The 56444-nt window shown below is 66.9% G+C and carries 54 protein-coding genes, 1 tRNA gene and 1 pseudogene (1 of these 56 running past the window's edge); 22 read left to right on the plus strand and 34 right to left on the minus strand.

Features of this window, described 5'->3' with window-relative positions; all coding sequences use genetic code 11:
- Window positions 1-47 precede the first annotated feature (47 nt).
- On the plus strand, window positions 48-1595 hold the full coding sequence (locus AC3WJI_RS12385; RefSeq protein WP_492757580.1) for a carboxylesterase/lipase family protein: 1548 nt from the start codon (window positions 48-50) through the stop codon (window positions 1593-1595).
- A gap of 27 nt (window positions 1596-1622) precedes the next feature.
- The gene (locus tag AC3WJI_RS12390; protein WP_492757581.1) at window positions 1623-2612 is read left to right on the plus strand and encodes an alpha/beta hydrolase; all 990 of its coding nucleotides are present in this window, start codon (window positions 1623-1625) and stop codon (window positions 2610-2612) included.
- A gap of 162 nt (window positions 2613-2774) precedes the next feature.
- On the opposite strand, the gene AC3WJI_RS12395 is transcribed toward AC3WJI_RS12390, so the two are convergent.
- The 3 genes from AC3WJI_RS12395 to AC3WJI_RS12405 form a co-directional block, all read right to left on the minus strand.
- Window positions 2775-5636 (minus strand): TonB-dependent receptor, encoded by a 2862-nt coding sequence (locus AC3WJI_RS12395; protein WP_492757582.1) that lies wholly within the window; start codon window positions 5634-5636, stop codon window positions 2775-2777.
- 251 nt (window positions 5637-5887) lie between these two features.
- The gene (locus tag AC3WJI_RS12400) at window positions 5888-7192 is read right to left on the minus strand and encodes a pectate lyase family protein (RefSeq protein WP_492757583.1); all 1305 of its coding nucleotides are present in this window, start codon (window positions 7190-7192) and stop codon (window positions 5888-5890) included.
- 6 nt (window positions 7193-7198) lie between these two features.
- The gene (locus tag AC3WJI_RS12405) at window positions 7199-8629 is read right to left on the minus strand and encodes a glycoside hydrolase family 28 protein (protein WP_492757584.1); all 1431 of its coding nucleotides are present in this window, start codon (window positions 8627-8629) and stop codon (window positions 7199-7201) included.
- A 254-nt stretch (window positions 8630-8883) separates the two neighbouring features.
- Between AC3WJI_RS12405 and AC3WJI_RS12410 the strand changes: the two genes are divergently transcribed.
- From AC3WJI_RS12410 to AC3WJI_RS12425, 4 genes are all read left to right on the plus strand, one after another.
- Window positions 8884-9912, plus strand: a complete 1029-nt coding sequence (locus AC3WJI_RS12410) for a LacI family DNA-binding transcriptional regulator (RefSeq protein ID WP_492757585.1) — start codon at window positions 8884-8886, stop codon at window positions 9910-9912.
- Between the two features lie 165 nt (window positions 9913-10077).
- The gene (gene galU, locus AC3WJI_RS12415; protein ID WP_492757586.1) at window positions 10078-10971 is read left to right on the plus strand and encodes a UTP--glucose-1-phosphate uridylyltransferase GalU; all 894 of its coding nucleotides are present in this window, start codon (window positions 10078-10080) and stop codon (window positions 10969-10971) included.
- Window positions 10972-10996: 25 nt separating this feature from the next.
- On the plus strand, window positions 10997-12340 hold the full coding sequence (locus AC3WJI_RS12420) for a UDP-glucose dehydrogenase family protein (RefSeq protein ID WP_492757587.1): 1344 nt from the start codon (window positions 10997-10999) through the stop codon (window positions 12338-12340).
- 372 nt (window positions 12341-12712) lie between these two features.
- A complete protein-coding gene (locus AC3WJI_RS12425; protein ID WP_492757588.1) occupies window positions 12713-13837 on the plus strand; it encodes a family 16 glycosylhydrolase in 1125 nt (374 codons plus the stop codon).
- Here AC3WJI_RS12425 and AC3WJI_RS12430 read toward each other — a convergent pair.
- The 20 genes from AC3WJI_RS12430 to AC3WJI_RS12525 all read right to left on the minus strand — a co-directional run bounded on the left by AC3WJI_RS12430 (window position 13809) and on the right by AC3WJI_RS12525 (window position 33541).
- The gene (locus AC3WJI_RS12430) at window positions 13809-14750 is read right to left on the minus strand and encodes a glycosyltransferase family 2 protein (protein ID WP_492757589.1); all 942 of its coding nucleotides are present in this window, start codon (window positions 14748-14750) and stop codon (window positions 13809-13811) included. The genes AC3WJI_RS12425 and AC3WJI_RS12430 overlap by 29 nt on opposite strands.
- Window positions 14751-14752: 2 nt before the next feature.
- Entirely contained in the window at window positions 14753-15841 is a 1089-nt protein-coding gene (locus tag AC3WJI_RS12435; protein ID WP_492757590.1) for an acyltransferase family protein, read from the minus strand.
- Complete coding sequence (locus AC3WJI_RS12440; RefSeq protein WP_492757591.1) at window positions 15838-16983, minus strand: endo-1,4-beta-xylanase; 1146 nt, start codon at window positions 16981-16983, stop codon at window positions 15838-15840. Before AC3WJI_RS12440 ends, AC3WJI_RS12435 begins: the two co-directional genes overlap by 4 nt.
- The gene (locus AC3WJI_RS12445) at window positions 16980-17936 is read right to left on the minus strand and encodes a glycosyltransferase family 2 protein (protein ID WP_492757592.1); all 957 of its coding nucleotides are present in this window, start codon (window positions 17934-17936) and stop codon (window positions 16980-16982) included. The genes AC3WJI_RS12440 and AC3WJI_RS12445 overlap by 4 nt, the downstream gene beginning before the upstream one ends.
- Window positions 17937-18884, minus strand: a complete 948-nt coding sequence (locus AC3WJI_RS12450) for a glycosyltransferase family 2 protein (protein WP_492757593.1) — start codon at window positions 18882-18884, stop codon at window positions 17937-17939.
- Entirely contained in the window at window positions 18881-19807 is a 927-nt protein-coding gene (locus tag AC3WJI_RS12455) for a glycosyltransferase family 2 protein (protein WP_492757594.1), read from the minus strand. The genes AC3WJI_RS12450 and AC3WJI_RS12455 overlap by 4 nt, the downstream gene beginning before the upstream one ends.
- Window positions 19804-21192: an O-antigen ligase family protein gene (locus AC3WJI_RS12460; RefSeq protein ID WP_492757595.1), complete on the minus strand. Its 1389-nt coding sequence runs from the start codon at window positions 21190-21192 to the stop codon at window positions 19804-19806. Before AC3WJI_RS12460 ends, AC3WJI_RS12455 begins: the two co-directional genes overlap by 4 nt.
- Entirely contained in the window at window positions 21189-22442 is a 1254-nt protein-coding gene (locus AC3WJI_RS12465) for a polysaccharide biosynthesis protein (RefSeq protein WP_492757596.1), read from the minus strand. Before AC3WJI_RS12465 ends, AC3WJI_RS12460 begins: the two co-directional genes overlap by 4 nt.
- A 10-nt stretch (window positions 22443-22452) precedes the next feature.
- A complete protein-coding gene (locus AC3WJI_RS12470; protein WP_492757597.1) occupies window positions 22453-23256 on the minus strand; it encodes a WecB/TagA/CpsF family glycosyltransferase in 804 nt (267 codons plus the stop codon).
- Window positions 23257-23267: 11 nt separating this feature from the next.
- Window positions 23268-24020 (minus strand): P-loop NTPase family protein, encoded by a 753-nt coding sequence (locus AC3WJI_RS12475; protein WP_492757598.1) that lies wholly within the window; start codon window positions 24018-24020, stop codon window positions 23268-23270.
- A complete protein-coding gene (locus AC3WJI_RS12480; RefSeq protein ID WP_492757599.1) occupies window positions 24017-25378 on the minus strand; it encodes a GNVR domain-containing protein in 1362 nt (453 codons plus the stop codon). The genes AC3WJI_RS12475 and AC3WJI_RS12480 overlap by 4 nt, the downstream gene beginning before the upstream one ends.
- Window positions 25375-26712 carry an nSTAND1 domain-containing NTPase gene (locus AC3WJI_RS12485; RefSeq protein ID WP_492757600.1) on the minus strand — a complete coding sequence of 446 codons (1338 nt, stop codon included), beginning with the start codon at window positions 26710-26712 and terminating at the stop codon, window positions 25375-25377. Before AC3WJI_RS12485 ends, AC3WJI_RS12480 begins: the two co-directional genes overlap by 4 nt.
- A 26-nt stretch (window positions 26713-26738) precedes the next feature.
- Window positions 26739-27560, minus strand: a complete 822-nt coding sequence (locus AC3WJI_RS12490) for a polysaccharide biosynthesis/export family protein (RefSeq protein ID WP_492757601.1) — start codon at window positions 27558-27560, stop codon at window positions 26739-26741.
- 3 nt (window positions 27561-27563) lie between these two features.
- Window positions 27564-28748: a hypothetical protein gene (locus tag AC3WJI_RS12495; RefSeq protein ID WP_492757602.1), complete on the minus strand. Its 1185-nt coding sequence runs from the start codon at window positions 28746-28748 to the stop codon at window positions 27564-27566.
- A gap of 233 nt (window positions 28749-28981) precedes the next feature.
- On the minus strand, window positions 28982-29179 hold the full coding sequence (locus AC3WJI_RS12500; RefSeq protein ID WP_492757603.1) for a hypothetical protein: 198 nt from the start codon (window positions 29177-29179) through the stop codon (window positions 28982-28984).
- Window positions 29180-29280: 101 nt separating this feature from the next.
- Window positions 29281-30672: an exopolysaccharide biosynthesis polyprenyl glycosylphosphotransferase gene (locus AC3WJI_RS12505; protein WP_492757604.1), complete on the minus strand. Its 1392-nt coding sequence runs from the start codon at window positions 30670-30672 to the stop codon at window positions 29281-29283.
- A gap of 267 nt (window positions 30673-30939) precedes the next feature.
- Window positions 30940-31167, minus strand: a complete 228-nt coding sequence (locus tag AC3WJI_RS12510) for a hypothetical protein (protein WP_492757605.1) — start codon at window positions 31165-31167, stop codon at window positions 30940-30942.
- A 154-nt stretch (window positions 31168-31321) separates the two neighbouring features.
- Window positions 31322-31408, minus strand: a tRNA-Leu gene (locus tag AC3WJI_RS12515).
- Between the two features lie 88 nt (window positions 31409-31496).
- Window positions 31497-32468 carry a glycoside hydrolase family 43 protein gene (locus AC3WJI_RS12520; RefSeq protein ID WP_492757631.1) on the minus strand — a complete coding sequence of 324 codons (972 nt, stop codon included), beginning with the start codon at window positions 32466-32468 and terminating at the stop codon, window positions 31497-31499.
- A 5-nt stretch (window positions 32469-32473) separates the two neighbouring features.
- Window positions 32474-33541 carry a glycoside hydrolase family protein gene (locus tag AC3WJI_RS12525; RefSeq protein WP_492757606.1) on the minus strand — a complete coding sequence of 356 codons (1068 nt, stop codon included), beginning with the start codon at window positions 33539-33541 and terminating at the stop codon, window positions 32474-32476.
- Between the two features lie 161 nt (window positions 33542-33702).
- Here AC3WJI_RS12525 and AC3WJI_RS12530 point away from each other — a divergent pair, with 161 nt between their 5' ends.
- Entirely contained in the window at window positions 33703-34053 is a 351-nt protein-coding gene (locus AC3WJI_RS12530) for a hypothetical protein (protein ID WP_492757607.1), read from the plus strand.
- Between the two features lie 121 nt (window positions 34054-34174).
- On the opposite strand, the gene AC3WJI_RS12535 is transcribed toward AC3WJI_RS12530, so the two are convergent.
- Together AC3WJI_RS12535 and AC3WJI_RS12540 are read right to left on the minus strand one after the other, a co-directional pair.
- Entirely contained in the window at window positions 34175-34705 is a 531-nt protein-coding gene (locus AC3WJI_RS12535) for a PH domain-containing protein (protein ID WP_492757608.1), read from the minus strand.
- Window positions 34706-34801: 96 nt separating this feature from the next.
- Window positions 34802-36310: a YifB family Mg chelatase-like AAA ATPase gene (locus AC3WJI_RS12540; protein WP_492757609.1), complete on the minus strand. Its 1509-nt coding sequence runs from the start codon at window positions 36308-36310 to the stop codon at window positions 34802-34804.
- 124 nt (window positions 36311-36434) lie between these two features.
- On the opposite strand from AC3WJI_RS12540, the gene AC3WJI_RS12545 reads away from it, so the two are divergent.
- The 8 genes and pseudogenes from AC3WJI_RS12545 (at window position 36435) to AC3WJI_RS12580 (ending at window position 40965) form a co-directional block, all read left to right on the plus strand.
- Window positions 36435-36755, plus strand: a complete 321-nt coding sequence (locus AC3WJI_RS12545) for a hypothetical protein (protein WP_492757610.1) — start codon at window positions 36435-36437, stop codon at window positions 36753-36755.
- Between the two features lie 87 nt (window positions 36756-36842).
- The gene (gene rpmH / locus AC3WJI_RS12550) at window positions 36843-36977 is read left to right on the plus strand and encodes a 50S ribosomal protein L34 (protein WP_029724273.1); all 135 of its coding nucleotides are present in this window, start codon (window positions 36843-36845) and stop codon (window positions 36975-36977) included.
- Between the two features lie 26 nt (window positions 36978-37003).
- Window positions 37004-37315, plus strand: a pseudogene (rnpA, locus tag AC3WJI_RS12555) (ribonuclease P protein component); the annotation flags it as partial.
- On the plus strand, window positions 37312-37524 hold the full coding sequence (gene yidD, locus AC3WJI_RS12560) for a membrane protein insertion efficiency factor YidD (protein WP_492757611.1): 213 nt from the start codon (window positions 37312-37314) through the stop codon (window positions 37522-37524). The pseudogene rnpA and the gene yidD, both read left to right, overlap by 4 nt.
- A gap of 22 nt (window positions 37525-37546) precedes the next feature.
- Entirely contained in the window at window positions 37547-39268 is a 1722-nt protein-coding gene (yidC, locus tag AC3WJI_RS12565; RefSeq protein ID WP_492757612.1) for a membrane protein insertase YidC, read from the plus strand.
- Window positions 39265-39906 carry a ribosome biogenesis GTP-binding protein YihA/YsxC gene (gene yihA, locus AC3WJI_RS12570; RefSeq protein ID WP_492757613.1) on the plus strand — a complete coding sequence of 214 codons (642 nt, stop codon included), beginning with the start codon at window positions 39265-39267 and terminating at the stop codon, window positions 39904-39906. The genes yidC and yihA overlap by 4 nt, the downstream gene beginning before the upstream one ends.
- 10 nt (window positions 39907-39916) lie before the next feature.
- Window positions 39917-40258 (plus strand): gamma-glutamylcyclotransferase family protein, encoded by a 342-nt coding sequence (locus AC3WJI_RS12575; protein ID WP_492757614.1) that lies wholly within the window; start codon window positions 39917-39919, stop codon window positions 40256-40258.
- 38 nt (window positions 40259-40296) lie between these two features.
- Entirely contained in the window at window positions 40297-40965 is a 669-nt protein-coding gene (locus AC3WJI_RS12580; protein WP_492757615.1) for a glutathione S-transferase family protein, read from the plus strand.
- A gap of 3 nt (window positions 40966-40968) precedes the next feature.
- Here the strand turns inward: AC3WJI_RS12580 and AC3WJI_RS12585 are convergent, their stop codons facing one another.
- Together AC3WJI_RS12585 and AC3WJI_RS12590 are read right to left on the minus strand one after the other, a co-directional pair.
- On the minus strand, window positions 40969-41124 hold the full coding sequence (locus AC3WJI_RS12585; protein ID WP_492757616.1) for a hypothetical protein: 156 nt from the start codon (window positions 41122-41124) through the stop codon (window positions 40969-40971).
- A 55-nt stretch (window positions 41125-41179) separates the two neighbouring features.
- Complete coding sequence (locus AC3WJI_RS12590; RefSeq protein ID WP_492757617.1) at window positions 41180-41626, minus strand: cupin domain-containing protein; 447 nt, start codon at window positions 41624-41626, stop codon at window positions 41180-41182.
- On the opposite strand from AC3WJI_RS12590, the gene dapE reads away from it, so the two are divergent.
- Window positions 41626-42774, plus strand: a complete 1149-nt coding sequence (gene dapE / locus AC3WJI_RS12595; RefSeq protein WP_492757618.1) for a succinyl-diaminopimelate desuccinylase — start codon at window positions 41626-41628, stop codon at window positions 42772-42774. The genes AC3WJI_RS12590 and dapE overlap by 1 nt on opposite strands.
- A gap of 125 nt (window positions 42775-42899) precedes the next feature.
- Here dapE and AC3WJI_RS12600 read toward each other — a convergent pair whose 3' ends face one another.
- From AC3WJI_RS12600 to AC3WJI_RS12615, 4 genes are read right to left on the minus strand one after another with little or no spacing between them, the layout of a single operon-like run.
- On the minus strand, window positions 42900-44573 hold the full coding sequence (locus AC3WJI_RS12600) for a putative bifunctional diguanylate cyclase/phosphodiesterase (protein ID WP_492757619.1): 1674 nt from the start codon (window positions 44571-44573) through the stop codon (window positions 42900-42902).
- Window positions 44574-44628: 55 nt separating this feature from the next.
- Window positions 44629-45240, minus strand: coding sequence for a Smr/MutS family protein (locus AC3WJI_RS12605; protein WP_492757620.1), 612 nt, complete (start codon window positions 45238-45240; stop codon window positions 44629-44631).
- On the minus strand, window positions 45237-46544 hold the full coding sequence (gene mltA / locus AC3WJI_RS12610) for a murein transglycosylase A (protein ID WP_492757621.1): 1308 nt from the start codon (window positions 46542-46544) through the stop codon (window positions 45237-45239). The genes AC3WJI_RS12605 and mltA overlap by 4 nt, the downstream gene beginning before the upstream one ends.
- Before the next feature lie 10 nt (window positions 46545-46554).
- Entirely contained in the window at window positions 46555-47199 is a 645-nt protein-coding gene (locus tag AC3WJI_RS12615) for a Tim44/TimA family putative adaptor protein (RefSeq protein ID WP_492757622.1), read from the minus strand.
- A gap of 166 nt (window positions 47200-47365) precedes the next feature.
- Between AC3WJI_RS12615 and secB the strand changes: the two genes are divergently transcribed.
- The 5 genes from secB to AC3WJI_RS12640 all read left to right on the plus strand — a co-directional run bounded on the left by secB (window position 47366) and on the right by AC3WJI_RS12640 (window position 52774).
- Window positions 47366-47875, plus strand: a complete 510-nt coding sequence (gene secB / locus AC3WJI_RS12620; protein ID WP_492757623.1) for a protein-export chaperone SecB — start codon at window positions 47366-47368, stop codon at window positions 47873-47875.
- A 153-nt stretch (window positions 47876-48028) separates the two neighbouring features.
- Window positions 48029-49594 (plus strand): murein biosynthesis integral membrane protein MurJ, encoded by a 1566-nt coding sequence (murJ, locus tag AC3WJI_RS12625; protein WP_492757624.1) that lies wholly within the window; start codon window positions 48029-48031, stop codon window positions 49592-49594.
- 101 nt (window positions 49595-49695) lie between these two features.
- Window positions 49696-50685 (plus strand): tryptophan--tRNA ligase, encoded by a 990-nt coding sequence (gene trpS, locus AC3WJI_RS12630; protein ID WP_492757625.1) that lies wholly within the window; start codon window positions 49696-49698, stop codon window positions 50683-50685.
- A 128-nt stretch (window positions 50686-50813) separates the two neighbouring features.
- Window positions 50814-51635 (plus strand): ThuA domain-containing protein, encoded by an 822-nt coding sequence (locus tag AC3WJI_RS12635; protein ID WP_492757626.1) that lies wholly within the window; start codon window positions 50814-50816, stop codon window positions 51633-51635.
- 98 nt (window positions 51636-51733) lie between these two features.
- Window positions 51734-52774, plus strand: a complete 1041-nt coding sequence (locus AC3WJI_RS12640; RefSeq protein ID WP_492757627.1) for a CAP domain-containing protein — start codon at window positions 51734-51736, stop codon at window positions 52772-52774.
- A 237-nt stretch (window positions 52775-53011) separates the two neighbouring features.
- On the opposite strand, the gene dnaA is transcribed toward AC3WJI_RS12640, so the two are convergent.
- From dnaA to mutM, 3 genes are all read right to left on the minus strand, one after another.
- Complete coding sequence (gene dnaA / locus AC3WJI_RS12645; protein WP_492757632.1) at window positions 53012-54349, minus strand: chromosomal replication initiator protein DnaA; 1338 nt, start codon at window positions 54347-54349, stop codon at window positions 53012-53014.
- 458 nt (window positions 54350-54807) lie between these two features.
- Window positions 54808-55071 carry a 30S ribosomal protein S20 gene (gene rpsT / locus AC3WJI_RS12650; protein ID WP_492757628.1) on the minus strand — a complete coding sequence of 88 codons (264 nt, stop codon included), beginning with the start codon at window positions 55069-55071 and terminating at the stop codon, window positions 54808-54810.
- 92 nt (window positions 55072-55163) lie between these two features.
- The gene (gene mutM, locus AC3WJI_RS12655) at window positions 55164-55973 is read right to left on the minus strand and encodes a bifunctional DNA-formamidopyrimidine glycosylase/DNA-(apurinic or apyrimidinic site) lyase (RefSeq protein ID WP_492757629.1); all 810 of its coding nucleotides are present in this window, start codon (window positions 55971-55973) and stop codon (window positions 55164-55166) included.
- Window positions 55974-56037: 64 nt separating this feature from the next.
- Between mutM and AC3WJI_RS12660 the strand changes: the two genes are divergently transcribed.
- Window positions 56038-56444, plus strand: partial view of a class I SAM-dependent methyltransferase gene (locus AC3WJI_RS12660; protein WP_492757630.1) — the 5' portion only. 325 nt of this gene lie beyond the right edge of the window; the window shows 407 of its 732 coding nt (coding positions 1-407); the start codon lies at window positions 56038-56040; its stop codon lies off the right edge, out of view.

Below are 56444 nucleotides of genomic sequence, written 5' to 3' on the forward strand. Positions count from 1 at the left end.
CTCCCCTAACCCCTCCCGCAAGCGGGAGGGGGATCAAGGAGGAGGGGATGATCGACCGCCGTACGCTGATCGCGAGCGCCTCCGCTGCGCTTATACCTGGCCGCGTCTGGGCCCGAGCCACTGCGCCCGTCCGCTGCGCCGCGGGTGCATTCCAGGGCACGATCGAGGAGAGCGTCCGCGTCTTCCGCGGCATTCGCTACGGCCGCGCCGAGCGCTTCCGCGCGCCGGTGCCCCTTCCCGCGCCCGCCGCGGTGCAGCCCGTCGACAAGTTCGGGCCGGTCGCGCCGCAATCGGGGAGCCGCTACGGCGCCCAGTCCGAAGACTGCCTGTTCCTCAACATCTGGACCGCCGACGCACGCCCCACCGCGCGCAAGCCGGTGATGCTCTACATTCATGGCGGCGCCTATTCGGGCGGCAGCGTCACCGATCCGCTCAACGACGGGCAGAAGCTCGCCGCGCGCGGCGACGTTGTCGTCGTCACGGTCAACCATCGGCTCAACGCCTTCGGCTATCTCTATCTCGCGCAGCTCGACCCGCGCTTCCCCGACAGCGGCAATTGCGGCCAGCTCGACCTGATCCTCGCCCTGCGCTGGGTACGCGACAATATCGCGGCGTTCGGTGGCGACCCAAATCGCGTGATGGTGTTCGGCCAGTCGGGCGGCGGCGCCAAGATCGCGACGATGATGGGGATGCCGGCGGCCAAGAGGCTGTTCCAGCGCGCGGCGACGATGAGCGGACAGCAGGTCACTGCCTCGGGACCACTCAACGCCACCGCGCGGACCCGGGCCTATCTCGCCGAGCTCGGCATCAAGGAAGGCAATCTCGACGCGCTGCTGGCAATGCCGCAGGAGAGGTTGGTCGAGGCGCTGTCGGCGACCGATCCGGTGCTCGGCGGCGGAGTCTATTTCGGGCCGGTGCTCGATATGAAATGGCTCACCCGCCATCCCTTCTGGCCCGACGCGAATCCGCAATCGCTCGGGCTTCCGATGCTGCTAGGCAACACGCACGACGAGACGCGCGCGTTCATCGCGCCCGATTCGGTGAAGATGCACGACCTCAATTGGAGCAACCTCGCCGAGCGGATCGCGCCCGAACTGCGTATCGACATCCTGCCCGAATGGGTGGTCACCGAATATCGCGGACATTTCCCCGGCTGGACGCCGGAACAGATATTCTACGACGCGACCACCGCCGGGCGGAGCTGGCGCGGCCAGGTGATCGAGGCCGAGGAACGGGCCAAGGCGGGGGCGCCGGCCTGGGTCTATCAGGTCGATTTCGCCTCGCGCACCGATCTGCGGCGCGGCGCCTTTCACACGATGGACATCCCGCTCGTGTTCGGCACCCTCGACGCCGAAGGTTCGCAGACCGGCACCGCCGCCGATGCGCGTGCGGCCTCTGCGGCGATGCAGGATAGCTTCGTTGCGTTCGCGCAGAACGGCGACCCCAATCACCCCGGTCTGCCGCGCTGGCCGCGCTATGGCCTCGACAAGCGCGCAACGATGGTCTTCGATGTCCGCAGCCGCATCGAGAACGACCCGCGCAAATGGCAGCGCGAGTTGTTCGCGCGCGTGCCCTATATCCAGCCCGGCACCTGACCGGGCGGCTTTTCAGGAGGTTGCCCGATGAAGTTCGATCGCCGTTCCGCGCTGCTCGCCGGGCTCGCCGCGCCGCTTGCCGCCAAGGCGCAGACCGCATCGCCGCGGAACGACAAGCCGCTTCCGGCGGGGCTGACCGATCCGACCGAGACGATCGACCTATGGCCTAAGGGTGTGCCCGGCAAGCCCGCCAAGTCGCCGGTCGAAAAGGTGGAGGAACGCAGCACCGACGCGGCGCTGGCCGACCGGTCGGTGAGCGGAGTCGTCAATCCGCGGATGGCGGTGTTCCGCCCGCGCGTCGCCAATGGCGCGTCGGTACTGATCATGCCCGGCGGCGGCTATGTCCGGATCGTACTCGATCACGAAGGCTATGTGCTGGCACGCTGGCTCGCCGCGCAGGGCTTCACCGCTTACGTCCTGTTCTATCGCCTGCCCGGCGACGGCTGGAAGGCGGGTCCCGACGTCGCCTTGTCCGACGCGCAGCGATCGATGCGGCTGATCCGCGCGCGGGCGATCCGCGACGGGCTCGATCCCGAGCGGGTCGCGGCGATCGGCTTCTCGGCCGGCGGGCACCTCTGCGCCGATCTCGCGACCCGGCATGCGGTCAAGACCTACGATCCGGTCGATGCGGCCGACAGGCTGGGCGCGCGGCCGTTCGTCGCGGCACCGATCTATCCGGTGATCTCGATGACCGCGCCCGACGCGCATATGGGCTCGCGCGCCCAGCTGATCGGCAAGGATGCCAGCCCCGCGCTCGAGGCGGCGCATTCGCCGCACCGGAACGTGTCGAGCACCACCCCGCCCTGCTTCCTCGTCCATTCGGAAGACGACGCCACGGTGCCGGTGGAGAACAGCCTGTTGCTGCGCGCCGCGCTCAAGACGGCGGGTGTGCCGGTCGAGACGCATTTGTTCACCGCCGGCGGCCATGGCTATGGCATGACCAAGGCGATGGGCAAGCCAGCCGGGGTGTGGCCCGAGCTGTTCCTGACCTGGGCGCGCAGCCAGGGCCTCGCGTAACGCACGGTAAACGCCGCCTTGGCGAAGGCCGGGGCCCAGTCCCGATGAACATGCGAGGGCGTCCCGCCCTCGCCCACGGCTCGCAACTGGCCCCGGCCTTCGCCGGGGTGGGATTCAGCTACTTCGATTGCCGCTATCCGTGCCAGGATAGCGGCTCGCCCCTTACAGCTTGAAGCGCGCGCCCACTAGGAAGGTGCGGCCGAAATGGTTGTACTCGTACGGCCGGTTGGCGTCCTGATCGACCCAGCGGCCGCGATAGGCATCGGTCAGGTTGGTACCTTCGGCCGAGAGCTCGATATTGTCGGTGATCTTGTAGCGGATCGAGGCATCGACATTCGTGATCGGGCTATAGCCTTCGAAGACGTTGCCGGTCGCCGAGCCCTGGTCGTTGAACCCGCCGCGATAGGCGATCGAGGCGCGGGCGCTGAACTTGCTGTCCTCGTAATAGAGCGTCGCGTTGAACGCGCGCTTGGACAGTTGGTACAAGGTCGTCTCGAACGGCACGTTGACGTTGCCGCCGCCCGGCGTGGTCGCCGGTACGCCCTGCGCATAGGTCGCGTTCGAGTCGATGAAGCTCGCGTTGACGATGCCACCGAAGTTGCTGAGGAAGCCGGGCAGGAAGCGGAACGGCGCCTGCAGCGAGACTTCGATGCCCTTCAGATCGGCGCCGGTGCCGTTGACCGTGGTCTGGATCGTCCAGATCGGCTGCGCCTGGAGCGCGGGGTTGAGGAAGCCCGGCGACGAGGATGCGAGCACCGAGGTCGGCAGGCCGGTCGACGTGAAGGTGTCGACGCGCGAGCTCGCCACCGGGAAGCTGTCGATCTCCTTCTTGAACACCGCGACCGAGAATACCGATTGCGGGGCGAAATACCATTCGAGCCCGGCATCATAGGCCGTGGCGCGATAGGGCTGGAGGTCGGGATTGCCGAAGGTCACGCGGAAGTTGAACCCGTCGGCCGAGCCGCCGGGGGTCAAGTTTGCGAGCAACGGGCGCGTCATCACCTTGGCGACCGCGGCGCGGAATACCAGGTTCGAGGTGAGGTCGGCGGCGAGGTTGGCCGAGGGCAGCCAATCCTCGTAATTGCGCTCGAAAGTTACCAGGGCGCCGCTGTTCAGGCCGGTCGAGGATTGCTCGGTGCTGACATAGCGCATGCCGGCATTGGCGCGGACGTTGATGCCGAGCACCGATCCGTTGACGTCGACCTGGAGATAGCCGCCCTTGACCTGCTCGGTCACGCTGCGATTGTTGCCGGCATCGAGCAGCAGCGGACGCTGATAGAGGCCGGTAAAGGCGGCGGCCGCGTCGATATTGGGAATGAGCCAGCTATTGGTATTGCCCGAGGGCTGGCCGGCATCGCCGAGATTGACCAGCTCGGACAAGGCCGCGGTCGCCGGGAAGCCATAGACCGCGGCGGGACCGAAGGCCGTGCTGGACGAGCAGGTGATCTGGCGCAGGACGAGGTCGAGCCCGCCATTGCCGCATACCGCGGTGTCGCGCTGATAGGCGGTAAGGTCATAGTCGAAGCGGCGGTAGACGCCGCCCAGCTTGAGCGTGAAGCCTTCCGCCGCGTCCCATTCGGTGCGCAGCTGCGCCGTCTTGAACTTGTTGGTGGTGTTCGACGGTCGGTCGCGGATCTCGGCAAGCTGGAAGCTCGCCGGATCGGTGACGCTGGTGCCGAAGGTCAGGCGCGGCGAGCGGGCGTCGGTGTAATCATATTGATAGCCCTGCGCATCGCGATCGTCGAACACGAAGGTGGTCTCGATCGGGATGTCCGCATCGGACTTGGAGATGCCGCCGAGCATCGTGAAGCGCAGATTGTCGCCGAGATCCTGGTCCCAGCTGGCGCCGACCTGATAGAATTGCGTGGTCGATTCGCGCCAATAATGCTCGGTGCGCACCCAGGCATCGTTGAGCGTCGCCGAGATCATGTTGTTGTTGGCGTCATAGACCGGATTGACGACGTTAATCGAACGCTCGTTCGAGCGGAGCAGCACCTCGCCCCATTTCTCCTCGCGGATTTCCTTGAAGCGCGAATATAGGCCGTCGATCGAGATCTTGGTGGCGTCGCTCGGCGCCCATTGCACGCTGCCGGTGAGGCCCAGCCGCTCGCGATCGTGGCGAACCTCGCCGTAGCGCGGAATGCGCGGGTGGAAGGAGAGTGCGGCCTGGTTGCACGCCGGGCTCGGCACATAGGTGCCGCCGGTGTTCGCCGTGGTGAAGCAATTGGTGCCATTGACGTTGTCGAACCGCGCCTGCGCCCAGCGCACGGTGTTGTTGCCGAGCTCGAGCGTGTCGCTCTTCTGCCAGGCCGCCGACACCGACGCGCCGAGCGTCCCGTCGGGCGACTTCCACGAGACCAGCCCGGCAAGCCGCGGCCCCCAATTCTTCGACAGGTCGTTGTAGCTTCCCTGCGCCGAGGCGACGAAGGTCAGCCCGTATTTGCCGCCGAGCGGATTGCCGGTGTTGAGATCGACCACTGCGCCAAGCGAGCCTTCGTCGAGCGAGGCCTCTGCGGTCTTGTGAACGACCAGCGAGCTGAACAGCTCGGAAGCGAAGACGTTGAAGTCGAACGCGCGCTCGCGATTGGCGCTGGCGCCGTCGGCGGTGGTGGTGATCGTCTCGAGCCCGTTGACCCGTACGCGCGTGAATTGCGCGCCGAGGCCGCGAACGGTGATCGCGCGACCTTCGCCGCCGTCGCGTTGGATCGCGATGCCGGGGATGCGCTGGAGCGATTCGGCGAGGTTCTGGTCGGGGAATTTGGCGATGTCCTCTGCGACCACCGCGTCGACCGACGAGACCGATTCGCGCTTGACGTTGAGCGCGGCCTGAAGCGACTGGCGGAAGCCGGTGACGACGACCTCGTCGCCCTGCTGGGCATCTTCGGCGGACGCGGCCTGCGCATCGGCGACGGGCGCTGGCTCGGCCGTCTGCGCCGCGGCCTGGCCGCCAACCGTCAGCGCCAATGCCATCGCGGCGGCGGACGCGCCATATTGCCAGTTCAGTCGAGAAATGCGCGCGCTCATATCAGACTCCTTACCTAATCCGGGACGCTCTGTGTCGACTCCGGGCCTTACGTGCCTGCCGGCACGACCTGTACAGCGTTGCTTTCCCGCGATCGGAAACCGGTGTCAATAACTTGTCGCCAGAGCCATGCCGTTCACGCAGCTCGATGTTGTACATTGGCAACAGACCGGGAAACGCTAATCTATTCCCGCATGATGGGACACAGGCGATCTTCCGATCGCTATCAGCGGGTTACCGGTGTCAGCTGGTCCTACACCAGCGAAGCGAGCCACTCCTCGAGATTGGTGTAGCCATCATGATTGCGGTCGCCGTTAGCGTCGGCGACCTTCGGGTCGAGGCCGTGCTGGCGCTCCCAGACGTCGGGCATGCCGTCATTGTCGCTGTCACGCGGCGCGGGCAGGCTCTTGAGCTCGGGCCAGCCGCCGACGTCGCGCTGGCTGTCGATCTGCTTGCCGGTACGGTCCCGCACCCCCGCCACGACGCGCGCATCGACCGGATCGCGCGCCTTCGAAGCCCCCGCGCTTGCAAGTACGCGGTCATAGGCACGCGCGGCAGGATCTGGCGCGACCGGCGCGACGTCGACCGGCCCGGCGAGGCGATAGCCCTCGGGCGAGACGCCGGTGACGAGGCTCCACGGATCGTCCGGGATCGTGCCGTTCATGCTGTTGCCGGCGAACCAGGCCTTGGCGAGCATGTTGGATTCATCGAAGGCAATCGGTTTGCCCGATTGCGGGCCGGCGACATAGGCGTTGTCGACGAAGTTGTAGCGCGCGAGCGTCGCCTTGTCGGCATTGTAGCCCGAATGGCCGCCGCCCCAATTGTAGAAGACGTTCGAGCGGAAATCGAAGACCGGACCGACCGGATCGATCTCGGGCCCGTCATAATTGCCCGGGCGCGGCATCCGCGCCGAATGGTTCGCCCAGAGATTGTGGTGGAAGCTGATCCGCGACCCGCGCCCGCCGCGGATCAGGCTGCCATAGCCGTGATCGCCCTTGGCATGCAGCGAATGGGTCAGCGATTCGGAGATGATCGACCATTGCACGGTGAGGTCGTAGAAGCCCTGCCCTGCCTCCTTGTACCGCGCCGAGGCGGACAGGGTCTCGTCCACCGACCAACTCGCCGAGACATGGTCGAGGATGATGCGGCTGCCGCGATTGATCCACACCGCGTCGGATTCGGTCCGCGATTCGTCGCCGAGGCGCGAGCGGATGTAGCGGACCACGACATCGTCTGCGGCGACCTCGAGCCGATAATCGCGCAGCGTGATGCCGGCGCCCGGCGCCGACTGGCCGGCGATCGTCACCCGCCCCTCGCGGATCACCAGCGGCTTGGCGAGGCGGATCGTGCCCGAGATGCGGAACAGGATCGTGCGCGGCCCCTTGGTCTCGACCGCGGCGCGCAGGCTGCCCGGGCCGCTATCGTCGAGATTGGTGACGAACAGCACCTGCCCGCCGCGCCCGCCGAGCGCGAACCGCCCCGCGCCCTCGGCACCTGGAAAAGCGAGCTGCTGCCCGGCAGCGTTCGATGAGAGTGCGAGAAGCGTTAGTGCGAGCATGAGGCCTCAAAGGGTCGAGAGAGAATCGAGGGTACGGACGGTGCGGCCGTTGACGCGGACATTGGCGAGCGACACGCGATCGGTGTGGCGGACGATGCTGGGCTGGATGACGCCGTCGAAGCGGCAGTCGCGCAGCGCAATGTCGCTGACCGGCGCGCCGGGGATACCCTGGCTGTCGAGCACACGCGTCGCGTGGCGGGCACGCAGCCCTTCGATCTCGATATGGCGGAGGATCGGCGTGAAGCGGCCGTTGGCGCCTTCCTCGTAATTGAAGTCGCAGGCGATCACCGCGCAGCCCACTTCGCCGACATGGATGTCGCGATAGTGAAAATTCTCGAGCAGCCCGCCGCGCAAGGCATTGTTCTTGAAGCGGATCGCATATTGCAGCTCGGGGCTGTCGAGCGTGCACTTCTCGGCGAACACCCAGCGCGCCCCGCCCGAAATCTGCGAGCCGACGGTGATCCCGCCATGGCCCTGCTTCATCCGGCAATTGCGGATCAGGATATTCTGCGAAGGCACGCCAATCCGGCGGCCATCCTCGTTGCGGCCCGAATTCACCGCGATGCAATCGTCGCCAGTGTCGAAGGTGCAACCCTCGATCAGCATCGTGTCGACCGACTCAGGGTCGGTGCCGTCGTTATTGGGACCGTGCCCGAAGATATCGAGCCCGCGCAGGATGACGTTGCGGCAGAGCACCGGATGGACGTTCCAAAACGGCGAATTGCGGATCCGCACGCCCTCGATCAGCACGTTCTCGCACAGATAGGGCTGGACGAAGGGCGGTCGCAGATAGTGCCCCTCGCCGAAGATGCGCTTCTCGACCGGCATCCGCTCCTCGGCCATCTGAAACAGGATCGCGCGGCTCTTGCGCTGGTCGGGCATGCCGTCGCGCCAGCCATGTTCCGCGGTGCCGCCCCACGGCCCCTTCCATGCCCACCAATGCTCGGCGCTCCCCTGTCCGTCGAGCGTGCCGGCGCCGGTAATCGCGATGTTCTTCGCCTTGTACGCGTAGATCAGCGGCGAATAGTTGATCAGCTCGACGCCTTCCCAGCGCGTGAAGACCAGCGGATAGTCCTGGGCATCGGTGCTGAAGCGCAACGTCGCGCCGGCGGCGACATGCAGTTCGACGTTCGACTTGAGGTGCACCGCGCCGGTGCGGAAATCGCCCGCGGGCACGAGCACCCTGCCCCCGCCCGCCGCGGCGCACGCGTCGATCGCCTGGGCGATGGCGGCGGTATTGAGCGTCGTGCGATCGCCCTTGGCGCCGAAGCGGGTAATGTCGAAGATCCGAGTGGGGAAGACCGGAGCACGGACGGCGCGCGCGATGTCGGCGGCGCGGCGCCACGGATCGGGGGCGGCATTGCCGGGCAGCAGCGCGCTAGCACCGGCAAGTGTGCCATAGCGGAGCATGTCGCGCCGTGAAGGTCGTATCAGCATCCCCGTCCCTATCGCCCGGCCGACTCCGCGACCGTTATGACACCGGTATCAAATATATGTAGTAGAATGGCAACTGGGCAAAAGCGCATAAACTCCGTTCCCCCTGAGCTTGTCGAAGGGCCGCCCTGTTTCACGCATCCGACGAAAGAAAAGAACGGCGCTTCGACAAGCTCAGCGCGAACGGAAGCTGGGGTAGATGGGCCACTCAAGATGCGTTTGGCGCAATCGCGGGACCGAGCTATGTCTCGCGGACAATGAAGCGCAGCGCACAGCCCACGATCAACGACGTCGCCCGCATCGCCGGCGTCTCGAAGAAGACCGTCAGCCGAGTGATCAATCAGTCGCCGCTGCTGAACGGCGATACGCGCAAGCGCGTCGAGGAAGTCATCGCCGAGCTCGGCTATGTCCCCAACCCGCAGGCGCGCGCATTGGCGCTGCGCCGCAATTTCCTGATCGGGCTGATTCACGACAATCCGAACGCGCAGATGGTGCTCAACGTCCAGCAAGGCATGCTCGAGGTGCTGCGCGACACCGAGTTCGAATTGATCGTCCATCCGGTCAATCGCGGCTCGCCGACGATGCTCGAGGATATCGGCCAGTTCCTCGAGCGCCAGCGCCCATTCGGGGTGATGATCCTCCCTCCGATCTCGGAGAACGATCAACTTGCCGGAGTCTGTGCCGAACTGGGCGTGCGTTATGTCCGGATGGGCTCGGCGCCGCTTGACGAAGCCCCGCACATGGTCGCGTCGAACGATCGCGAGGCAGTGCGCGGCGCAGTCGAGCATCTGATCGAATCCGGGCATCGCCGGATCGGGCTGGTGCTCGGGCCGCACGGCTTCCGCTCGGCGGTCGAGCGGCAAAAGGGCTATGAGGAAGCGATCGAGGCCGCCGGGCTGCCGCTCCAGCGCACCTTGATCGTCCAGGGCGACTATAAATTCGAATCGGGGATGCGCGCCGCCGAGCAATTGCTCGACCTCGCGCCTCGGCCGACCGCGGTGTTCGCGTCGAACGACGAGATGGCGGCCGGGGTGCTCCACGTCGCGCGCCAGCGCGGGCTCAACGTGCCGCAGGACCTGTCGATCATCGGCTTCGACGACACGCCGATCGCCTCGCACCTCTGGCCGCCGCTCACCACGGTGCGCTGGCCGATCGCGACGATGGCGCGCGCCGCGGCGCTCAAGCTGGTTAGCGGCGAAGGCGGCGCGGACAGCGAGGACGGCGAGGCGTCGCTGTTCGTCTCGACACTGATCCGCCGCGCTTCAGTGGCTCCCACGACGGGATAAGGAGCGCCCGCTCGCGGCGCGCCGACGGGTCTGCACAAAGCGCGTTGGAGCCATATTGGTTCGCTTTGGGACAAAACACGGCTCACCGGTGCTCGGCGGGCGGTGAGGCGAAATTGTCGGTCCGCCGCCAGGGCTCTATGCTGCATCGCAGCAAGGAGGTGGCGTATGACCCCGAAGCGTGTGCGTAAGGCTGTGTTTCCCGTTGGCGGGCTTGGAACCCGTTTTCTTCCCGCAACCAAGGCGATCCCCAAGGAGATGCTGCCGGTCGTCGACCGGCCGTTGATCCAGTACGCGGTCGAGGAAGCGCTCGAGGCCGGGATCGAGCAGATGATCTTCGTTACCGGGCGCGGCAAGGCCGCGATCGAGGACCATTTCGACATCGCCTTCGAGCTGGAGACGACGATGAGCGGGCGCGGCAAGTCGCTCGACATCCTCGACCATACCCGTCTCAAGCCCGGCGCGGTCGCCTATGTCCGCCAGCAGGAGCCGATGGGCCTGGGCCACGCGGTGTGGTGCGCGCGCGACGTGGTCGGCGACGAGCCGTTCGCAGTGCTGCTCGCCGACGATTTCATGGTCGGCAAGCCCGGCTGCCTCAAGCAGATGATCGACGCCTATGAGCAGGTCGGCGGCAACATCATCTGCGCCGAGACCGTACCCGACGAGCACACGCATCGCTACGGCATCATCACGCCGGGCACGCGCGACGGTGCGCTGACCGAGGTCAAGGGCCTGGTCGAGAAGCCCGCGCAGGGCACCGCGCCGTCGAACCTGTCCGTGATCGGCCGCTACATCCTCCAGCCCGAAGTGATGGGCGTGCTGGCGAGCCAGGAAAAGGGCGCCGGCGGCGAGATTCAGCTGACCGACGCGATGTCGCGGATGATCGGCGACCAGCCTTTCCACGGCCTTACTTTCGCCGGCACGCGCTACGATTGCGGCGACAAGGCCGGCTTCCTCCACGCCAATCTGGCGATGGCGCTCGAGCGCGAGGACCTTGCCGACGAAGTCGAGATGTTCGCGAGCCAGTTGCTCGCCGCCCGTCAGCCGCGCCGCGCGGCATGACCGTAACTATCAAGGAGTAACAAGCATGCGTATCGTGATGATCGGTTCGGGCTATGTGGGGCTCGTCTCGGGCGCCTGCTTCGCCGATTTCGGCCACCAGGTGACCTGCGTCGACAAGGACGCGAGCAAGATCGAGCGGCTCAATGCGGGGCAGATCCCGATCTACGAGCCCGGCCTCGACGATCTCGTCGCGCGCAACGCCGCGGCAGGGCGGCTTTCGTTCACGACCGAGCTCTCGGGCGCGGTCGAGACCGCCGACGTGGTGTTCATCGCGGTCGGCACGCCGTCGCGCCGCGGCGACGGCCATGCCGACCTGTCCTATGTCTATGCCGCCGCCGCCGAGATGGCGCCGTGCCTCAGGGACTTCACCGTCGTCGTCACAAAGTCGACCGTGCCCGTCGGCACCGGCGACGAAGTCGAGCGAATCATCGCCGAGACCAACTCCGACGCGCAGTTCGCTGTCGCCTCGAACCCTGAATTCCTGCGTGAAGGCGCGGCGATCGAGGACTTCAAGCGCCCCGACCGCATCGTCATCGGCATCGAGGACGAGCGCGCCCGTCCGGTGATGGAAGAGGTGTATCGCCCGCTGTATCTCAACCAGGCACCGCTGCTGTTCACCGGCCGCCGCACCAGCGAGCTGATCAAATACGCCGCGAACGCGTTCCTCGCGGTCAAGATCACTTTCATCAACGAGATGGCCGATCTGTGCGAGGCCGTGGGCGGCGACGTCCAGCAGGTCGCGCGCGGGATCGGGCTCGACAACCGGATCGGCAGCAAGTTCCTCCACGCCGGCCCGGGCTATGGCGGCTCGTGCTTCCCCAAGGACACGCTGGCGCTGGTCAAGACCGCCGAGGATGCCGGCGCGCCGGTGCGCATCGTCGAGGCGACGGTGGCGGTCAACGACAGCCGCAAGCGCGCGATGGGCCGCAAGATCATCGCGGCATGCGGCGGATCGGTGCGCGGCAAGAAGATCGCCGTGCTCGGCCTTACCTTCAAGCCCAACACCGACGACATGCGCGACGCGCCGAGCCTGGCGATCATCCAGGCGCTCGAGGACGGCGGCGCGCAGGTTGCGGCGTTCGACCCCGAGGGCATGGCAGCCGCGCGGCCGCTGCTCCCCAATGTCGAGTTCGCCACTTCGGCTTATGAAGCGGCCGATGGTGCCGCGGCGCTGGTGATCGTCACCGAGTGGAATGCGTTCCGCGCGCTCGACCTCCAGGCGCTGCGCCAGCGGATGGAAGGGGGCGTGCTGGTCGACCTGCGCAACATCTACCGCCCCGACACGGTCGAAGCCGCCGGCTTCACTTATACCGGCGTCGGTCGCGGGCTCGCGATTGCGTCGGAAACAATGGCGATTGCAGCAGAGTAAGTTAACTTCCAGTTCACCAGCATTCTACCTTCAACTTAGCGCAAATAGGGCGTCCAACCATGGTTGGGCGCCCTTTTTCATCTAAATACCCCTCAGGCGACACAGTTGTCGGTCGCCGACACCGGGGGGTGTTTCATGCGTATGACTGTAATACGTCCGTTCGCGGGCGTCGTATCTCTGTGCGCGCTCGCGGCCTGCGCGGGCGATGACTCAAACTCTTCACAAAAAGAATCAGGAGCGATTGTCGTTTCTGCAACTGACGCTACCACCAGCGTTGCTGCACCGGCGCAGGTCCAGACTCTAGCCACCACAACCAACAGCTTCGCGGCGTTCGACTTTGCGAACGGCAGCAAGCTTCCCGACAAGGCAACCTTGTCGATCGGCGCGGCGGTGTTTCAGCCCGGCGCATCTACCGCTTACGTGCCGGTCACGCTGAACCGCGCGACGCCCAACACCGTGATCGCGCGGGTGATCACGGTCAACGGCTCTGGCACCACCAAGGCGCTGTCGGGCTATCAGTACAAGGCGACCGAGGCGGTTGTCGTGTTCCGCCCTGGCGACCCGCTGCGCAAGACGGTATCGGTGCCGCTGCTCACCACCACCGAGGGACAGCAGTTCTCGCTGAAGCTGCGCGAGGCGCCTTGGGGGGCCGATCAAGGCACTGCCAGCGCGACGGTGACAGCGAGCACCAGCGCGACGGCCACCGCGGCCGCCACGAGCGGCTTCCGCAACCCGCGGACCTTCCGCACCTATGGCACGCTCCAATACGAGATGACCAAGAGCAACATGCAATGGTCCGATGCCGGCTGGAGCAGCGGCTGGTCGACCAAGCTCTCGCACGGCCGCGCCCAGCCGGCGAATGGCGAGACTGGCATCTATCTCGACGAGGCGCTGTTCCCAGGCGTCGAAGCGCCGCTGCGATACACCGACGAAGGGCTCGTGTTTCACACCCAGAAGCTGAGCTCGCCGCTCAGCTGGGCCGGAATCGGGTATAATTACGGCGCGGTGGTGCTGAGCGGGCACAACACGACCGCTGCCCAGATCGGCTACGGCCAATATGAATGGGTCGCCAAGATGCCGACGCGGCGGGGGTCCTGGCCGGCCTTTTGGCTGATCTCGACTTCGGGCTGGCCACCCGAGATCGATGTGTATGAGGGCTTCGGCTATCAGAGCTATTGGGACTTCGACCGCCACATCTCCGCCACCATCCACGGCGGCAGTGGCGGGGTGCGATCGTTCCAGCGCGGGACCAACATCCAGGCCGAGCAGGCCTATGGCCTGACCGGCTTCGCGCAAGGCTATCACCGCTACGCCGTCGACATCGGGCCGGAATACATCACCTGGTTCGTCGACGGCCTCGAGACCTATCAGAGCGTCAATCCGTTCAAGGGGCACCGCTGGTATCCGATCATGGATGTCGCGGTGAAGGCCACCGGCGCCTATGATGACGGCTCGGGCGACATGATCGTCAAGAGCTTCCGGGCCTGGCAGAACTGAGCGGCGCGGGGGCGGCGTAGAGTGCGTCGCCCCCGCCTGCCAGCGCGTAGAGGCGGGCGACCGCCTTGACCCATTGGCCGGCCACGTCGAGCCGATTGCGCTGCCAGGCGAGCGTCGGCAGCGCGGCGGTGCGCAGGCCGAGCAGGGCAAGCGAGCGCAAGGCGAGCGTCGTCCGGCTGGCGGACTTGCGCGCCACTTTGGTGTCGGTGACACCGATCCGCCACATCCGGCGCAGCACCCAGGCCTTGCGCGCGCGCTCGGCGCCGACCCATTCGGACACGCGCGCGCCGGGCGCCCAGCCGAAGCCGAACCCGCGCGCCTTGAGCCGCGTGAGAAAATCCAGATCCTCGCCGCCGCTGCGGTTGAACGCGGGATCGAACCACGGCGCGCCGAGCGCTTCCAGCGCTTCCAGCGCTTCACGCGTCACCAGCAGGTTGTTGCTGGCGTAGAGCATCTCGGCGTGCCCTTCCGAACGCTGCTCGGGACGGAAGATCAATGTCTGCTCGGCCCAATCCGGCGTCCCCTCGGTGAAAACGGGAAGCACCGGGCCGCCGACCACCGCCGCGCCAGTGCGTTGCTGCACGGCGAGCAAAGCCGCGAGCCATTGCGGCTCAGGCCATTCATCGTCGTCGATCATCGCGAGGCGCTGCATTCCCGGCACCGCGAGCGCGTGCACGACGATCGCGTTGCGGACGTGGCACAGCCCAGGCTCGGGGACGCGGATCACCGCGATCGGGATCGGGAAGCCATCGGCCATCGCCGCGGCGACCGCCGCCCCCTCCCCGCCCGCATCGTTGTCGGCGACGAGAAGCGTCGTGTCGTCGAGACCGTCCAGCCGCGCCACCGCTTCGAGCAGGTGCCGCAATTGCGCCGGGCGGCGGAAGGTCGGGACCGCGATGACCGTCGCGGGCATGCTCACTCGGCCGCTTGCTGGAAGGGCAGAGGCGGCCGCGGCACGAAGCGGCGCTCGAGCTTCTTGATCGCGCGATGCCCGGGCACTTCGATCAGCAGATAGCTCGCCCAGCAGATCAGCCAGGTCGCGACGAGAAGCGCGAGTACGAACGCCCAGTCATAGCCGATGATATGGTGGCGATGCGCGATCCCCATCACCCGCGCGAAGATGTCGCGGACCAGCGGATGCCAGAGATAGATCGAATAGCTGATCAGCCCGAGATGGAACGCCACGGGATTGGCGAGCAGCGCGCGCGCGGTATGGCCGTTATAATAGCAGGCCATTACCAGCGGCACGAAGGCCAGCGCCACGATCACATCGCCGCCGGGGATCAGGAAGGCCGCGACGAGCAGCACGCAGCTGCCGATAAAGCCGTGCTCGCCGCCCAGCAGCTGTTCGAGCCTGGGATGGCGGACCAGCCGATAGGCGATCACGCCGAGCGAGAAGCCCGCGAGGCAGCGCAGCACCGGCAGGATGGTGTCGCCGTCATTGACGTCGAGCGGCCCCTTCGACCCGTGGCCGAGCGTCGCGACGAGCACGAGCAGTGCCGCCGCGCCGACCGCCTGGAGCCAGGCGAGCCGCGAAAAGGCGATCAGCGCGACCAGCGGATACGCCAGATAGGCGACGAGTTCGGTGCTCACCGACCAGCTGTTGCCGGCGAGCGCCTGCGTCCCCCAGCCCCAACTCTGGATCATCAGCACATTGGTGGCGATGTTGAGCGGAGTCAGCGCAACCGGCTGGTCGCCCGAGACATTGAGCAGGATCCGCGCGGCGAACACCAAGGCGACGACGAAATGGAGTGGCCAGACGCGCGCCATGCGATTGAGCAGGAAATCGCCATAGCTCGCCGCGCTCGGCCGCTTCACGACGCGCTCATAATAGCCGATCGAGATCACGAAGCCGGAGAGGACGAAGAACAAATCGACCGCGAGATAGGCGCGCGAGAACAAGGTCAGATGAAACGCCGCGAAGGCGGGGGAATGCGGAATATGGTAAAGCAGCACCGCGATCGCGGCGATGCCGCGCAGCCCGGTGAGTGGCGCGATCCTCATGTCCGGACTCCTTTGCGTGCGGGCGGCGCAGCGTCGAACGCCGCCGCTATCGATGCCCAGAGGCGTTTGCGTTGCAGGTCGCTGTCGAGCGGCAGCCCGCGCGCAGGCTTGCCGTCGGGCCAGCGATAGTCGGGATAGGTCGACAGCCACGAATAGCGATCGGACAGCCCCCAGCTCAGCACCGAACTGGTTGCCGGGTTGTCGAGCGCGACGTCGAGGAACGCCTTGCCGACAGCGGCGACCTGCGCGTCGCGCGGTTCGACTTCCTGCGGCCCGCCGCGATCGGCTATATCCATCTCGGTGATCGCGATCCTCAGCCCCATGCCGCGGATCTCGTCGAGAAAGCCGGCGAAGGTGCGTTCGTCGAACGGCTCGCAAAACGGCTTCAAATGTCCCTGGATGCCGAGTGCGTCGATCGGCACGCGGCGGGCAAGTGCGCGTTCGAGCAGCTTGAGAATCGCGGTGCGCCGCGCCGCGCAGCGCCGTGACGCATGTTCGAGTCCGAAGTCGGTGAGGAACAGCCGAGCGCGCGGATCGGCCTCGCGAGCAGTGTGGAAGGCGATGTCGATATAGTTCTCGCCGAACGCCTGGCCCCAGATGTTGTCGGCGCGCAGCCCGTCGGCGCGGCCTTCCTTGGGCTCGACGGGCTCGTTGACCACATCCCACTCGCCGATCCGCCCCGCATAGCGGCGCATCGCGGTGTCGATATAACCGGTGAGCAGCCCCTCTTTCGCGCGCGCCGCCGCCTTGGGAAGCGCCGCCTGCAGCCAAGGCGGGTTCATCGCGTACCAGACCAGCGTATGACCGCGCGCGGCAAGTCCGTGCTGCTGCGCGAAGTCGATCAATTTGTCGTTGCCGCTGAAATCATATTTGCCCGGGGCAGGTTGGGTGACGTGCCGCTTGAGCTCATATTCCTGGACGATCGTCCCCGCCTCGCGCAGCACCGCGGCGGTGAAGGCTGGATCCTTGACAAGCTGGCTCGACTTGATCGCGCAGCCGAAGCGCCGGCCGCTGCGCCGCGCCCGGGCATCGAGCCCGGGCCCGCGAAAGCTGGGTCGCGGCGGCACGAACGGCACCGCGCTGCTCACCAAGGGCACGCTGCACGCCGCTGCCGCGCCCGCGATGAAGGCGCGGCGCTTCATATCCGGGCGCCCCGCACCCGGCTGGTCAAGGCGATCCATCGATCCGCGGCTTTTCGATAATGATTATCAGGGATAATGATTTGCAATAGCACGATCGCGGCGACCCTCGGCCGGAACGCGCCGTGCCGAAGCGCGTCGAAATAATAGCGCAGCGCGGTGCGACGGCTGGTCGGCCAGACGCTCTTGGCGGCGTGCCAGCCCATATAAGCCGAATAGGCCCGCGCCGAGATATGCGGGCGCAGATCCTTGAGCCAGGCGAGGTTGCCGATATTGGCGCGGACTTGGGACAGCCGGTTCTCGGTCTTGCGATCGGCCCACAGCACCGTCGCGCGCTGGGCCATCAGGAAGCGCGCGCCGGCCAGCGACAGCCGCACTGCGAAATCGGTATCGTCGCCGAACCCGACATCCTCGCGGTAGCGCACCTTGTCCGCCAGCGTACGTCGCAGCGCGATGCTGCTCGTCTGGATGAAGCCGCGCTCGCACATCAGATAGCGGTCGACGGTCTCGCCGCTGAGCATCTCGCGGTGCGGCTTGAGGAAGTGCCGCCCCGATCCGCGATCGACCACCACCCGGCAATAGGCGACGACGTCGTCGCCCTGCGCGAGCAGCGGCAGCAGGTCAGCGAGATGGTCGTCGAGGAAACGATCGTCCGAATCGAGGAACGCGACGTAGCGGCCGCGCGCATAATCGATCCCGCGATTGCGTGCCGCCGCGGCGCCGGCATTAGGCTGGACGATGACGTGGATCCGCTCGTCCCCGATCGCCGCGACCGCGCTGGCGGTGCCGTCGGTCGAGCCGTCGTCGACGACGATGACCTCGAGGTCGCGGACGTCCTGGGCGAGCGCCGAGCGCACCGCCTCGACCACAGCGTCGCGGCGATTGAACGTCGGAATGACGACGGTGAACAGCGGACCCTCCGCCGGAACCTCGCCGGAGGGGTTATCCGGCGCCATTCACTTGCCCGCCTTGCCGGCGAGCGCTTCGGCCTTGCCGAAGCGCTGGACGAACTGGTTGACCAGCGAGCGGTAGAAGGACTTGGGCAAATACGAGCGCAGCAGTTGGCGCGCCAGGATGCGCGCCGGCACCTTGCCATAGAACAGCCCGCGGACGAGCTCGGGCAGCGCCGCGACTGGGCGCACCGGCGCCATGTGATAGGCGAGCACGGTCGCGCGATAGCCGTGGCGCGCGCGGTTGGTGAGCAGATGCCCGCAGCGGTCGAGCCAGTCGAGCGAAGTCTCGTAGCCGCGGACATAGGAAGTGCGGCCGACCTCGCTCGCGTCGAGCCAGATCGTCAGCGGCTGCTCGATCATCCGGAAGCGCCCGCCGGCGACCTGGAGCCGGACGGCGAAGTCGAGGTCCTGCCCCTTCTTGAGCGCCGGATCGAAGCGCACCTGCTTGGCGAGCGCGGTCGGCACGACCAGCGTCGAAGTCTGCATGAACTGATTGGCGCAGAACAGATATTCGCCGACGTCCTCGTCCTCGCGGATGCCGCGCTCGGGGCGGACCCAATAGCGGTCGACGCCGCGATCGACCTTCATTTGGGAATAGAGCACGGTATCGTCGGTGTCGGGCAAGGCTGCCGCCATGATCGACAGCTTGCCCGGCAGGAACTGGTCGTCCGAATCGAGAAAGGCGATGTAGCGTCCGCGCGCCTCCTCGATGCCGCGGTTGCGCGCCGCGCCGCCGCCGGCATTGTCTTGTCGGACATAGCGGATCCGCGGATCGGCAATCGCGCGCACCACCGGCTCGGGATCGTCCTTAGACCCGTCGTCGACCACGATGATCTCGAAGTCGCCGAAATCCTGGGCGAGCACCGAGCGGATCGTCGTCGTGACCACGTCGGCGCGGTTGTAGAGCGGGATCACCACCGAGAAGGTGGGCTGGCCGGTGTCGTTCATCATGCGCCGTGCACCTTGCGATATTCCTCGTAGCGATGGCCGGTGAGCGCGGCGACCTTGCCCGCCGCGCGATAGAGCTTGCCCAGTCGGACGATGCGCTTGCCGCGATCGGGCGTGAGCGCGCCGAATGCGCCGACGACGAACCCTCCGGCGATGCGTGCGGCCTCGGCAGTGGCGACCTTGAGCCGCGTGCTGTGCGCCATCGCAGTGATCGTGTCGGTCATCCCGATCCGGTAGCCGCGCATCAGCAGCCATTTGGACGTGATGCGGCTCGCCGGGATCAGTTCGGTGACGCGCGCGTCCTCGGCCCAGGCGAAGCGCCGCCCTGCCCGCTGCATCCGCGTGAAGAGCTGCTTGTCCGAGCCGCCGGTGAGCGCCATCGCCTCGTCGAACGGCTTGTCGCCGAGCGCGCGGAGTGCCTCCGCGTCGATCAGCACGTTGGCGGTACTGTCGATCAGCTCGACCACGCCCGAGGCGCCGCGCGACTTGGGCTGGAGCAAGGGGTGGCGCGCGGCCCAGGGGGCGATCTCGCCCTCCATCTCGCGCAGCACGGCGCCGCCGACGACATCGGCGCGCGTCGCCGCCTGGCAGGCGAGCATCGCGTGGAGCCAGTGCGGATCGGCGGCCTCGTCATCGTCGAGCATCGCGACGAAAGCGATGCCGGGCAGGCGCAATGCGGCCTGGACCAGCGCGTTGCGAACCTGAGGAATACCGGGCTCGGGCACGGTGAGCACTTCGAGCGGCCAGCGATAGCCGCCTGCGCGCAGCGCCTCGACCGCGGCGACACCTTCGCGCTTCACGCCGTCATTGTCGGCGACGATCACCGTCACCTCGCGCTCGGTGACCAGTTCGGCGAGCGAGCGCAGAGTGCGGGTGATGCCCTGGGGGCGCTGGCGCGTGGCGATGCAGATGGCGATTTCGGTCATGCGGCACCTCCCGGGGCCAAAACAGGCGTGCGGCGATGCCAGCGCGGGCGATCGACCGACTTGAACGAGGCGTGCGCAATCGCGAGCGACGACAGGAAGATCACCCAGACCTGGCGGTCCTTGTCGAAGAACGAGGTCTCGAGCAGGTTCTGGTAGAGCACGAAGCTCCAGATCGCGAAGGCACTCGCCATCAGCATGGCATTCGCCTTGGTCGTGCCGGTCAGGAACCAATAAGCCGGCAGCACGACGAACGAGACCAGCAGCAGCAGCAGCCCGACTGGACCGGTCGTGACGAGGATCTCGAGATAGCCGTTGTGCGAGTGGGCGGTGAGCAATTGAAATTGCTGGTTGAGATAATCGTGCGCGGGCGAGAGGTCGCCGACCTGCCAGAAGCCGCCGAAGCCCGAGCCGAGATAGGGATGATCGGCCAGGTAATCGATCGCGACCTTCCAGATCGACACGCGCCCGGTGAATGCGGTCGGATCCGCGAACAGCCGCTCGATGGTCGGCTGGAAGGCGATGTAGAGCGCCAGGAACAGCAGCATGCCGACCCCGACGAGCAGCAGCAACACCGCGCGCTTGGCGACCGACTGGCTGAGCAACCGGTAGATCGAGCTCACCGCGAGGATCGCGAAGCAGAGCGCGAGCGAGGTCTTGCTCTTGGTGCCGACGACGAAGACGAACGCCATCACCGAGAACAGCGCATAATACCACTTTCGCGAAGTGAAGAAGGCATGCGCAGTGACCACGAAGGTCAGCGCCATCACGGCGCCGGCGATGTTCTTGTGGAAGAAGAAACCGCGCCACGCGCCGATCAGCGCCTTGTCGCTCTCGGTCGGCGGGTGAACCGCATTGGGGGTCAGCGGCAGCGAGATCCAGCAGATCAGCAGCGAAGTCACCAGCGCCGCCACCAGGGTGCGGTAGATCCGCTCGGGCCCGAGCAAGGCGAGCGACAGGAAGGTGATGTAGATCACGATCACCTGCTGCATCGCGCGCTTGAACGACACGAACGGGTCGACGCCCCAGGTGCAGCTGATCAGGAACCAGGCGAGCATCACCAGCAGCGGCCAGTAAGTGAAGCGATATTGCGGCGCGTAGCGGCGGTTCAGCTCGAGCAGGGTGAGCAGCAAGGCGAAGCCGATGAAGAAGGCCTGCTTGTAGACGTCCGACCCGTCATTGTTCGCCGCCATCGCGACCAACTGTTCCTGGTTGCGCGACGAGAAGGGCTGCTGCCCGATGAAGATCATCATCAGGAAGACGTAATAGACGAACTGCGCGACCGGGATCAGCGCCTCGGCGCGGTCGGCCACGGTGCGGCTGCGCCCCGTGGTGCCGGCATTGCGCGCAGGCACGCGCCCGCGATGCCAGGGAAGCGCGAGGCTCATTCGGCCATCTCGCGCCGCGCAAGACGGTCGAGCCGCCAGATGCCGAGCATCATGACGAGCTGCGCGAGCACCACGCCGGCGATCGTATAGACCGAGGGCGCGAGCAAGGTGATCGCGACCACCGCGGCGACGCCGACGAAGCAGCTGCGCACGCTGGTCGCGGCGAGCGGCTTGAACGCGCCGCGCGCCTGGGTGAGCACGCTCATCGGCGCCTGAAGGCACTGGACCAGCGACAAGGCGGCGCACAAGGCGACCGCGATCATCACCGTCGGCACCGACAAGGTCGGCTTGATGATCACGTGCGGGAACAGCCAGAGAATCCCGGCCGCCGTGCCTGCGGTCAGCACCCAGATCACGACGAGCGCGCCCATGAAGGCGCGCGCCGATCCGCGCGCGGCGCGGTCGTTGCCCTGCCCTACCGCGCGCGCCATGCGCGGGCGTTCGAGCTGGGTCAGCGCCGTGATGCAGACATTGACCGGGCGGAAGAACAGCATGCCGACCGCGATCGGCGCGAATGCCGCCGGCCCGGCGAATAGAGTGACGATGTAGCTGTGCGCGTTCGAGGTCGCCTCGGTGGTGATCACCCCGATCAGCGTCCAGGCCGATTGGCGCTTCCACACCGGCGCGTAACGCTTGAGCGCGCGGCCGAGCCCGGCCGGGCGGTGGCGCGCGAGAAAGGCTGCACCGAATGGGATCAACGCGATCATGCCTGCAAAGGCCAGCACCGCGCCGAACAATTCGATCCGCGCGTCGAATGCGAACGTCGCACCCACGCCGGCGACGACGAGGACCGCATAGACGACGTCGGATACCGCCGCGCCGCCCGGCGTATGATGGGCATAGGCATTGGCACGGCCGAACCAGCGCACCAGCGAGAACACACCCGTCAGCCCGAATGCGGCGGCGGCCCAGGGCCCCACCATCACCCAGCCGATCGCGGCGCAGAGCAACCCTTGCGAGAGCGCGAGCAGCAAGTTCACGGGAAAGAAGAAGTCGAAACCGTCTTCGGCGCCGTCCTCGCGCTGATTGACCGCGATCGCATAGGGCGTCGAGACCAAAGCGTTGGACAGGCTGTAGCCGAACTGGATGATCACCAGCAGGAAAGCGAGCGTACCGATCTCGCTCGCCTCGAGCCGGCGCACCGAGACCAATTGGACGAGCAAATGGCTGACCGACACCGCGGCCGAGGACATGCTCGCCAGTCCGAACCGCGCCAGCGTGGCGCGGAGCGGCTTGCGTTCAGGAGCCATGGCAGGCGCCTCAGCCATTCCGGTGCTTCCAGATCAGGTACATCGCATGCGGATTGGTGGTGAGGTAGCGCCAGGCGAGGTGGCGCGGATTGGTCGCCATGCGGTGAAGCCATTCGAGCCCGGCATCCTGCATCCATTGCGGCGCGCGCGGGTAATCGCCGGTGATGTAGTTGAACAGGCCGCCGCAAGTGACGATCCAGCCCGCCTTGATCCGGTCGCGATTGCGCACGCAGAACGCCTGCTCGCGCGGCTTGCCGGTGCCGACCCAGAGGACGTCGGGCGCGGCGGCGTTGATCGCGTCGATCACCGCGTCTTCTTCCTCGGCCTTCCAGAAGCCGTTGCGGCGCCCGGCGAGTTCGAGCCCAGGCGTGTCGGCGCAGATCTTATCGGCGCAATCCTTGTTCACCTGCTCGGTACCGCCGAGCAGATAATAGCGCACCTTGGCGGCCGCGGCGCCGGGAAGGCTGTCGATGAACATGTCGGTGGTGCTCGAGCGGTCGGCGATCGCCGGGCCGCCGACCCAGTGCGACGCCTTGACGATCACCTGGCCGTCGGCGTGGATCAGATCGGCTTGCGCCAGATCCTTCGCGAACGCCTTGTCGGTGGCGTTGAGCGACAAACCGTGGCCATTGCAGTCGAACACCAGCCACGGCGCCTGCCCCGCAGCGAGCCGCAGCGGCGCGTCGCGTAGCATCTTGTCGATCAGCGCCTTGAGCGACAGCGTCGACACCGGCACGCCGCCGACGTTGACGCTCTCCGAATGCCCCTCGCCGGTGCTGCCGCCGAGCGCCAGCTCGATTGCGTTTCCGTGCATGTCCGCGCTCCTCAGCTGACCACCGAGCCGGCGATCGGGATGTGATGCCGGTCGAGATCGTCGACCACGCGGCGCACCTCGGACACGGGGGTAACGCCGCGGCGGGTAACGAGCACGACCGCGTCGAACTTCTCGAGGATGTTGCCGAAGGCGGTGCCGCCGCGCGGACGCTCCGCCAGATAGGCGAGCAGATTGGCCTCGGGCAGGTTCCAGCCCTTGGCCGCCTCGGCGAGCGAGCCCTTTTCGACCAAAGTCGCGGCACCACCCGCTGCCTGGCCGGCGGGCATTAGCCACAGCCGGTCGATCGCGGTCTGGAGCACCGGGAGGCGCAGCGCCATCCCGCCCAGTTGCTCGGCGAGACCGATACGGTTGGGCTGGCGCAGCAGCCGGTCGAGCGAGGGTCGCTCGATATCCGCGTCGACGAGGATCGTCGGCCCGTCCATCTGCGCCATCACCGCGCCGAGATTGGCGGCGAGGATCGAGGCCTCGTCACCGCCCTGGAGCGACAGCAAGGCGAGCCGCAGCCGCCCGTCGGCGCCACGCGCCTCGCGCGCCGTGGCGAGCAGCTTGGCGCGGACCTTGCGCACCTTGGCGACATAGGGATCGTCGGCGTCGAACGCCGCGGTGACCAGCGGATCGACGCGTTCGTCCCCCGCGGTCAGCAGGCCGAGCCCGCTCGGCGCCGATGTCTCGGCGTCCCCCGCGGCGTGAAAGGTCGCGTCGGCGAGCAGCGGGTTCGCACCCGCAGTGGAACGGAGCCTCATGCAGCCTCCTGACGTGGCATGAACAGGCCTTCGACGGCCCGGGATTTGGGGGAAAGATCGGCGATCACTTCGACTTCGGTCGCCGCCGCGAGCCCGTTCGCCGTGCGGACGCGTGGACGGAGGATCTCGCCGAGCACGACCACTGCGATGCCGACGAGCAGCCCGAGCGCCAGGCCGGCGACGAACCACAAGGGCAGGTTCGGCCGCGCCGGGAACAGCGGCACGCTCGCCTCGTCGAGCAGGCTCGCATTGGGCTGCGAGATCTGACTCTTGAGCGCGGCTTCGTTGAAGCGCTGGCGGACGGTGTCATAGGTCTGGCGCGCCGCTTCGACGTCGCGCTGCATGACCATGAGCTGGTCCTGCACGCCCGACATGCGGATCATGCGATCCTCCTGCGCCGCCATCTCGGCGCGAAGCTCGCCCTCGCGGCGGCTCGCCGCGCTGCTGTTCGCGGTCATGGCCGTGGCCTGGCTGGCCCGCGCCTCGCGCAGACTGCCCTGAAGCTCGCTCAGCTGCGCGCGGGCGGCGACCATCTGCGGATGGTTTGGCCCGAGCGACTTGCCGAGCTCGGCGACCTTGGCGGCCTGGGTGGCGATCGCTTCCTGGATGTTCTGGACGACCAGCGCGGTCGCCACCTCCGGCACCGCGGCCGATCCCGACTTGGAATGCGCCGCAGCAGCATCGGCCTGCGCCTGGGTGAGATAGGCCGAGAGGTTCTTGAGTTTCTCGGCCTCGAGATCCATCCGGTTCATCCCGATGATGTCGTGCGCGCGCTGGAAGTCGGACAGCTTCTTCTGCGCGACTTCGTAACGGCGGCGGACATCGGCGGTGCGCGCCTCGAACCATTGCGCCGATCCCTGCGCGGTCGATGCCCGCAGCGCGACCTGTTCGCGCATGTAAATCTGCGCGGCGAGGTTGGCGACGCGCGCGGCGACCGCCGGATCCGGATCGAGATACTGGATCTGCAGCACGTTGCTCTGCCGTCCGGTGACGACATTGAGCCCTGCGCGAACCCGCGCCGCCGCTTGCTGCAGCCGCGCCTCGGCGGGAAGATCAGCCGGGGTCGCATCGACGAAGCCTGCGCGCTGGGCGACCAGGTTGATCACCTTGGCGCTCTTGATCAGATCAAGCTGGGTGGCGACCACCGAATCGGTCTCGACCCGCGCCTGCTGCTGCTGGCCGCTATCGGTGGGATCGGTCTGCGACAGATCGAGGAGCAGCGACGAGCTCGCCAGATATTGGCGCGGCTGCATCAATGCGATCCCCGCGATGATCGCGAACAGCACGCCTGCGATCGCCGCGATCAGCAGCCACCGCGCCTTGAGCGCCTCGATCAGATCGGCTGGCTTGATCGTCATAGCCCCACTCCCTGGAGAAGTTCGCGCGCGTCGAGCGTGTCGCGCGCCTGCCTTGCGGTTTCGCGCGAACGCGATGTGGCGCCATTGGCCATCAGCACGAGGAATTGCGGCGACAGCGAATCGGTGAACTGGAGCTCGCCGGGCATGCCGTCCTCGCTCAGCGCCGGCGCGATCAGCCCGATCGTCCGGTCGACCGCGGCAGCGCCGCCGATCTCGTCACCGAACAGGTCGGTACCCGCCGCGGTCATCCGCTCGAAGGTGAGCACCGGCGAATGCGCAGCGAGCACGCCCGCCAGCGCGATCATCCCGCGCAGCGCACCAGCCTGGTCGAGCGCGCGCTCGAACACGGTGCAGATCTCCGGCGTGAGGTCGCGCCATTCGGCGAGTGCCTCGGCAAGGCCCTTCTGTGCGTCGGCAAGGCCGATGCGATCGCTCCCCGCGGCTTCCGCGATCAGCGCCGCGTGCATCCCGAATACGCGCGCATGATAAGGCGAGCCGATCGCCGCCGAGACGATCGCCTGGACCGCATCCTCCTCGAACGCCAGCCCCGCCTGCTGCGCGCAGAGCCGCAGCAAGCCCGCCAGCTCGTCGCGCTCGATCGGCGCGACCGGCTGGGCAAACAGATGCCGCCGCAGCGACGGATGCGCCGCGAGCAGGCCGTCGACATTGCCGGCGATGCCGACCAGCACGATCTGCACCGTCGAATGCATGTCGGTCAGCAGCTTGAGCAGCGACGCGACTTCATGGCGCGTACGTTCGGTGGTGACGCGGTCGAACTCGTCGACGATCAGCAGGGTGCGCTGAGTCACGCCCTGGACGAAGAGGTTGGCGAGCTGCTGGACGCCGAGCGGGCGATCCGACGGGATTGTCTCGGCGATGCCGCGCTGGAGCGGCAGTTCGTCGAGAAACGGACGGAACAGCCCGTCGATATCGGCGCCCTCGCTTGCCGAGCCATAGAGCGCGACGCAGCCCGCTTCGTCGGCAAGGTCGCCGAACACGCGCGCCAGCGAGGTCTTGCCCGATCCGCGCGCGCCATAGACCAGCGCGTGCTTGCGCTGCTTGACCACCGCGTCGACCAGCCGGGCGAGTTCCTTCTTGCGTCCGGCGAGGCCGTGACGGTCGCTGACCGGCACCGCGGTGTTGAACGCTGCGAACACGGCGTTGCGCCGCAGAGCGATGTTCGGCTGCGCGGCCGCGGCGCGTCCGGGCGCGATCGCCGCCACCGGCTCCTCGAACTCCGCGACATAATCCAGCCGCTCGGGAATCCGCCTGCCGCCGGCGTCTCCGCCCAGCAGCCCCCGCAGCCAATGCTGCACTCGCTCGCTCCAGCGCATGCCGTGTCTCCGATTATAGGCGCTATTCAAAACAGCTTCTCGCGGATCACCAGCACGTCTTCGGGCTGGACCTGATCGTCGAGATTGACGCCTTCGATTTCCTTGCCGGCGCGGCGCACCTTGATGCGCTTGGTCGAGCCGGCCAACGTCGGACCGCCGGCGAGCGCGAGCGCCTGGCGGAAGGTCTGGCCGGGAACGTAGTTGAACGCGCCGGGCCCCTGGACCTGGCCGTAGACATAGACCTTCTCGGCCGGGGGCACGAACAGGATGTCCCCGGGCGCGAGCGTGCGGCCGGCGCCCGAATTCATGTCGGCAAGCGAGATGCGCACCGGGCCGCTGCCGTCGGCGGGCGTTAGGATTACGGCATTGGCGCCGGTCGCGTTCGCGCCGCCCGCCTTGGCGAGCATCGCCGCGACGCTGTACGGCCGGTCGAGCGGGTAATTGCCCGCTTGCGGCACGTTGCCGAGCACGGTGACGAAGCGGCTGACGAACTGCGACACCTCGACATTGACCGACGGCCGCTCGAGATACCCGCCCTTGGCATAGCCCGCGGCGATGGCGTCGGCGAGCTCGGCAGTGGTCTTGCCGCGGACGTCGACCGCGCCGAGCATCGCCAGCCGGATCGTCCCGTCGGCCTTGACCCGCGTCGTCACGGAAAGGTCGGGCTGGCCGTAGATCGCGATCTTGACCTCATCATCCGGGCCGAGGCGATAGCCGTCGGGCGCCGGCGCGGCAGCGGCGGCAGCAGGCGCGCCCGCGCCGCTGGTCTGCGCCACGGCCGGCAGGGCTAGGATCGACGCGGCGAGCGTCGCGGAGAGGAGGCGGTGGTTCAGGGAAATGTTCCTCATCGGTTAGAACCTCATGGTTGCGCCGAGCGACACGCGGGTCGCGCGATAGTTCGAGACGTCGCTGTTAGTGGCGCGATCGAGACGGGATAGCGAGAAATCGAGCGCAAAGCGGTCGGTCAGCTTGCGCGTGGCCAGCAAACCGAACTGGTTCGTCCGGTCGTGGGTGTAATTGAACGGACGGATGCCCGCATCCTGACGGAAATCCCGGCGAACGAGTTCACCGAACGCGCCGATGCTAGTCAATTCGCTCAGCGCCACTTCGGCCGAGAGGCGGTGTGCGGTGCGGATCGCGAAGCCGGTGGCGATCAGGCTGTCGTTGACGATTGTCCGCTCGGTCGAGCCGGTGAGCTTCACCCGCGGGATCGCCAGGGTCGACACCCGCAAAGCCCAGCCCGGCCCGTCATAGCCGCCGATCGCGGCCGAATTGCTCGTGACGTGCATCCAGCGGAAGTCGGCATCGATCGACGTGATCGGCGAGACCGCGCGCGAGAAGCTCACGCCATACGCGTTGCTGCGATTCTCGACCCCGAGCTCGGGACGGTCGCTGGTGACGCGCTCATAATATGCAGTGAGTTTGCCGAGGCTCGGGCGGGCATAGCCGATACCGCCGCGGTAGAGATTGCTGGTCTGGTCGGCATATTCGAAGCCATCGCCGTTGCGCGTGGTGTCGCGTCGCCATGCCGCCACCGGGTAGAGACCCGCCGCGCGCTCGCAATCGGCCGACACGCCGAGCGTGGAGAATTTCTGCAGATTCTCGCTCGCGCTATTGATGTCGCCATAATCGGCACGCTGCTGGCGATAGCTGGCGAGCGGCCGCACCGCGCATTGTCCGGCGATCAGGAACTTGCCCGACCCCTCGAGTTCGAAGCGCGGCTTGCTCCGCCCGCTTTCGGACAGGAAGCGGTCATAGCCGGCGAGCGCGCGCAGACTAACCGAACGCGTGCCGATGTCCCGGTCGAACCGCGCCTCGACCGCGGGGGTGACGATCACGTCATCGACCGGATCGCCTGTGCGCGAATCGACGCGATAGACATTGTCGTCATAGACCGCAGTCAGCGACGGCTCGATCCGCAGCCCCTGCTCGGCCGCCTGCGATCCCTTGGGCCGCGACGCTTGCTGGGCCAGCGCCGGGCCGACCGCCAGCATGGCGAACAGCGCCGAGCCGACCGCCAGATGCGATCGCGACACGCATTTATGCAAGACTCCACAGCCGTTCGCAGCTGCGAGAGATTTTAGACCAGATACTCTTTCGTCAGAGCAAAGCACGCGCTCTTGACCTCGTTGCAGTGCAGCAATTTGGTCATGCTAGAGCGTTCGGACGCTGCTGCCCACAGGGGACAAATGCATTTGGTCGCGCCAATGGCACGGTCTGTTCGGTTCTGGGACGGCGTGGCCGTCCAAAGCGCCTCGGCCGAGTCGGCTCAGCCCAGCAGCCAGAGCCCGATCGCGCCGATCGCGACTGCGAAGCTGGCGATTCCCGCCCAGCGCGAACCGGCCTCGATCATCCGCTCGGCCAGCGGCTCGCGAAAGTCCGCGGGCATCAGCCACATCGGCTCCGCCTGTCCCTGCTCGGCGGTACGCACATCGGCGTCGCGCGCCATCACCAGATTATCCGCCATCACCGAGACCCTTGTTGCTCGGCGACGGCTATGACCGACAATGATTTAGGGAAGCTTGGCAGCGATGGTTAACGCATGCCTTATGGCCTCCTCTCCTCCGTTCAATACGCGTTCTTGTGGACGAGAACCTGGGCGGTCTTGGCAAGGATGCCGACGTCGCGCCACAGGCTCCAGCCCTGCAGATATTCGAGATCGGCCCCAAGCCGATTGATGATGTCGCGGCGGTGCTCGGTCGCGCCGCGGAAGCCGCGGACCTGCGCCAGCCCAGTGATTCCCGGCTTGAGCGCATGACGCAGCCAATATTGGCGATCGACGCGCCAGAACAGTTCGTTGCCGGCCTTCGATCCGAGTGCGTGCGGACGCGGCCCGACCAGGCTCATGTCGCCGAGCAGCACGTTGATCAGCTGGGGCAGCTCGTCGATGCTGGTCCGGCGGATCAGGCGGCCGACGCGAGTGATCCGGTCGTCGTCGCGGCTCGCCGAGCGCGTGCCGTCCGAATCGCTGGTCTCGACCCGCATGCTGCGGAACTTGAGAATCTGGAAGATGCGGTTGCCGCGCCCCATCCGCTCCTGCCGGAAGAAGATCGGCCCCGGCGTCTCGAGCCGGATCGCGATCGCGACCAGTAGCATCACCGGCAGCAGCGCGATCAGCACCGGCACCGTCATTGCGATGTCGAGCGCGCGCTTCTTGGCGCGGTCGGCGAGATTGAGCGGCCCGCGCGAGACCACCACCGTGGTCACGCCGTGCAATTCGTGCACCGCCAGCGGCCCGAGTTCGGCGATCTCGGGGACGATGATCTCGCCGACGATGTTCGCGCCTTTCAACACCTGCGCCCATTCGCTCTTCCGCTCGGGCACGCAGCTGATGACAACGCGGTCATAGTGGCGCAGCAGAGTGCCGAGCCGATTGAGCATGTACGGATCGTCGAGGTCCGAGCGCAGCGCCATCACCTGGGCGTCGACAATGTCGCTCCCAAGGCACCCATCCGGCACGTTTCCGCCGTCTACGATCACCAATTCGGTATGGAGGCGATTGCCATAGGCGCGGCGGACGAAATGGCACAGCAGCAGGCGCTGGCTGAGGATCAGCACCGAGGTCGAGACGATGCCGACCGACAGTGCGAGACGCGGGAGCTGGCCCGTCACCTTGAGGGAGAACACCACCAGCAGGAAGACCAGCAGGGTCGCCGCGATCGACAGCAGCGCCTGGCGGCAGCTCGCCTGCGCGCTGGTCAGGCACTTGGTGGCATAGGCCTGGTTCTGGAAGGCGATGCCGGCATGGACGAGCATCACGCCGAACAGCGTGGTCCACACATCGCTGGTGATCGCGACCGGCTGCTCGACGCGTATGCCAATCGCGAAGCCGACGAGCAGCGCCAGCGCGTCGGCACCGATCAACGTCAGGCATAGCCAGACCTTGGCACTCCGTCGCGCCGCCGTGGCGAACGGCGTACGATTGGGGTACCCATGGATCGCGAGGTCAATCTTTGACATGCGAGACCCGAACTCCTTGACGCAACACGCCCAACAACGGGCCCGCAAGGCACTCGCGGTTCGATCGCGAAAGTCTTGCTGCAATGCAGCAGGCCACATGTGCGGCGCGAAGGCAAGGCTAACACCTGGTTAACCGCACCATTTTGGGATGACCCGTGCTCGGAGAGGGATTCGCTGAGACGATCGAACAGGCGCAGCGTCGACGCGATTTTCAGGAGCTTGCTGCGCCCTCCCCTTGGCTCGGCGTAATAAAGGCCGCGGGCTCAGTTACTTGACGAGCAACCAGACGATTCCGCCCAACGCCAGGAAGAAAATCGCCGGGCCGGCGAATCGGGAAAGCAGCTGAATTCCGCGTTCGGCGCGTTCGGGGGGAAAATTGGGAAGGCGCTGCTCGCTGCCAGCGAGGTCGGCCGATCCGGCATGCTTGGAATCGCCCGGCTGCGCAGAAATCTGCGCTCCCGACGACGTCCATGGTCCGCCCGATCCCTCCGACATTGCATCCTCTCGTCTGGGATATCGGGGCACTCGCCGCAATTCCCTTGCGACCGATGTAAAGCATCCACGGGCGTCTTACGAGTGCAATCCGCACAAGAGAGATATAGGCGCTGGCTATGCTGCCCTGACGTCGTGTCAGGGTCCGGTGCCAATCTGGTACGGGTGGTCGGACTCGAACCGACAATCTGTTGCCAGAGGCGGATTTTGAGTCCGCTGCGTCTACCAATTCCGCCACACCCGCGCGCCCCGGCACAGGACCGGGGATCGACAGAGCGCGCGCTATAAGTCGGCAATCCGGAGATTTCCAGCACCGAATGCGCGCGTGCCGTTCAGCGCAGCACCCCGCTCCGCACCGGCTCGCCGAAGCGCGGGCGTCCGTCACGCCCGAACGCGACGCGCTGGATTCGCGGCGCCCGCTGTTTGCCGCACTTGAGGTCTGGCGCCGGATTGGCGTGATAGACGATCCATCGCGCCCCGCCGGGCGTGGTGAAGAAGCCATTATGCCCGGGGGCATAGACGCCCTGCCCCGGCGCCTTGGCGATCACCGGTTGCAGCGTCTTGGTCCATGCCTTGGGGTCGAGCGGATCGGCGCCGGCGCGCGCGCTGAGCAGGCCGATCGCATAATCGTCGGACCAGCAGGCGCTGCCCGAATAGGTCAGGAACATTTGCCCCTGGGGGCCGGGCAGGAATTCGGGACCTTCGAGAATCTGGCGCCCGCCCTGGCGCTCCCATGGCTGGTCGGGCCGTGCGATGATGGCCTCGGACCCCTTCAGCGTCCAGGGATTGGCCATTTCGACGATCGCGAGGTTGCTGTCGGGGCCGACATAAGGCGAATAGACGAAATAGCGCTTGCCGCGATAGGCGAAGGTGGTGCCGTCGATCCCGGTATGGCGCGTCGCGAGCTGGCCGCGATCGATCCAGCTGCCGGCCTGCGGGTCTCTCGCGGCATTCTCGAGCACGAAGATGCCGCGATGCGCATCGTCGTCATGCCCCGCCGCGGCGGCCGTATAATAGAGGTACCATTTACCCTCGATGCGGTGCAGCTCGGGCGCCCAGACCGATTGGGCGTTCGCCCCCGTCGCCGGCGCGCGCCACACCACCTTCTCCTCCGCGTCCGCAAGCTTGCCGAGATCGCGGGTCTTGCGAATCGCGATGCGGTTGCCGAGCGTGTTGAGGTAATAATAGTCCGCGCCGTCGCGCACGATCCACGGATCGGCGCCCGAGGGCAGCAGCGGATTGGTGAAGCCCTGCGGCGCGTCGGCCGATCCGCCGAGCAGGATCGCGAGCGCCGCGAACAGCACCGGCTTCACTGCATGCCTCCCGGGAACGCCGCGACGATCGCGTCATATTGCTTGCGGCTGATCTCGAGCATCGATCCGTGCCGCGTGCCCGCCGGCATTTCGTAGCGGTTCCATTCGGGGACGCCGCTATTGCCCGACACCTGATACCAGGGCCCCTCGAGCCGCCGCGCGCGCGACAGGCCATAGCTCGTGCCGGCATATTGCTCGTAATAAAGCAGCCAGTCGTTGCTCTGCGGCGCGCGCACCAGGGTCGGGGCCTCGCGGAAATTGGGACTGAGCGGCGGGCCCGGCTGCGGATAGGGCCCGAGCAGCTTCGGCGCGCAGCTGATCCGGATCGTCTTGCCGGTGGTCCAGTCGAACGAGGGGTAGCGCTCGTCCTTGACGATCGCGCAATAGCCGCCGCGCGGATTGGGCTGCACGATCGTGTCGATCGTCGCCATGTTCCAGGCGAATAGCCGCTTGGGCCTGGCGGGCAGCTTGGCGAGGTCCTTGCCGGTCACGTAGAGCGTGCGCTGGCTCGCCCAATAGCTTTCGGGATTTTCCTTCGAGCCCGGTACGGTCGGGGTGTGCCAGCTGAGCAGGAACGAGCCCGACGCAGTGTCGAACATCAATTTGGGCGCGCCGATCCGCTGGAGCGCGTGCGCGTGGTCGGGGATATTGGTGAGATCGGGCTGGTAGGTCGCATAGGGCGTCCAGCGGATCAGATCGTCCGAGACCCAGAAGCGGATCAGCGGGTCCTCGTCGCTCTGGTTGCCGACGAGGTAATAGCGCCCGTCGCCGCCCCGCGCGATCGAGGCATGGCCGTGATAGTCCTTCGACACCGGCTTGCCGGCATTGATCCGCCGCCAGTGCAGCCCGTCGAGGCTGACCGAATAATAGAGCGTGCCGTAATGCTCCTTGGTCATGTGCGCGAAGAGATAGGCGCGGGAGGGATCGACCGGCGGCGTCTCGGGCGCGCCGGGCGGGACGGTTTGCGCCGGCGCCGCAACGGGCCCGAGCAGCAAGGCTGCTGCCAGCCAGCGCGCACTACGCCGCGCCGAGCCTCGGTTTTCCGCCTGTCGCTGCCTGCGCATCTCCTGTCCTCCCGGCTGTTAGCTTATTAATCATATCATACGAACTACCCGCCTGTTTAGGCAAGCGCGAAGGCGGCGAATACCGGCGCGATCTGAACCAAATCGCCGCTTCGCGCGTCGATCCGCGCCACCTGCCATGCGTGGCAAGACGGAGGGTTTCCATGAAGGTTCGCAAGTTCGCCGCCGCCGACGCACGGTTCGAGCGCTCGCCCGGCCAGGACGGGGATGTGTTCGCGGGAAATGTGGTCGATCAGCGCGACGGCGCCCCGATCACCATCGGCTTCGGCCGCTACGGCCCCGATCAGAGCATCGACGAAACGCTCGCGGTCGACGACGTGATGATAGTGTTGGAGGGACGATTGACGGTCTCGACGCAGAACGACAGCGTGACCGCGGGCCCGGGCGAGATCGTCCACATGCCCAAGGGCGCATCGGTCACCATCCGCTCGCACGCGCAAGGCGCGGTGACGGCCTATGTCACCTATCCGCACTGGCAAGAGGCACGCGAATGAGCGGTGCGGGTCAGGGATAGCCGAGCGCGTCGGCGACCTAGGACGCCCTATTGCCTGAGCGCCTGTCGGATCTGACCCGCGGCGCTATAGCGAGGTCAAACATACGGCGGCTATTGGGTGGTTAGCCGTCAGCCTGCTTTTGGATTAGATCATATAATGAGCGGACGTGCGAGACGTGGATTAACTGTGGCGTAGGGTCAGACGTAGGCTGCCAGATGCCAATGCTATTCACTGCGCTGAACAATCCGGCCGCTGCCCCGAAACGTATCGTTCCTGATCCATCGGGCCTCTGGTCCATTTCCAAAGAGGGCAGGCGCTTTATATCGAGTGACTTGAGCTTCGTGCCTCGGGCGATAAGCACGCGCTTGTTAGTAACAAGGTAGGTCGTCGCTTTGCGAATACGCATGTCAATCAAGAAGCGACCGACTGTTATATAGAGGCTGACAATCAGGAAAGGCAGCCCGAAGAGCTTAAATAGCAAATCTGCATCGGTCATCCACACAGTAGCATTCCAGAAGATACCGAAGCCGCCCCACAGCAGACTAAACGGGACCAGGAACACCTCGACGGGGCGGAACACCATGCCGGAGAGCGGCCTTCCTTCCCAAACGATCTTCTCGTTAGGAAGCAGCTGCGCCCTCACGTCGGCCATCACATCGCTCCTGGATAGCCGTCGCCAAGCGCTACGGCAGCTTACGAGGCGTGTAGGCATAAACAGGAACGTCCACAATCGGGGCACCTACCGCTATCAATTTGTCGGCGGACGCCTGCGATAGCTCAGCGCCTCCGCCACGTGCACCCGCCGCACTGCCTCGGCGCCTTCGAGATCGGCTACGCTCCGAGCCGTTCTGAGCACGCGCGTATATCCGCGCGCCGAGAGCCGCATCGCCTCGGCCGCCTGGGCCAGGAGCTTGCGGCCGGCCTCGTCGGGCGTGGCCCAGGCGGCGAGTTGCTCGCCGTCGATCTCGGCATTGGTCCGCGCGTCTACGTTGCGATAGCGCGCGGCCTGCACGCCCCGTGCCGCGGCTACGCGCGCCGCCACCTCCGCCGAGCCTTCGGCCGGGGGCGGCAATATCAGGTCCGCAGCGGTCACCGGCTGAACCTCGACATGCAAGTCGATGCGGTCGAGCAACGGCCCCGACACCTTGGCCTGGTAATCCGCCGCGCAGCGCGGCGCGCGCGTACAGGCGAGCGCCGGGTCGCCGAGATGGCCGCAGCGGCACGGGTTCATCGCCGCGATCAGCTGCACCCGCGCCGGAAAGGTCACGTGCGCATTGGCGCGCGCGACGCTCACCACCCCCGCCTCGAGCGGCTGGCGCAACGAATCGAGCACCGCGCGCTGGAACTCGGGAAGCTCGTCTAGGAACAGCACGCCGAGATGCGCGAGGCTCACTTCGCCCGGCTTGACCTTGAGCCCGCCGCCGGTGAGCGCCGCCATCGACGCCGAATGGTGCGGGCTGCGGAACGGCCGCGTCCGCGTCAGCCGCCCGCCCGACAGGGTCCCGCTTACCGAGGCGACCATCGACACTTCGAGCGCCTCGGCGGCGTCGAGCGGGGGCAATATCCCCGGCAGGCACGAAGCGAGCAGCGACTTGCCCGCCCCCGGCGGCCCGACCATCAGCATATTGTGCCCGCCCGCCGCGGCGATCTCGAGCGCGCGCTTGGCGGTCTCCTGCCCCTTCACTTGCGCGAGATCGGGACCCAGGCCGGGCACCTCCATCTCGCCCGCAGGCGCGGCGGGGAGCAATTGGTTGCCCTTGAAATGGTTGAGCAGCCCGATCAGGTCGGGCGCGGCGACGACTTCGACCGATCCGGCCCAGGCCGCCTCCGGGCCCTGCGCCACGGGGCAGACCAGTCCCTTGCCCTCGGCCGAAGCGTGGAGCGCGGCGAGCAATACACCGGGCGACGACGCGATCCGCCCGTCGAGCCCGAGTTCGCCGACCACGACATAGCCCGACAGCGTCTCGGCATCGGCCACGCCCATTGCGGCGAGCAGCGCCAATGCGATCGGCAGGTCGAAATGCGAGCCCTCCTTGGGCAAGTCCGCGGGCGAGAGATTGAGGATGATCCTTTTGGGCGGCAGCGCCAGCCCGATCGCGGCGATCGCGGCGCGCACCCGCTCGCGGCTCTCCGCCACCGCCTTGTCGGGCAGCCCGACGACGACGAAGCTCGGCAGACCCGCGACGAGGTTGCACTGCACCTCCACCCCGCGCGCTTCCAGCCCGAGATACGCCACGGTCGATACGCTCGCGATCATGCGGCCGCCCCCTTTGCCGCGCGACCATAACCGCTTTTCTCCGTTGTGAAACGGATCGCCGCCAAAATGGAGCTAGCGCGTGCCTGTCTTGCACGAACAACACACACGCCCCACATCCCCGGCCATGAAGCGTAAGAGCCCGCTCGTCCGCATCGCCCTGCTGATCGCCGGCTTGCTGTTGATCGTCGCGACGCCGCTGGTCGGGATCATCCCCGGCCCGGGAGGCATCTTCGTGTTCGCGGCGGGTCTGGTCCTCGTGCTGCAGAACTCCAAATGGGCACGCAAGCGCTTCGCCCGGCTCAAGCGCCGCTGGCCGCGCATCGGCCATTATAGCGACATGGCCTTGCGCCGCCGCAGCTTCCGCCGGCGCCAGCAACGTGCCAGGGAGGCGGCGGTCGCCAGAGCCGAGGCCGAGCTGCTCGGTTTTCCGGCAGAGCCGAATTGACTTGCGCGACTCTTCCTCTTATGGGCACCCGACACGCGGCCGCCCCAGTGGCGGCCCTTTTACGTTCTAGATACTCGAGGATGAGCGATGAAGCGGACCTTTCAGCCGAGCAACCTGGTGCGTGCGCGCCGGCACGGCTTCCGCAGCCGGATGGCGACCGTCGGCGGTCGCAACGTGATCCGTGCCCGCCGCGCGCGCGGCCGCAAGAAGCTGTCGGCCTAACCGCCGTACCGCTCGCGCGGCTCACCGAGCGCAGAGACTATCTCGCCGCCAATGCGGGGAAGCGGGCACCCATGCCCGGCTTCGTCCTGCTGGTACGCGCACGTGACGATGCCGATCCGACGATTCGGGTCGGCATTACCGTATCCAAGAAGGTCGGCAACGCGGTGGTGCGCAATCGCATGAAGCGCCGCTTCCGCGCGCTCGCCCGCGAAGTGCTGCCCGAATCGGGCGTTCCAGGCGCCGACCATGTCCTGATCGGCCGCAATGGCGGGATCGAGCGCGAGTACGACGCGCTCAAGGCCGAGCTGGCCAAGGCCTGCGCGAAGCTCGCGCGATGATTGCCCGCATCCTCATCCTCATCGCGCGTTTCTGGCAGCTCGTGCCGTCGCGAATCCTGCCGCCCAGCTGCCGCTACGCGCCCAGCTGTTCGGCCTATGCAATCGAAGCGCTTGGCCGCTATGGAGCGCTCAAGGGCAGCTGGCTGGCCCTGCGGCGCATCCTGCGCTGCCATCCATGGGGCGGGCACGGATACGATCCCGTGCCATGACGGACCTTTCCGGGGAACATCGGTGAAAAAAGACGACCAAAAGAATTTCGTGATCTTCGCAGTGCTGGCCGCGCTGATCCTGTTCGGCTGGCCGCAGATCGCGCACTGGATCTTCCCGCAGCAGCAACCCGCCCCGGTCAAGATCGAGGGCGGCAAGACGACGGTCGTCCCCAATCCCGGCGCCGACCCTGCCGCCGATTCGCCCCAGGCGCTGCGCGACCGCCAGGTCGTGCTCGCCGAGGCGCCGCGCGTGCAGATCGAGACGCCGCGGCTGCGCGGCTCGATCAACCTCAAGGGCGCGCGGATCGACGATCTCGTGCTCAGCCAATATGACGAGACCGTCGCCAAGAATTCGCCCCCGATCCGCCTGCTCTCGCCGAGCGGCGCCAAGGGCGCCTATTTCGCGCAGTTCGGCTGGCAGGGCGCCGGCGTCCAGGCGCCCGGTCCCGATACGGTGTGGCAGGCGAGCGGCACCAAGCTGACCCCGACCACCCCGGTGACGCTGACGTCGCGCAGCGCGACGGGCCAGGTCTTCCGCATCGAGCTGTCGGTCGACGACAATTTCATGTTCGGCATCCGCCAGACTGTGGCGAATGTCGGCGCCACCCCGGTCGCGGTGACGCCCTACGCGCTCGTCGCCCGCGCCGAGCGATCGCTCGATCCCGATCAATGGGCGGCGCATGTCGGCCCGATCGCGGTTTCGGCGGGCGCTGCCAACTATATCAACTGGAAGGATGTCGAGCAGACTCCGCCGACCTTCAACACCACTGGCGGCTGGGCCGGCTATACCGACCATTATTGGCTGACCGCGCTCGTCCCCGACCAGCGCGTACCCGTCCAGATCCAGCAGCGCGGCGGTACGGGCCAGTCCTATCAGGCCGATTACCGCCTGGCCCAGCCGCTCGACATCGCGCCGGGCAAGAAGATCACTTATTCCAGCCGCTTCTTTGCCGGCGCGAAGGAAGTGAAGCTGCTCGACCGGTATGAGGATCAGCTCGGCATCGTCCAGTTCGGGCATGCGATCGACTGGGGCTGGTACGGCATCATCGAACAGCCGATCTTCTATTATCTCGACTGGCTGTTCCGCATGGTCGGCAATTTCGGCGTGGCGATCATCCTGCTGACGATCACCATCCGCGGCCTGCTCTTCCCCATCGCCCAGCGCCAGTTCGCCTCGATGGCGAAGATGCGCGCGCTCCAGCCCAAGATGAAGGCGCTGCAGGAACGCTACAAGGACGACAAGCAGCGCCAGCAGCAGGAAGTGATGAAGCTGTACAAGGACGAGAAGGTCAACCCGCTGGCGGGCTGCCTTCCGATCGTGATTCAGATCCCGATCATGTTCGCTTTGTACAAGGTGCTGCTGCTCACGATCGAAATGCGCCACCAGCCGTTCGTCGGCTGGATTCGCGACCTCTCGGCGCCCGATCCGCTGACTCCGCTCAATCTGTTCGGGCTGCTCGCCTTCACCCCGCCGCACTTCATCGCGATCGGCGTGGTCCCGATCCTGCTCGGCATCTCGATGTACTTCCAGTTCAAGCTCAACCCGGCGCCGATGGACGACATGCAGAAGCAGATCTTCAGCATCATGCCGTGGATGATGATGTTCCTGATGGCGCCGTTCGCCGTCGGCCTGCAGGTCTACTGGATCACGTCGAACCTGCTGACGATCGGCCAGCAATGGCTGCTCTACCAGCGGCATCCGGCGCTCAAGGAGCCGGTCAAGAAGGAAGCGAAGGCGAAGTGAGCGAGGCCTTCACCGAGGACCAGATCGAGGCCGCGCGAAAGATCTTCGCCGGCCCGATCGCGTTCCTCAAATCGGCGCCCAAGCTCGAGCATCTCCCCAATCCGGTGGTGCCAGAGGTGGCGTTCGCCGGGCGCTCGAACGTCGGCAAGTCGTCGCTGCTCAACGCGCTGGCCAACCGCAACGGCCTTGCCCGCACCTCGAACACGCCCGGGCGCACGCAGGAGCTCAACTTCTTCGACATTGGCGAGCCGCTGCGCTTCCGCCTCGTCGACATGCCCGGTTACGGCTTCGCCAAGGCGCCCAAGGACATGCAGCGCCAATGGCGCTATCTGGTCAACGACTTCCTGCGCGGCCGCGACGTGCTCAAGCGCGCGCTCGTGCTGATCGATTCGCGCCACGGCATCAAGGAAGTCGACAACGAGATCCTCGACATGCTCGACACCGCCGCGGTGAGCTATCGGATCGTCCTCACCAAGACCGACAAGATCAAGGCGACCGAACTCGCCGAGGTCCGCGCGCGCACCGAGGCGGAGGCGCGCAAGCGCCCGGCCGCGCATCCCGACATCATCGCCACGTCGAGCGAAAAGGGCATGGGGCTCCCCGAGCTGCGCGCCGCCGTGCTCGAAGCGGTCGGCTGAGCGCGTTCGCGTGCGCACCGCGGATCAATTGCTCTTCTCCTACGGTTCGCTCCAGCTCGACAGGGTGCAGCTGTCGCAGTTCGGCCGCCTGCTCGACGGTACCGACGACATGCTCGCCGGCTATGCCCTGGTCGACATCCAGATCCGCGACCCGGCAGTGCTCGACGCCAGCGGGATCGAGATCCACCGCGGGCTGGTTCCCGACGCGGACGCGCCGCCGATCGCGGGCAAGGTGTTCCGGCTCACCGAAGCCGAGCTCGCCGCCGCCGACATCTACGAGAGCGAGAATTACCGGCGCGAGGAAGTGGTCCTCGCCAGCGGAACGGGCGCCTGGGTTTATGTGAAGGCTTGAAGGTTGCCCGGCTGCGGCGCGGTGGCTATCCCGCGCGCATGCTCAAGCTCATCATCGGCAACAAGGCCTATAGCTCCTGGTCGCTCCGCGGCTGGCTCGCGTGCAAGCAATCGGGGCTGCCCTTCGAGGAAGTCGTGGTGCCGCTGTACGATGGGGATTGGGACAAGCGCCGCGAGGGCGCCGAGTTCGCACCTTCCTCGGGCAAGGTGCCGATCCTGTGGGACGAGGACGCGGTGGTGTGGGACAGCCTCGCCATCGTCGAATATCTCAATGACAAGACCGGCGGCACGCGCTTCTGGCCCGAGAGCCCGGCCGCGCGCGCGATGGCGCGATCGATGGCGGCCGAAATGCATTCGGGGTTCGCCGCGCTGCGCCGCAAGCACACGATGAACATCCGCCAGGTCTATCCGCCCGTCGCGCCCGACGTCGACGTGGCGCAGGAGCTCAGCCGGATCATGGAATTATGGGCGCAGGCACGCGCGCGCTTCGCGGGCGACGGCGAGTTCCTGTTCGGCGATTTCGGCGCGGTCGACATCATGTTCGCGCCGGTGGTGACGCGGATCGTGACCTATTCGCTGCCGGTGCCGCGCTTCGCGCAGACCTATATGCTCGCCGTGCTCCAGCATCCCTTCATGCAGGATTGGATCGCCGGGGCGCAGGAAGAGGATTGGGTGATCGAGCAGTTCGAGATGCCGGCCAGCGGCTAGGCGTCAGACCGGAACGCGCGAATATTCGTCGGCCTTGACGCGGATCGTGTCGACCTGCTCGCGCGCGATATGGCCGAGCCCGATCAGATGCGCGCCGGAGAACCCCACCACATCGGCGAGGCCAAGTACGGCCAAGGACAAGAGAAGCATCCAACGCATGGCCTTATCCTAGCGCGCGACTCTGAAGCTGAGCTGAATCGCCTGATAGGGAATATTACAGGGTGCCGCCGTTCTTGCGGGTGAACCCCTCCCCCGCCGTCAGATGCATGTCGATGTCGGGATAATGGCAGTCGGGCGCGGCCGGCCGGCCGACCGCGACGAACACGCAATCCGCATCGCTGCGGTTCTGCAGGACATGACCATTGCCGTCGTTCTTGGGAAACGCGGCGACGTCGCCCGGGCGCATCATCGTCTCGCCGGAATCGTCTACGAGCACCGCCTCGCCGCTGAGCATCACGACGAACTCGTCCTCGCCCTCGTGCCAGTGCCGCTGCGACGACCAGGCGCCGGGCTTCAAGGTGACATGGCTGAAGCCGAAGTCCGTGATCCCGCTCGCCGGCGCCAGCCGCCGGTACCAGCGCTCCTGCACGACATCGGCATAGCGCGGCGGATAGCCGGTCGCATTGGTCTGCGGGATTGTATCGAGATCGAGCTTGGGCAATGCCACCTCCGCTGATTGTGGAGAGCCTTTTGCCCGACGTCGTCGAACTCACCAAGGCGTTGATCGCCGCCGAAAGCATCACCCCCGCGCGCGGCGCGGTGTTCGACGTGCTCGAAGCCGCGCTGGTCCCGCTCGGCTTCGCGGTCGAGCGCTTCGTCGAGGGCGAGGCGCCCGACGGCCCGGTCGAGAACCTGCTCGCCACCCGCGGCGATAGCGGCTCCCATTTCGCTTTTGCCGGCCATCTCGACGTCGTGCCCCCCGGCGAAGGCTGGGCGAGCGGCGCGTTCGCCCCCGAAGTGCGCGGCGACCTGCTCTACGGACGCGGCGCGGTCGACATGAAGGGCGCGATCGCCGCCTTCGTTGCCGCGGCGGGGCGCGTGCCCGCGGACGGCAAGCTCAGCCTGATCATCACCGGCGACGAGGAAGGCCCCGCCACTTTCGGCACGCCCCGGCTGATCGAACGGATGGCCGAGCGCGGAATCCGCCCCGATCTCTGCCTCGTCGGCGAACCGACCTCCGCGCACCGGCTCGGCGACACGATCAAGATCGGCCGGCGCGGCTCGACGGTGATCTGGATCGACGTGCCGGGCAAGCAAGGGCATGTCGCCTATCCGCACCTCGCCGACAATCCGATCCCCAGGCTCGTCGCCGCGCTCGCCGAGATCGACGCAATCACGCTCGACCAGGGCAATGCCTGGTTCCAGGCGTCGAACATCGAAGTCACCGACATCTTCACCGGTAATCCGGCGACCAACGTGATTCCGGGCAACGCCCGCGCGCGGCTGTCGGTACGGTTCAACGACATGCAGAAAGGCCCGGAACTGATCGCCCGGATCGAGGCGATCGTCCAGCGCCACGCTCCCGGCGCACAGGTCCGCGGCACGGTTTATGGCGAGGCCTTCCTCACCGAGCCGGGCGCATTGTCCAGCCTCGTCGCTGGCGCGATCGAGGCGAAGCTTGGTGTGATCCCCGAGCTGTCGACCAGTGGCGGCACGTCGGACGCGCGGTATTTGGTCAAGCTCTGTCCGGTGGTCGAGTTCGGGCTGGTCAATGCGACGATGCACAAGCTCGACGAGGCCGTGGCGCTGGCGGACCTCGTGGCGCTGGCCGATGTCTATGAGGAAGTGCTGCGGCGTGTCCACGGCTGAAGACCAACCTCCGTTCGCCCTGAGCTTGTCGAAGGGCCGTCCTTCTTCGTCCGATCGCGAAGAGAAGAACGGTGCTTCGACAAGCTCAGCACGAACGGGATTGGGTGTGGTCGTGCTGTCCTGAGTTAGCTCGCGATCCGCCGCGGCTCGACGTCGCGGACCCAGGCGAGGAATTCCTCCTCGGCCATCGGCGTCGCCACGGCATAGCCCTGCAGCACGTCGCAGCCGATCACGCGCAGCACCGCGGCCTGCGCCTCGCTCTCGATCCCCTCGGCCACCGCCTGACAGCCCAGCCCGTGGACGAGCCCGATCACGGCCTGCGCGATCGTCCGCGCCTCGGGCTGGTCGGCGACATGCTCGATCAGGCTGCGGTCGAGCTTGACGCGGTCGACCGGCAATTGGCGCAGCCGCGCAAGGTTCGAATAGCCGGTGCCGAAATCGTCGATCGCGACGCTCGCACCGTCGGCCCGCAGCGCGGCGATCGCCTCGAGCACTTCGCTCGAGCAATGCATCGCCAGCGTCTCGGTGATCTCGAGCTCGAGCAGGCTCGCCGGCGCGCGCGCCGCGTGCATCGCCGCGCGCAGCCGGCGGAAGAACTCGGCATGGTCGATCTGACGCTGGCTGATATTGACCGCGAGCCGCTGCTGCAGCCCCAATTTGCCCCAGCGCGAGATCGTCTCGGCGACGCTGGCGACGACCCAGTCGCCGATCTCGACGATCAGCCCAGTCTCCTCAGCGCGCTGGATGAACGCGCCGGGGAGTTTCAAGCCGTCCGGGTGCTTCCAGCGCAACAACGCCTCCGCTCCCACGATCCGCCCGTCGCCGGCACTGACCTGTGGCTGGAAGACCAAAGCGAACTGCTCCCTGTCGACCGCAGTGCGCAAGTCGCTCTCGAGCTGCGCGCGCTCGGCGATCTGCGCGGCGAGGAATTCGCTGAAATGCTCGGTCCGCCCGCGGCCCAGCGCCTTGGCGTGGTACATTGCCGCATCGGCGGCGCGCATCAGGTCGTGCAGGGTCGTGCCGTGATCCGGGCGCATCGCCACGCCGATCGACGCGCCGATCGAGATTTCCTGGTCTGCGAGGTCGAACGGCTCGGAAAGCGCGAAAAGCACGCCGCGCCCGATCCGGTCGGCATCGCGCAGGTTGCGGACCTCGGAGAAGAACATCGTGAATTCATCGCCGGCGAGGCGGCCGATCAGCGGCGGCCGCATGCCGCCTTCCGCGGCGAAGCGATCCGCCACCGCGCGCAGCCGATTGGCGACCATGCCGAGCAGCACGTCGCCGGTGGCATGGCCGAGCGTGTCGTTGACGGCCTTGAACCGGTCGAGATCGATGAAATAGAGCACCGCATTGGCGCCGGGCGGCAGGTCGACGAGCATCCGCTCGGCGGTGCGGCGGAAATTGGTGCGGTTGGCGAGCGCGGTCACCGGATCGAACATCGCGAGCCGCTGGACGCTTTCGAGATTGTCGTGGAGCTGACGGAACAGCCCGTCCATCGCCTGTGCCAGCGGCGGCACGCAGCGCCGGACATCCTCGGGAACTTCGCTCTGGAGATCGCCATTGGCGGCGCTGGCGAGGCGCTCGATCGCCGAGTCGATCGCGCCGGCGGTCGAGGCGATGCTACGCTCCGCCGAAGCCCAGCACATCACTCCGCAGACAATCGCGGCGATCAGCGCGCGGCCAGCCGATTCGACGGTGAGAACGCTCTCCGACGCGGCGGCGATGGCGAGGATGAACGCCACGGCCCCGGCGCACATCGCGAACGCGACCGCCCGGCTCTTTAGCGAAAACCCTTCCACGCCGCCGATCTAAACCCCGCTCGATGTCCCCGGGGCTTAATGTTGCAGACAGAAGTTAAGAATTTCGTGGCGGCGGCGCGGTGCGCGGGCGGCGCAACACGATATAGAGCGCGCCGTTGCCGCCATGGCGCGGATGCGCGGTGCGCACCGCCGCGATCCGGTCCGAATGGCGCGACGCGGCGAGCCAATCGCCCACCGCCGCACGGATCGCGCCGCGTGCATGCGGCCGCTCGGATTCGGGGCGCGGCGGCTTACCGGTGATCAGCAGCAGCACGCGGTCGCCCTGCCGGATTGCCTGCTCGAGCCCTCGGTCGAGCCGGTCGTACGCCGCGGACAGGCTGTGGCCGTGCAGGTCGATCGAGGATTCGGGCGCGACCAGCCCGCGCGAAAGCCGGCGATCCCAGGAACCGTCGAGGGTATTGGAGCTCCCCTCCCTGCTCGCAGGGAGGGGTTGGGGGTGGGTGCGAGAAGCTTTAGCTTCGAGCGAGGCGCGCGCGGCGGGCGAAGGGCTCGCGGCTTTGCCGCTCGCACCCACCCCCTGCCCCTCCCTTGCAGGGAGGGGAGAAGAGGGGATCACCGTCCTGGATTTGGCCGGCTTGAGCGGCGTCACCGATGCGATCACGCGTTGCCACAGCGCCGCTTCCTCGGGCGCCAGGGTCCGCTTCACGGCGTCGGCACCACCGCGATGCGCCGCGCGAGCACGCCCTTGGGCAGCAGCAGCCACGCGGTTCCGCGCCCCGACATGCCGCCGGCGATCGCGCGCGCATCGTCGCCCGCGCCCCAGAACGTGTCGAAGCGGTTGGCGCCCTTGATCGCGCCGCCGGTATCCTGCGCCACCCACAGGCCGGTAGCGTCGGTGCGGTCCATCGACAGATAGGCCGGCGCGCCGAGCGGCACGAATTTTGGATCGACCGCGGCGCTGACCCAGCCGGTCACCGGCAGCCCCATCGCGCCGAGCGGGCCCGCGCCGGTCAGTTCCTTGAAGAACACGAAGCTCTTATTCTCCCGCATGATCGCGCGGCCCTCTTCGGGATGTTCGCGCAGATAGGCCATGATCCCCTGCATCGAGGCCTGGCCGGGCCCGAGCAGCCCGCGGTCGCGCATCAGCTTGCCGATGCCGGTATAGTCGCGGCCGTTCTGCCCGGCATAGCCGATCCGCATCACGCCGCCGTCGGGCAGCCGCAGCCGGCCCGAACCCTGGACCTGGAGGAAGAAGATCTCGACCGGATCGTTGGCATAGGCGATCACCGGCGCCCGGCCCTGCAATCCGCCCGCCTCGATCGCGGTGCGGTCGAAATAGGGCACGAAATTCCTGCCGTCGACGCGGCCGCGGATCTTCTTGCCCTTGAGATCGGCGGAGAACAGCCCGAGATCGACGTCGATCAGGTCGCTCGGCACCCCGTAGATCGGCACTTCGCATCCGGTGCGCCGTTCGCGGCAGCCATGGATTTCGGGCTCGTAATAGCCGGTCGCAAAGGCCTTGCCGTCGCCGACCTGCACCGTCTCGAAAAAGCGGACGAAGAACGCGGGCGCGTCGCGCGCCGGCCAATTGGCGGCGGCGCGGCACGAATCGGCCCAGTCTGCGCCCTGGGTGAGCCCCGTGCTATCGGTGCGCCGCTGCAGCGCAGTGCAGCTCAGCCGATAGGCGGTCAGCGCGCGCTCGGCACCTTCCTGAGTGATCGGCAACGTATCGAGCGCCGGCCCGGCAACGATGCCGGCGGCGGAAGCGGTCGTCGCGCTCGGGGCCACGGCAGCGGCAGGCATCGCAGGCAGCGGCGTCGCCGGGGTCGGTTGTCGCGCAGGCAGATGGATCGGGGTTTCAGGAAGCGCCCCCGGCCGCGCAGTTTCCCGCGGCGGCGACGGTGCGGGCCGCGACGCGGGCGCCCGCGCCGACCCCGATTCGGGCGGCACGATTCCGCCCGAACAAGCGCTCAACAGAGCCGCGGACGCGACTGCCCCCCACAGACGCATGCTTGGCCCCCTATGCTTCGTCGGTCTCGACCAGCTTCCAATTGGGATCGTCGCTGCGCAGGTTGCGCGCGAAGGTCCAGATGTCGTGCGTCTCGACCGCATCGGTCAGCGAGCCCGCGACGACATTGCCATCCTGGTCGCGCGTCACTGCGGCGATGTCAGCGTCGAAGCGCACTGCGATTCGCGCGATCCTGCCCTCGACCGAGGCGTCGGTGATCACCGTGCGCTCGATCGCGACGAGCCGGTTGTCAAGCACATGGCCCGCGGCCTTGCGATCGGCGATCGCCTCGGCGAAGCCGCCGCGAACCTCGTCCTCGACCAGCCAGCCGAGCGTCTCTTCGTCGCCCTTCCAGAATGCCTCGAGGATCATCCGGTACGCCGACTTGGCGCCCTCGACGAACTGGGCGACGTCGAAGCTCGAATCGGCGGAAACCACAGCGCGCAGCCCGGTCTCGGCACCTGCCTCGATCGGGCGGTTGGCGGTCTCGCGTACTTCGGCCGTGACGTCGATCGTCCGCGGCATCGCCTGCGGCGCGACGCGCTCTTCAGCGGGCTTCGGCAAGGCCTGCTCATGCCCCGTGCGCTTGCCCAGCACCGAATAGAGCCTGAGCGCCAGAAAACCGGCAACCATCGCGAACAGGATAACGTAAAACACTGAGCCTCCGAGCCTCGTTACCGAGATACATAGGCCTTCGCGCCGCGGGATACAAACGCCCGCGAAAACGCCGCCCGATTGATGTCTCTTCGCGCCCCTGCTAGGCGCGCTGGCTGAACAAACGCGTCACGTACGCGAAACTTTCCGATCAAGTGAGGAATCTTCGATGGCAGAGAACGACACCATCGCCAATGTTGGCGAGCCCGCAGCCAATGGCGCCGATACCGCGCCGGTCGCGGGGGTGCTGTCGCAATATGTGAAGGACCTGTCGTTCGAGAATCCGAACGCGCCGCAGGTCTACCAGTCGCAGACTGCGCCTGCCATCGACGTCCAGTTCAACATCGGCTCGGGCCAGGTCGGCGAGGACGTCTTCGAAGTCGTGCTCAAGATCGACGTCAAGGCGCAAGCCGAGGACCAGACCGCGTTCGTCGTCGACCTGTCCTATGCCGGGCTGTTCGCGATCCGCAACGTGCCACAGGACCAGATGGAGCCCTTCCTGCTCGGCGAAGCGCCGCGCATCCTGTTCCCCTTCGCCCGCCGCGTGATCGCCGATGCCGTGCGTGACGGCGGCTTCCCGCCGCTGATGCTCGAGCCGATCGACTTCACCGGCATCTACCTGCAGCAGCGCGCCCAGGCCGGCGACATCGCCCAGGGCGAGATCGCAGGCAACGCCTGAGGTCCGGCTGGGGAGCATGATAGAGGCCATGCCGCTCCCCACAACCGTTCGGGCTGAGCTTGTCGAAGCCCCGTCCTTCTTTCGCGAGGCAGTGAGGAAGAGCGGCACTTCGACAAGCTCAGTGCGAACGGATTTTATGTCAGTCCCTATTTCATGAATCTCGCGCGCACGCTCGGCTCGGTCGGCGGGCTCACCCTCGCCAGCCGGGTCCTCGCGCTCGTCCGCGATTCGCTCCAGGCGCGCTATGTCGGCGCGAATTTCGCGTCGGACGCGTTCCTCGTCGCGTTCCGCCTGCCCAACATGTTTCGCGCCTTCTTCGCCGAGGGCGCCTTCTCGTCGGCATTCATCCCGATGTTCAACCGCACGCTCGCCGAGGGCGGGCGCGGGCCCGCCTTCGAATTCGCCGAGCGCGCGCTGGCGGTGCTGTTCACTTTCCTGGCGGCGATGACCGTGGTGATGCTCGTCGCCGCCTGGCCGCTCACCGCCGCGCTGTCGGGCGGCTTCCACCGCCAGAATCCAAGCCACGAGCAATTCGCCTTCGCGGTCCAGCTCAGCCGGATCACCATCCCCTATCTGATGCTGATCTGCCTCGCCTCCTTGCTCGGCGGGATCCTCAATTCGCTCGACAAATTCTGGGTCAATGCCGCGGCGCCGATCCTGCTCAACATCGCGATGGTCACGGCGTTGTTCTTCTTCAACGGCACGCCGTACGAGACCGCGCGCGCCCAGGCCGTCGCAGTGCCGCTCGGCGGACTGCTGCAATTGGCCTGGCTCGCGATCGCCTGCCGCGCCGCCGGCGTGTCGCTGCGCCCGCGCCGCCCCCGGCTCGATCCCGAAGTGATCAAGCTGATGAAGCTGATCCTCCCCGCCGCAATCGGCGCCGGCGCGGTCCAGCTCAACCTCGTCATCTCGACTGCGCTCTCGGGCTATCTGCTCGGCGAAGGCTCGATCTCGTACATCTATTATGCCGATCGGCTGAATCAGCTGCCGCTCGGCATGATCGGCATCGGGCTCGGCACGATCCTGCTCCCGACGATCTCGCGCCTGCTCGGCAAGGGCGAGGAAGCCGAGGCGATGGAGACGCAGAATCGCGGGCTGGAGCTGGCGCTGTTCCTCACCCTCCCCGCGATGGTCGCCTTGATCGTCGCCGCCGAGCCGATCGTGCGCGGCCTCTTCCAATACGGTCATTTCGATGCAGCCGATACTGTCGCCTGCGCCTGGGCGCTTGCCGGCTTCTCCATTGGCCTGCCCTCCTACGTCATCATCAAGGTGCTGACCCCGGGCTATTATGCCCGGCAGGACACCAGGACCCCCGTCCGCTACGCGATCCTCTCGGTAGGCGTGAACATCGCCGCCAACCTGATCCTGATCCCCTGGATCGGCTATATCGGGCCGCCGCTCGCCACCGCGCTCTCGTCGACCGTCAATGTCGTCATGCTCTACCTTACCCTGCGCAAGCGCGGCCATTTCGTCATCGACGCGCAATTGAAGCGCCGCCTGCCCCGCCTCGCGCTGGCCGCGGTGCTGATGGGGATCGCGCTCTACGGCTTCGACTGGCTGCTCGACCCCTGGCTCGGCGGCACGATGGTCACGCGCTACGGCGCTTTGGTCCTGCTCGTCGGCGCCGGCTGTGCGATCTACGCGGTCGCTTGCTTCGCCACCGGCGCGTTTCGCCTCTCCGACCTCAAGGCGCTGGCCCGCCGCCGCGCGGCACGCTAGAGCCCCACCGTCCCTGACATCGATACGCGGCAGCGCCCCCGCCGTCTCGGACCCGCGGCCCGTCCAAAGGCCGAACGGTCAACCGGGCGCGGAGTAAAACCATGCGCGTCGTCTCCGGCATTCAGACCACCGGCAATCTTCACCTCGGCAATTATCTGGGTGCCATCAAGCAATGGGTGGCGATGCAGGATCAGGGCGAATGCCTGTTCTTCCTTGCCGACCTCCACGCGCTGACCAGCAACGTCACGCCGCAGGAACTCGCCAATTCGACGATCGAGATGGCCGCGACCCTGCTCGCCGCCGGCATCGACGACCGTTCGATCCTGTTCAACCAGGCGCGCGTCCCCGCGCATTCGGAGCTGAGCTGGATTCTCCAGGGCACCGCGCGGATGGGTTGGCTCAACCGGATGACCCAGTGGAAGGACAAGGCCGGCAAGAATCGCGAAGGCGCCAGCGTCGGACTGTTCACTTATCCGGTGCTCCAGGCCGCCGACATCCTCGTCTATCAGGCGACCCACGTCCCCGTCGGCGAGGACCAGAAGCAGCATCTCGAGCTCGCCCGCGACATCGCGGCCAAGTTCAACACCGACTTCGAAGTCGAGCTGTTTCCGCTTCCCGAACCGCTGATCAGCAAGGCAGCGCCGCGGATCATGAGCTTGCGCGACGGCAGCGCCAAGATGTCCAAGTCCGACCCGTCCGACATGAGCCGAATCAACCTGATCGACGACGACGACACGATCGCCTCGAAGATCCGCAAGGCCAAGACCGATCCCGAGCCGCTGCCCGAGAGCTTCGACGGCCTCGCCGAGCGCCCCGAGGCGAAGAATCTCGTGACGATCTACGCCGCGCTCGCCGAGCGCGAGCCGCAATCGGTTGTCGCGGAGTTTGCAGGCCAGGGCTTCGGCGCGTTCAAGCCGGCGCTCGCCGATCTCGCGGTGTCGGTGCTGGCGCCGGTACGTGACCGCCTGACGCAATTGCTCGACGATCGTACCGCCGTCGCGGCGCAACTCGCCAAGGGTGCCGAACGCGCCAGCGCGCTCGCCGCGCCGACGCTCGAGGCGGCGCAGCAAGCGGTGGGATTGCAGGTGTAGATACGTCACCCTCATCGTTCCGGCGCCTTCGGTGCCTCCCTTCCCTCTCCCGATGGGAGAGGGAAGGGGCCCGCCGCCGCAAGGCGGTGGGAAGGGTGAGGGTGAGCGGATATCCGAGGAGAGGGACGATGTTGATACTGAAGCTTGCCGCAGTGCCGCTATTGCTCGGCTTGGCAGCACTCCCGCAAACCGCACCCGACCCCCCCCGCCCGACCCCCAGCTTCGACACCGTAGCGCCGCAGCTGCCGCCGCTCCGCCATCCGGCGGTCCTCGTCTTCAGCAAGACCAACAGCTTCCGCCACGATTCCATCCCCGCCGCCACCGCCGCAATCCGGCAGATCGTCCGTGCCCGCGGCTGGAGCGTCTACACGACCGAGAATGCCGCGATATTCAATCCGGCCCAGCTCGCCCGCTTCGATGCGGTGGTGTTCGCCAGCGCGACCGGCAACTTGTTCACGCCCGACCAGCGCGCCGCCTTCCAGGCTTGGCTCGCCGCCGGCCACGGTTTCGTCGGGCTGCACGGGGCGGGCGACGGCAGCCATCCCGACTGGTATCAGGCGCTGCTCGGTTATGGCGGCTATACCGGCCATCCTGGCGGCGCGGACCAGTTCCAGCAATCCACGCTGATCCTGCTCGATCGCACCCACCCCGCGACCCGCCACCTGCCCGCGCGGTGGCGCTGGACCGAGGAATATTATGCCTATTCGACTCCCGTCAGCCCCGACGCGCATGTCCTCGCCCGGCTCGACGAAACCGGCATGCGGCTCGAGCCCAGGCACCGGATGGGCGATCGCCACGCGCTGATCTGGTGGCGCTGCGCCGACAAGGCGCGGATCTTCTACTCGGCGCTCGGGCACAATCCCGAAGCCTGGTCCGACCCCGCGCACCGCAAGATGATCGACGGCGCGATCGCCTGGGCCGCGCGCAAGGCCGGCACGGGATGCGATTGACCCGTCGCTAACCACGCTTGGCGGAAACGCAGGCAAGGTTGCGGCGTTACGCTTGTGCTCGGGACGTGCACCAGGCGCGCCCGCGTGAGGGCGCCGTGATGCGTAAACAATTGACCCTGCTGATGATTCCGCTGCTGGCCCTCGCTGCGTGCAGCGGCGGCGGAGGCAGCGATGGCGGCGGCACCGTCGTCCCGCCGCCGATCGACACGCCCGGTCCCACCCCGACTCCGACGCCGGTCCCGGTACCCTTTCCGACCCCCACGCCGGTGCCGGGCGACTTCTTCACCGCCGCCGCCGCGCTCTACACCACTGCGCCCGACATCGCGGCGTGCCAGCCCGGTCTGCTCAAGCCGGCGGTGACCAGCCAGGTCGTGCAGACGCTCAACGCCGTGCGCGCGCTGCACCATCTGCCGTCTGTGACCTATTCGCCGGCCGACGAGCCCGGCGCGCAGCAATCGGCGCTGATGCAGGCCGCCAACGCGCAGCTCAGCCACACCCCGCCGACCAGCTGGCGCTGCTACACCGCCGCCGGCGCCACCGCATCCGGATCGAGCAATCTTTATGGCGGCACCGGCCCCGGGCTCGGCCTGATCAGCGACGAGCAGGTCATCGCCGGCTGGCTCACCGAAGTGCAGAACATCGTCGCCGAGAATGTCGGGCATCGCCGCTGGCTGCTCGATCCGTTTCTCGGCTCGATCGCTTATGGCCGCGTCGCCGGGCGCTACGAGACCAGCAGCCGCGCCGACGCCGCCGCGATGAAGGTGTTCGACACCGCCGGCCCGGCCGGCCCGACCGGTCCGCTGCCCGATTACGTCGCCTATCCGTTCGAGGATTATCCGGCGCGACTGTTCGACACGCGCGCTTTGCTGTCGTTCGGCGTGATCGCGAACAAGACCAGCAAATGGGCCAACACCAATGTCGACTTCTCGAATGCCGCGATCACCGTGCGCATCCGCGGCGGGGCGGCGCTGACGGTCTCGCGCATCGCCTACGACACCCAGGGCTATGGCCTGCCCAACAACATCCAGTTTGCGGTCAGCGGGCTCCAGCCCAACACCTATTACGACGTCACGATCGACCGCGTGAACGTCGGCGGCACCCAGCGCAGCTACAGCTATTTCTTCCGGATCGTGCCTTGAACTGACTCCTTCTCCCCTTGTGGGAGAAGGAAGGGGGCCGCGCCGAAGGCGTGGGAAGGATGGGGGGGACGTCTGGTGGGCACCTCCCCCTCACCCTCCCGCCGATTTCATCGGCTCCCTCCCGCGAGGGGAGAGGGATTTCAGGAGGACAATCGGGGTGGAGGCGTGACCAAATAGCGTTGCCCCGCTCTCGTCTCCTCCACCCCTTCCCACCCTCGGGTGGGTAGCCAGTCGCGCTCAGCCCTCGAGCGAGCGCATCAGCGCGCGGACCGCGCCGTCGATCTCGACATCCTTGCTGCGCAGATCCTCGATCCGCCGCACCGCGTGGATCACCGTCGAATGGTCGCGATTGCCGAACTTGCGCCCGATCTCGGGAAGCGAGCGCGTGGTCAGCCGCTTGGCGAGATACATCGCGATCTGGCGCGGGCGCGCGATCGCGACCGCGCGACGCTCCGAGATCAAGTCGATCTGCTTGACTTCGAAATGGCTCGACACCGCGCGCTGGATCTCGTCGATCGTGATCCGCCGCTGGGCGTTGCGCAGCACTTCGCCGAGCGTTGCCACCGCGAAGTCGATCGTGATCGTCTCGTTCGACAGGTTGGCATAGGCGACCAGCCGATTGAGCGCGCCTTCGAGCTCGCGCACGTTGGAGGTGATCCGCGCCGCGAGCAGGTCGACGACCTCGGCCGGCATGTCGACTGCGGGCATGTCTTCCAGCTTGCGCGCGACGATTGCGCGGCGCAGCTCCAGTTCGGCGGGCTTGATGTCCGCCACCAGACCCGAGCCCAGCCGCCCGGCGAGCCGCGGCTCGAAGCCCTCGAGCGCCTGCGGCGCGCGATCGGCGGCGATCACCAGCCGCTTGCCCGACGACATGAACTCGTTGACCGTGTGGAAGAACTCTTCCTGCGTCGCGTCCTTGCCGCCGATGAATTGGAGATCGTCGATCATCAACAGGTCAACCGAGCGCAGCCGCGTCTTGAACGCGTGCGTGTCACGGTTGCGCAGCGCCTGGACGAATTCGAACATGAAGCGCTCGGCGGTGACGTAGATCGCCGTCGCCTCGGGGTTCGCTTCGAGGAACGCGTGGCCCAGCGCGTGCATCAGGTGGGTCTTGCCCTGGCCGGTGCCGGCATGGAGGTAGAGCGGGCTGAACTGCGGCACGCCCGGCTGTGCCGCGGCCTTGGCGGCATTGAACGCGACGCGATTCGCCGAATCGACGACGAAGCGCTCGAAGGTGAAGCGCGGATCGAACGCCGGCCGCTCGCCCTGCGGCAGCGGCGCCGGCGCGGCTTCGGGCTCGGCCTTGAGCACGCGCGCGGGCTCGTCGGCCATCGTCTCGATCGTGACGCTCAGCACTTCGGGAAGCACGGCACGGAATTCGAGCAGCAGCCGCTCCGAATAGTGATTCCTCACCCACTGCGTCATGAACGCCGACGGCAGGCCGAGGCGCACCGCGTCGCTGGTCGAGCCCGGAATCAGCACCACCGGCTTCAGCCACTGGTCGAACAGGCGCTGACCCGCAGAGCGCCGCAGGTTGCCGCGCACATGGCTCCACGCCTTGCTGACTGCCTCCATGTCACCCCGCTCCAGTGTCTGCACCTGAGTCACTTCGACGCACCCCTCCTTCGCGGAAAGCAGACCCTTTCCGCGCGTAAACCCGCTACGACCAAAGGCTCCCCGCAGCCGGAAATGCCCCCAGGCTGGCGCGTGAGCTTTTCACCAAGCCCGGCAACGAAACGCGCCGGGAGGACTGTTTTAGGAACCGAAAACTGAGTCGAGCAAGGGCTCGGCATGCAAAGAAAGTGAAATAGTTTTGTTGACTCGGGATAACCCACGGATTTGCGTGCTGTCACATATTTCGACCTGAAAGATCAGTGACTTAGCTGAACCTTCATAAAATTGAAGCATGCGAATCGTTGGATTTCCGGGACTTAGGCCGTGCCGTTCGGCGACAGTCGCTAAGGCCTTTGCTGCACACGCGAAAAACCCCGCCGGAGGGGTCCGGCGGGGTCATCGTTACGGAAATGTGACGATTACGCCAGCGCTTGCACGCGCTTGTTGAGGCGCGAGAACTTCCGGCTGGCGGTGTTCTTGTGGAGCACGCCCTTGGCAACGCCCCGCTGCAGCTCGGGCTGCGCGGCGGCAAGCGCGGTCGCGGCGGCGGCCTTGTCGCCCGATTCGAGCGCAGACTCGACCTTCTTGAGGAAGGTGCGGATACGGCTCACGCGGTTGCCGTTGATCTCCGCGCGGCGGTCGTTCCGCCGGATACGCTTCTTCGCTTGCGGCGTATTCGCCATGCCGTCTCGTTCCTGCTCAATTAGGAGAGGCGCGGACACGGGTCCACGCCGGGAAAGGCGAGGCCCTTAACGTGTGAGGCGATTCGGGTCAATCATTTCTGGCACTTCGGACACCAGAAGGTCGATCGCCCGGAATCGACCCGCCGCTCGACCAGGCCTCCGCATTCGCAAGGCTCGCCTTCGCGGCCATATACATGCCATTCCTTGGCGAAATAGCCGAGCTGGCCATCGGGCCGGGCATAATCGCGCAATGTCGACCCGCCGGCGCGAATCGCCGCCTCGAGCACTTCACGAATCGCCGCGACCAGCCTGGCGAGCCGCGGCTTGGTGATCGTCCCCGCCGCGCGCGTCGGCGCGATTCGCGCGAGGTACAAAGCCTCGCAGACATAGATGTTGCCGAGCCCCGCCACGACGCGCTGGTCGAGCAGCAGTGCCTTTACCGGCGCGATGCGGTTCTCGAATGCGCGTGCGAGGTGCGCCGCGTCGAATTCGGCACCGAGCGGCTCGGGACCCAGCGCGGCGAAGGCAGGCCATTCCGCCAGCGCGTCGGTCCGGACAAAGTCGATCGAGCCGAATCGCCGTGCGTCGTTGAGCGCGAGCCGGTGCTTCGCGGTCTCGATAACGAAATGATCGTGCTTGCCCAGCTCGTCCGGGTCGATCCGCCAGCGCCCCGACATGCCGAGATGGAAAACCATGGTGTCGCCGCGATCGGTGTCGACCAGCCCGTATTTGGCACGCCGGCCGAGCCCGGTCACCGTCGCGCCGGTCAGCCGCTGGCCGAGATCCTCGGGAAACGGTCGCCGCAGGTCCGCGCGCCGCAGCGTCACCCGCTCGATCCGCGCGCCCTTGAGCACCGGCTCCAATCCGCGCACCGTCGTCTCGACTTCAGGTAGTTCCGGCATAGCCTCGCCTATCTCGGGCTGACGGGGGTTTGCACCCCGTCCCCGCCCCGCTAAGGCCCCGGACATGCCCGACACCGTCTCCTTCGGTTACGAAGACATCGCCCCCGAGGACAAGACCGCCCGCGTCGGCGAGGTCTTTTCCAGCGTCGCATCGAAATACGATTTGATGAACGATGCGATGTCGGGGGGCCTGCACCGCCTGTGGAAGGACCTGTTCGTCCGCCGCGTCAAGCCGCGCGCCGGCGAGCACATCCTCGACATGGCCGGCGGCACCGGCGACATCGCCTTCCGCATGGCACCGTCGGGCGCGGCGATCACCGTCGCCGACATCAATGCCGAAATGCTCGCGGTCGGCGTCGAGCGTGCCCAGCAGCGCGGCATTGACGGCCTGGTGTGGAGCGAGGCCAATGCCGAGAGCCTGCAATGGCCCGACAGGTTCTTCGACGCCTACACCATCGCCTTCGGCATCCG

This window comes from Sphingomonas sp. FW306-1B-B10E (assembly GCF_058782005.1).

Coding starts and splice junctions, on each gene's coding strand:
- AC3WJI_RS12525 (WP_492757606.1), bottom strand. CDS start 33,541: ATGCGCAGGCAGCGACAGGCGGAAAACCGAGGCTCGGCGCGGCGTAGT.
- AC3WJI_RS12410 (WP_492757585.1), top strand. CDS start 8,884: ATGAAGCGCAGCGCACAGCCCACGATCAACGACGTCGCCCGCATCGCC.
- AC3WJI_RS12500 (WP_492757603.1), bottom strand. CDS start 29,179: ATGGCGGATAATCTGGTGATGGCGCGCGACGCCGATGTGCGTACCGCC.
- AC3WJI_RS12470 (WP_492757597.1), bottom strand. CDS start 23,256: ATGCACGGAAACGCAATCGAGCTGGCGCTCGGCGGCAGCACCGGCGAG.
- AC3WJI_RS12405 (WP_492757584.1), bottom strand. CDS start 8,629: ATGCTGATACGACCTTCACGGCGCGACATGCTCCGCTATGGCACACTT.
- yidD (WP_492757611.1), top strand. CDS start 37,312: ATGATTGCCCGCATCCTCATCCTCATCGCGCGTTTCTGGCAGCTCGTG.
- AC3WJI_RS12535 (WP_492757608.1), bottom strand. CDS start 34,705: ATGGCCGACGTGAGGGCGCAGCTGCTTCCTAACGAGAAGATCGTTTGG.
- AC3WJI_RS12465 (WP_492757596.1), bottom strand. CDS start 22,442: ATGGCTCCTGAACGCAAGCCGCTCCGCGCCACGCTGGCGCGGTTCGGA.
- AC3WJI_RS12400 (WP_492757583.1), bottom strand. CDS start 7,192: ATGCTCGCACTAACGCTTCTCGCACTCTCATCGAACGCTGCCGGGCAG.
- AC3WJI_RS12385 (WP_492757580.1), top strand. CDS start 48: ATGATCGACCGCCGTACGCTGATCGCGAGCGCCTCCGCTGCGCTTATA.
- AC3WJI_RS12475 (WP_492757598.1), bottom strand. CDS start 24,020: ATGAGGCTCCGTTCCACTGCGGGTGCGAACCCGCTGCTCGCCGACGCG.
- AC3WJI_RS12420 (WP_492757587.1), top strand. CDS start 10,997: ATGCGTATCGTGATGATCGGTTCGGGCTATGTGGGGCTCGTCTCGGGC.
- AC3WJI_RS12440 (WP_492757591.1), bottom strand. CDS start 16,983: ATGAAGCGCCGCGCCTTCATCGCGGGCGCGGCAGCGGCGTGCAGCGTG.
- AC3WJI_RS12455 (WP_492757594.1), bottom strand. CDS start 19,807: ATGACCGAAATCGCCATCTGCATCGCCACGCGCCAGCGCCCCCAGGGC.
- AC3WJI_RS12490 (WP_492757601.1), bottom strand. CDS start 27,560: ATGAGGAACATTTCCCTGAACCACCGCCTCCTCTCCGCGACGCTCGCC.
- AC3WJI_RS12545 (WP_492757610.1), top strand. CDS start 36,435: ATGAAGCGTAAGAGCCCGCTCGTCCGCATCGCCCTGCTGATCGCCGGC.
- rpmH (WP_029724273.1), top strand. CDS start 36,843: ATGAAGCGGACCTTTCAGCCGAGCAACCTGGTGCGTGCGCGCCGGCAC.
- AC3WJI_RS12460 (WP_492757595.1), bottom strand. CDS start 21,192: ATGAGCCTCGCGCTTCCCTGGCATCGCGGGCGCGTGCCTGCGCGCAAT.
- trpS (WP_492757625.1), top strand. CDS start 49,696: ATGCGCGTCGTCTCCGGCATTCAGACCACCGGCAATCTTCACCTCGGC.
- secB (WP_492757623.1), top strand. CDS start 47,366: ATGGCAGAGAACGACACCATCGCCAATGTTGGCGAGCCCGCAGCCAAT.
- AC3WJI_RS12485 (WP_492757600.1), bottom strand. CDS start 26,712: ATGCGCTGGAGCGAGCGAGTGCAGCATTGGCTGCGGGGGCTGCTGGGC.
- AC3WJI_RS12530 (WP_492757607.1), top strand. CDS start 33,703: ATGAAGGTTCGCAAGTTCGCCGCCGCCGACGCACGGTTCGAGCGCTCG.
- AC3WJI_RS12435 (WP_492757590.1), bottom strand. CDS start 15,841: ATGAGGATCGCGCCACTCACCGGGCTGCGCGGCATCGCCGCGATCGCG.
- AC3WJI_RS12640 (WP_492757627.1), top strand. CDS start 51,734: ATGCGTAAACAATTGACCCTGCTGATGATTCCGCTGCTGGCCCTCGCT.
- AC3WJI_RS12430 (WP_492757589.1), bottom strand. CDS start 14,750: ATGCCCGCGACGGTCATCGCGGTCCCGACCTTCCGCCGCCCGGCGCAA.
- AC3WJI_RS12395 (WP_492757582.1), bottom strand. CDS start 5,636: ATGAGCGCGCGCATTTCTCGACTGAACTGGCAATATGGCGCGTCCGCC.
- AC3WJI_RS12480 (WP_492757599.1), bottom strand. CDS start 25,378: ATGACGATCAAGCCAGCCGATCTGATCGAGGCGCTCAAGGCGCGGTGG.
- AC3WJI_RS12390 (WP_492757581.1), top strand. CDS start 1,623: ATGAAGTTCGATCGCCGTTCCGCGCTGCTCGCCGGGCTCGCCGCGCCG.
- AC3WJI_RS12635 (WP_492757626.1), top strand. CDS start 50,814: ATGTTGATACTGAAGCTTGCCGCAGTGCCGCTATTGCTCGGCTTGGCA.
- mutM (WP_492757629.1), bottom strand. CDS start 55,973: ATGCCGGAACTACCTGAAGTCGAGACGACGGTGCGCGGATTGGAGCCG.
- murJ (WP_492757624.1), top strand. CDS start 48,029: ATGAATCTCGCGCGCACGCTCGGCTCGGTCGGCGGGCTCACCCTCGCC.
- AC3WJI_RS12510 (WP_492757605.1), bottom strand. CDS start 31,167: ATGTCGGAGGGATCGGGCGGACCATGGACGTCGTCGGGAGCGCAGATT.
- dnaA (WP_492757632.1), bottom strand. CDS start 54,349: ATGGAGGCAGTCAGCAAGGCGTGGAGCCATGTGCGCGGCAACCTGCGG.
- AC3WJI_RS12445 (WP_492757592.1), bottom strand. CDS start 17,936: ATGGCGCCGGATAACCCCTCCGGCGAGGTTCCGGCGGAGGGTCCGCTG.
- rpsT (WP_492757628.1), bottom strand. CDS start 55,071: ATGGCGAATACGCCGCAAGCGAAGAAGCGTATCCGGCGGAACGACCGC.
- AC3WJI_RS12505 (WP_492757604.1), bottom strand. CDS start 30,672: ATGTCAAAGATTGACCTCGCGATCCATGGGTACCCCAATCGTACGCCG.
- AC3WJI_RS12585 (WP_492757616.1), bottom strand. CDS start 41,124: ATGCGTTGGATGCTTCTCTTGTCCTTGGCCGTACTTGGCCTCGCCGAT.
- AC3WJI_RS12450 (WP_492757593.1), bottom strand. CDS start 18,884: ATGATGAACGACACCGGCCAGCCCACCTTCTCGGTGGTGATCCCGCTC.
- galU (WP_492757586.1), top strand. CDS start 10,078: ATGACCCCGAAGCGTGTGCGTAAGGCTGTGTTTCCCGTTGGCGGGCTT.
- AC3WJI_RS12540 (WP_492757609.1), bottom strand. CDS start 36,310: ATGATCGCGAGCGTATCGACCGTGGCGTATCTCGGGCTGGAAGCGCGC.
- AC3WJI_RS12580 (WP_492757615.1), top strand. CDS start 40,297: ATGCTCAAGCTCATCATCGGCAACAAGGCCTATAGCTCCTGGTCGCTC.
- dapE (WP_492757618.1), top strand. CDS start 41,626: ATGCCACCTCCGCTGATTGTGGAGAGCCTTTTGCCCGACGTCGTCGAA.
- mltA (WP_492757621.1), bottom strand. CDS start 46,544: ATGCGTCTGTGGGGGGCAGTCGCGTCCGCGGCTCTGTTGAGCGCTTGT.